The following is a 46,449-nucleotide window of genomic DNA, read 5'->3' as shown; positions in this document are numbered from 1 at the left end:
TGATCTCACTGAAATCAGTGACCACCCGGGTGCGGGTACCGGGGGTGTAGGGGCGGAAATTACGGATTGCCATGACGATTCAGACCCCTCAGGACTCAGGGAAGAGTTGGATCGAGTTGCCCTCCGCCAGGCGCACCACGGCTTTCTTCACCTGGGCACGTTTGCCGGCGAAGCGACCCATGCGACGGGAGCGTCGCGGGGGATTCATGGTGCTGATGCCGGTGACCTTCACATCGAAGAGCTGCTCAATGGCGGCCTTGATGTCGGGCTTCGCGGCGCGGTGGTCTACCTCGAAGGTGTACTGGTTTATTTCGAGGGCGCGGGTGGCCTTCTCGGTGATCAAGGGACGGCGGATCACATCCGCCAGGCGGCCTTGGAATCGTTCAGTCATCGCCGTAGACCTCCTGGATGGTTGCGAGAGCTTCCTCGCCCAGCACCAGAGCATTGGCGTGGAGCAGGTCGAAGACGTTCAGCTGATCTGCGGAGATCAACTTGACTTTCTCCAGGTTGCGCACGGAACGGCGGACAACATCGGAGGGGTTCGTCAGAACGATGAGCACCTTGGATCCTGCCGCGACACCGAGGCGTCCCAGAGCATCCGTGATTTCACGGGTCTTGGGGGCCTCCAGCGCAGTAGCGAAGTCCTTCACGACGGTCACATCGTCAATGCGGGCCATTAGCGCAGTGCGCAGGGCCAGACGACGCTCCTTGCGGTTCATCGCAAGGTTGTACGTGCGGGGCTTGGGTCCGAAGATGACGCCGCCGCCGGGCTTCAGGGGAGTCCGGATGGAGCCCTGACGGGCCCGACCAGTTCCTTTCTGCTTGTAGGGCTTGCGACCACCACCACGCACTTCTGAACGGGTGAGGGTGCTGGCGGTTCCTTGGCGTGCATGGGCCTGCTGACGCAGAACAGCCCGATGCATGAGATCAACGGCGGTGGTCTCTTTGGCCACCTTCAGGTCCAGGGTCGCCTTACCGGCTTCCTTGCCCTGCCAATCACGAACGACACAACTGGCCATCACTTACCTCCTTTGGCGGGCTTGGCGCCCACGCGCAAGGCCGGGCGGATGTTGAGCAGCGCACCAGGCTTGCCGGGCACGGATCCCTTCACCACCAGCAGGTTGTGCTCGCTGTCCACCTTGAGGATGGTCAGGCCACGTGTGGTGATCTTCTTGCCGCCGTAGCGACCGGCCATCCGCTTACCGGGATAGATGCGGCCCGGGGTCGTGCCGGCACCGGTCGAACCGGGCTCGCGGTGATTCTTCGAACCGTGGGTCATCGGACCCCGGCTGAAGCCGTGGCGCTTCTGGTAGCCAGCGAAGCCGCGGCCGACAGTGTCACCGCTGACGTCCACCTTCTGGCCGGCTTCGAAATCGCCGACGGTGATGTCTCCACCGAGTTCGAGACCTTCAACGCTGTCGACGCGGTATTCGCGCAGATGACGCAGAAGCCCCTCACCAGATTTGTTCAGGTGACCCTGGGCGGGCTTGTTGATCAGCTTTTCGCGGGTTTCGCCAAAGCCGATCTGCACTGCGGAATAACCGTCAGTGTCGTCGTTTTTGAGTTGGGTGATGCGGCAGGGGCCGGCTTCGATCAAGGTGACCGGAACAGCTCTGCCCTGCTCGTCGAAGAACTGGGACATACCCAGCTTCTTCCCGAGGATGCCGATGGACATGGATGGGGAGGAAGCGCCAGCGTGGACAACCACCAAGCGGAGAGCCGCATGGGGTCAGGTGCTGATCGATTGGACGCAGACGTGGTTCGAAGCGGAACTCCCTAAGGAGTTGATTCGAATGAGCTAGCGAACGATGCAGCGAGGCTGGGACTTGCATCTGCACGATGTGCTGTTGCAGTTTCCCGACGGAGATTTCCGAAGAAAGCTTCCGTACTGGCCTGGAGATTCAGCGCAATCGCCGAATCTGTTCTGCCAACTGGAGGCCCGGCTAGCGGACGGGCACAGAAAGACAGAACAAACATCGAACCTACAACACCGGCCTTCCCCCTCCCCTGATCCTTCTGCCTGCTGCCAGAATCCTCTCCAATCCCTGTAGCTGCCATGCCTCTGCTTCTCACCGGTCAGGCATTTCGCCGTGATCTCGAAGCCAATGGCTGTCTGGCGGTTCAGGCTCCGCTCGAAGGCGGTGCAGAAACGCGTTTATTAAGACGTCTGCGCGGTGCCGGTTACAGCACCCGCATGACATCAGCCCGCGGCCTTGGTGATCCGGAGGTGTTCCTTACCCAGAAGCACGGCATCCGTCCTCCCCATCTCGGTCACCAAAGCGTTGGTCGTGGTGCTGCTGTGGGAGAAGTGCAGGAGGTGGCTCCCCAGCTCGGCGACCTTTTTGAAGGTGATGCTCCTGTGGCCCTCTGGCTGCTGGAAGGCCAGGTGCTGTCGCGCTCCGAACTTCTTTCGCTCTGCGATCTTTGCAAGCGCGAACCACGTCTACGCATCATCGTGGAGATGGGTGGTGCTCGCAGCCTGAAGTGGGAACCGATGACCACATATCTGAAGGCCTGACGCCTGACGAGGCCCTCGATCAGGGCCGCTGGGTCAAGCTCATCTGTGGAGCAAGCAACCAGGATGTGCCTGCCATTGCCGATCTGACCGCTGTTTTTGCGGCTGTCGGTGTTCATTGCGTTGATGTGGCTGCAGATCCAGCGGTCGCCCTTGCAGCGCGTCGCGGGCTGGACTGGGCTGAGGCGCAAACAGGGCGTCGCCCCTGGCTAATGGTCAGTCTCAGCGATGGCATCGATGCTCACTTCCGCAAGGCCTGGTTCGATCCTGACCACTGCCCCGTGGACTGCCCGCGGCCCTGCGAAAGGATTTGTCCGGCGGCGGCGATTCCGCCCGCTGCTGGGATCGACCAGCAGCGTTGCTATGGCTGCGGCCGCTGCTTGCCGGCTTGCCCCCATGGCTTGATTGAGGAACGCGACCACCGACTGGCACCCGAGCAGGTGATCTCCTTGCTGAAATCGATTCAGCCCGATGCTGTGGAGATTCACACGGCGTCTGGGCATGACGAGGGCTTCTCGACGCTGATCCAAAGCCTTCAGCAGCACAACGTTCCCCTGCGGCGCTTGGCCGTGAGCTCCGGCTTGGAGGGCCACGGCGTGAAGGCCGATCAGTTTGCTGGTTTGCTTTGGCGTCGCTACTCCCGCCTGCGCCAAGCCGGTTACAGGCCCCTCTGGCAGCTGGATGGGCGTCCGATGAGCGGCGATGTGGGCGCTGGCACCGCGCGAGCTGCGGTTCAGCTCTGGCGTGCCATGCGTGGTCTGGCGCCGCCGGGTCCGCTTCAGCTTGCCGGTGGCACCAATGCCGCAACGCTGGAGTTCCTGCACCCGACGGAGCGGCCGGCTGGCATCGCCTTTGGTGGTGTGGCTCGTCGCTTGCTGATGCCTGTGCTGGATGAGGCGCAAACCCGTGGGCTTGCCTTGTGGCAATGGCCCGAGGGTTGGGAGCGTGCCCTCTCTCTCGCGCGTCCATTGGTTACGCCATGGTTGCAGCGCTCTTGCTAGAAGGCTGAAACGCGCAGATCCCATGGGCACGCAACGGGTCACCGACGATCTGGATCGCCTTCTTGAGCTCCTCCCGGACGCCGTGCAGGAGCGGTTGCAGCCTGTGGAGGCGCGAAAGCAGTTGCTTGAAGTGGTGCTCGATCTCGGTCGGGTTCCGGAAGCGCGTTATCCAGGCCGTGCCCTTGAGCTGGGTTCCACGCCCTTGTCTCGGCAGGATCTGGCGGCCGTGGTGGCCAGGCTTGGTCAGTTCGGTGGCGATAACCGGGCGGGAATCGAACGAACGCTTCACCGGATTAGCGCGATCCGCAACCGTCAGGGCGAGGTGGTCGGTCTGACCTGCCGGGTGGGGCGAGCCGTGTTCGGCACCGTTGCCATGGTGCGGGACCTCTTGGATGGAGGGCAGTCCCTGCTGTTGATGGGGCGCCCTGGTGTGGGCAAGACAACGGCGTTGCGTGAGATCGCCCGGGTCCTTTCAGATGAGCTGGAGCGGCGCGTTGTTGTGATCGACACGAGCAATGAGATCGCCGGTGATGGCGACATCCCCCACCCCGCGATCGGTCGGGCCCGCCGCATGCAGGTGGCCAGGCCTGAGCTGCAGCACCAAACCATGATCGAGGCGGTAGAAAATCACATGCCAGAAGTCATCGTGATCGATGAGATCGGCACGGAGCTGGAAGCACAGGCCGCGCGCACCATCGCTGAACGTGGTGTGGTGCTTGTCGCCACAGCTCACGGCAATGCTTTGGCCAACCTGATCAAGAACCCCACCCTCAGCGATCTGGTGGGAGGAATTCAGACGGTCACCCTCGGGGATGAGGAGGCCCGGCGGCGTCGCAGTCAGAAAACGGTGTTGGAGCGCGCCGCCGAACCGACTTTTCCGGTTGCAGTTGAAATGCATAGCCGGCAGCACTGGGCCATACACACTGACGTTGCCGCCACCGTGGACCAACTGCTTCGGGGTCTGAAGCCCAGGGTTCAGGAGCGCGAGCTGACGCCTGAGGGGGGCGTTCAGCTGGTGGACCCGCCGCAGTCTTCGGGTTTGCTGCGCCCTCCGTCCCAACGGCCGTTTACGGAACAGGCCGTCTCAGTTCCCGTGCCAATGCCTGCGGTCAGTTTCCGGAAGGCAAGTGCAGCAGTCGAACAATCCTCGCCGGAGACCAGCGCCGAGCACCTGCAGGTTCTCTGTTGCGGGGTTCCTCCTCGTGTTGTGGAGGAGGCCATCCGTTCCCACGGCTGGAAGGCGCAGGTTGTGGATGATTTGAGTGATGCCGATGTGGTGTTGAGCGTTCGGCTTGGCCTCAGCCGTCAACCGTCCCTGCGCCGTCAGGCCAAGGATCTGGGGATCCCGATTCTGGTGATTAAGTCCGACACCCTGCCCCAGGTGACCCGTGCCATGGCCCGTCTTCTGCGCCGTCAGGCCACCGAATCGGCCGCAGAGGTCATCTCGCCGGACCGGGTGTCTCAGGACGATGAATTGGCTGCTCTCGAGGAATGCCGTCTTGCCGTGGAACAGGTGGTGATGCCGCAAGGCCGGCCGGTGGAGTTGCTGCCGCGAACTGAGCGTGTTCTCCGGATGCAAGCCGATCTTGTGCGGCGTTACCGGCTACGCAGCGATGTCTTCGGCGAGGCTGAACTGTCCCGCTTGAGGGTTTTTCCTCCTTGATCGTTAGTTGGTGGATTGACGAACGGTTGGCTGCTATGAGTAACTATTAGTGCTCCGGTGAACCGCATGTTGCGGTCTTTCCCGGTTCAGTGGGCCGTCGCCAAGCGGTAAGGCAGCGGGTTTTGGTCTCGCCATTCCTAGGTTCGAATCCTAGCGGCCCAGTTTTTGTCCATGAACCTTCGCCCACTGCTGGTCTTCGATTTCGACGGTGTCATCGTCGATGGAATGGCCGAGTACTGGTGGAGTGCTTGGCACGCCTGTCGTCGTCTTGAGGCTGCTCCAGAGGGCTTCACCCCTGATCAGGTGCCTGACGCCTTCCGTCAGCTGCGGCCGTGGGTGCATCACGGTTGGGAAATGGTGCTGCTGGCTGCGGAACTGCCGGCGCTGAACCTTCAGGTTTGGCTGCATTCCTATGGGGAAGCGCAGGCCTTGGCACTGCAACGGCGTGGATGGCAGCCGGAGCAGCTGCAGGCGGCACTCGATGCTTCCAGAGATGAAGCGGTGCGGCAGAACCGTTCCGCTTGGTTGGCGTTGCATCGACCTTTCCCCGGCCTGGTGGAGCGGCTGAAGCAGTTGGAAGCAGAGGGGGTGGACTGGGCTGTTCTGACGACAAAAACCCAGGCCTTCACCGCTGAGCTGCTGAACAGCCTTGGCCTGCATCCTTGGCGTCTGGATGGTCGTGAGGCTGGTGCTAAGCCTCAGGTTCTGCTCCAGCTCCAGCGGCAGCGAAGCCTGTGCGGCTTCGTGGAAGACCGCCGGGTGACGCTTGAGGCGGTGCGCTCAACACCAGGGTTGGATCAACTGCCCTGTTTTCTGGTGAGTTGGGGCTATCTTCGCCCGATGGATCAGAGCGGTCTTCCGCCCGGAATTGCGTTGATCCATCCGGATCGCTTTCAGGCCCCCCTGGCGCAATGGCACTGATTCGCTAGGGTACGCTTGTACTACCTGAGACGATTCGGCGCTTCTGTGGCATTGGATCTCTCGTTCCTTAGTTTCAGGTCCTTCTCATGCCTGCAGATATGAAATCCGGCGCTTCTGATCCCCGTTCCTCCGGCGAGAGGGACAAGGCGCTAAATCTGGTTTTGGGTCAGATCGAACGCAACTTCGGCAAGGGATCGATCATGCGGCTGGGGGATGCCTCCCGCATGCGGGTGGAGACGATTTCCACCGGTGCGCTGACCCTCGATCTCGCTTTGGGTGGTGGTTACCCGAAGGGTCGTGTGGTGGAGATTTATGGCCCGGAAAGTTCCGGTAAAACCACGCTCACCCTGCACGCGATTGCTGAAGTGCAAAAGCGTGGCGGTGTTGCGGCCTTTGTGGATGCGGAGCATGCCCTGGATCCCGTCTATGCCGCATCTCTGGGCGTTGATGTCGAGAACCTGCTGGTGTCCCAGCCCGACACCGGTGAGATGGCGCTGGAGATTGTTGACCAGTTGGTGCGATCCGCGGCGGTTGACCTCGTCGTCGTCGACTCGGTGGCTGCCCTCACCCCCCGTGCTGAGATCGAAGGTGAGATGGGAGACCTGGCGGTTGGCGCCCAGGCGCGTCTGATGAGTCAGGCGATGCGGAAGATCACAGGCAACATCGGCAAGTCGGGTTGCACCGTCATCTTCCTCAACCAGTTGCGTCTCAAGATTGGTGTCACCTACGGCAACCCAGAGACCACCACTGGAGGCAACGCGCTCAAGTTCTATGCCTCGGTTCGCCTCGACATCCGTCGAATTCAGACGCTCAAGAAGGGAACCGAGGAATTTGGTATCAGGGCGAAGGTGAAAGTGGCGAAAAACAAGGTGGCGCCACCCTTCCGCATTGCCGAATTCGACATTCTCTTTGGCCGCGGAATCAGCACCTTGGGTTGTCTGCTTGATCTCGCTGAGGAGACGGGCGTTGTTGTTCGCAAGGGCGCTTGGTACAGCTATGAGGGCGACAACATCGGTCAGGGTCGCGACAACACCATCGCTTGGATGGAGGAGAACCCTGACGCAACGGCCACCATCGAAACACTGGTGCGTCAGAAACTGACCGAAGGATCTGAGGTGAAGGCGAATTCGATGCGACCTCTCGCCGCCGCTGCAAAAACGGCTGCTGCCGATAAGTCGGCTCCGGCGAAGGCTTCAGAAGCTGCCTGATATCAGGCAGCTTGGGTCAAGGGCTGCATGGTGCGGACTTGGCCCTCTTGGGCCAGATCTGCCATCCGCTGCAGTTCCTGGATGGCTTCAGCCCCTTCCAGCTTCACCAGTTCTCGGCCGTTGCGGGACTCCACCCAGCTGATGCCAAAGTCGGAGACAAGAAAGCGCACCATGTGGCCATCGCCGATGTCTGCCACAAACGAGGCCCCATGGCCATCGCGACCGTCGCCACAGGAGTAACAGGTGGCTGTTAAACCGGCGCTTTGAAGGCTGCTGGCGAGGGCCTGCAGGCTCATCACCAGGTCTTCAACGACAGATCTGTAGTGCTCGGCTAAGCGCGGAAACATGACTGAGTCTCCATTGAGACACAGCCTAAAGGTTTTCTTTTGTTTTCGTTGGTTGGGTTGAGCTGATTGCTCAGGGGGTGTCCGCAAGTGTCCACCAACCGGCCGCTGGGCCGATGAAGCGCACCGTGATCCAGAGCACCACCATCCCTCCAATGCCGATCCAGGCGCCGCGGGTGGTCACCGCCATGAACTGCTGCGTTTGGTTGCGGGTCAGCGGAAGCCAAGACACCACGCGTGGGGAGGTGTCCACAGATTTGGTGCTGGCCTTGGGCTGACGGGGGGATAAGCCCTGGGCAGCCCGGCGGCGTGCTTCTCCCATGCACTTCTGAACGTTGAAGGGAGGTTAGGCGTTGTTCACTCCGGCAGCAGTCGCTGCAATGGAATCCAAGGTTCCAGTCGATGCAGCACCTGATCACCCCAGCTGCGCCCTCGGAGGCGGCCATCGAGGATGGCCAGGCGACCACCACTGCGGCGCAGCGGTGCAATGGCGGCAGGGATCAGGCTCAGGGCTTCCGGCAGCAGAAGGGTGCGGAACCAGTCATCTCCCTGCTGCTTCAACCGTTCCACCCGAGCCGAGGTGAGCGGATTGTCCAGGCTGGCGATGGGGAGCATGCCGATAATTAGCTGTGCTGGGGTCGGCAGCTGCTCCTGATGCTCCAGCCACCAGTCCCAGCTGCAGGTCACCACGCCATTGCTTTCGGGTGCTGTCGACTCCTGCACTACACGGCGTCCGAATTCCGCAGCCAGGGAGCTGGTCAGCTGCCGACGCAGCTGGTCGTCATTGATCAAAACGATGGTGAGCCCCGCCTGGCCAAGGATTAGCCGTCTGCTCTCCTCCAGGAGATGTTGGGCGTAGATCCGTGTGTTCGGCAGCGGTTGGCGACGCGGGGCATAGAGGGGGAGCGGTTCATTCAGCTCCCGTTCACGCAGTGTTGCCCGCACGTCAGGGACTATTCCGGCCTGTTCGAATTCCAGATCCAGCCTGGCGTCGTCTCCATTGCTGCTGAACATCAGGCAGGGGTGATCCAGCAGCACCCCCCTCAGCAGTTGGAGTGGTTCGAGGGGGGCCAGCTTCCAGCACCACTGGAGCAGCCGGTGATCCAGTTCAGCCCATTGACCCCACTCCGCCGGGTTGATGCTGCGGAGGGTGTTCCATGGCTCAGGGCTGGCTGGCAACAGCTGAAGCAGGTCACGCAGGGCCTGCCCCGCTGAGCCTTCGAGTCGCAAAGCGCCACCGGGCCTCGTGGCATCAGCGAACAGCTGCCGGCTCATGCGGTCATGCAGCTCTAGCAATCCGGATTCAGCCTGGGGACAGGCCTGGCGTAGCTCATCCCAGTGCTGATGCTCGATCTCCAAGCTGAGAGCGTTGCGCATCCTCCGGCTCAATTGATCCATCTCGGGGATCAGCAGTTGCCGTTGGCCCAAGTGCCCGTCCCGATGGGCCTGAATCAGCTCGCCAACATCCATCAGCCAGAGCTGTGGACCCTCCGGAGGCTTTGGCCCCTGCCAGCAGGGAAGCCTCAGACCCTGGTTGCGGAGACGGGGCAATTCCAGCTGCAGCAGGCGCCGGCGCTGAGGGGCCGTCAGCACCAGCGCTCCTGCTTCGGGAGCCAGGCACAGCGGCACCAGCAGACCGAGCCACCATCGTTCGCTGCTGCTGGGGGGGAGCTGAACGAGCGTCGTATCGCGACGCCTCAGGCTTCTTGCCACCAGCCTGCTCAGGGTCAGGTGGTGGGGCCAGTCCGATTCCTCCTGACGAAGCAGGGTTTTGATCTGATGGTGGGCCTGGGCTTCCAACATTCTCAAACCCTAAGCAGGGTCCCCCCGTCGATTGGTTCATGGCAATCCATCCATCAACATGGCTTCACGACCCTGCGGGAGGGATGGCGGTGCAACCGGGACGTGTGGGGATCGTTGGCCTTGGATTGATTGGGGGATCCCTTGGTTTGGATCTCCAGGCACGGGGCTGGACTGTGCAGGGCCTCGTGCATCGTCAGGCCACGGCGGATCGCGCCATGGCCCGAGGGCTGGTGGGAGCGGTGTCGACCGATCCCACCAGCCTCTCGGATTGCGATCTGGTGATCCTGGCGTTGCCAATTCCCTTGCTATTGAACCCACCGGATGAGCTCGTTGCCGCCCTACCTGAAGCAGCTGTGGTCACCGATGTCGGTTCGGTCAAACAGCCTGTGTTGGAGGCTTGGCGCCAGCGGCATCCCCGCTTTGTAGCCAGTCACCCCATGGCAGGCACAGCTGAGGCGGGCGTTGAGGCTGGGGTGACGGATCTGTTCCGCGGCCGCCCTTGGATCGCAACTCCTGATCAAGAAACAGACTCCGCTGCCCTGGCCCAGGTTCGTGATCTGGCCGTCAGCGTGGGCGGTCATTGGCTGATGTCCACCGCCTCCCAGCACGACCAGGCGGTTGCTCTGATTTCCCACATGCCGGTGTTGGTGAGTGCTGCACTGCTGCGGGCGGTTGGAGATGAACGGGATCCGGAGATCCGGCAGCTAGCCATGGTGTTGGCGTCCAGTGGCTTTGCCGACACCAGTCGAGTGGGTGGAGGGAACCCCCAGCTGGGGGTGGCGATGGCCTCCACCAACCGGGAGGCGGTGTTGCGCGGCTTGGCGGCCTACCGCTGGAGCCTGGAGCAGCTTGAAGATGCTGTTCTCCAGCAAAACTGGTCTCAGCTCGAGTTGGAACTGCGCCGAACGCAGACCCTGCGCCCGGATTTTTTGAGGGCACCGGGGGAGGTCAGCTCTGAAAGCTGAGGGGTTGTCCCCGTTCCGCCCTGAGCTGACGGCAAGCATTCAGGGCTGAAAGGCTCACCCCTGCTGTGCCTTCTCCCGGATGGATGCTGTCGCCGCAGAGCCAAAGACCAGGCATGGGCGTTCGTCCTGCCAAGCCGAAGGGGCCGAACCGGCTTGGATGCTGCCCAAGGCCTCCGACCATGCCATTGGGACGGCCTGTCCAGCCGGCGAAGCCCCGTGGTGTTGCCAGTTCAGCGTGCAACCAGGCGTCGTCTTCAAGTGACAGCCAGCGGTTTAGTTCGGCTTGGATCAGGTTCAGCGTCTCTGTTTTGTGCTGTTGGTACTCCGGCTCCGGCAAGCGGCACCAGTCGCCTATTGGGGTGAACACGCTGGCAATCAAGGTGGCCTGCCCCTTTGGCGCACGGCCATCTCCCTCGCGGCTTACAGAGACGAACAGGGATCCCGGGGATGCGCAGCCCCGCTGGAGATGACCTGGGCAGGGATTCGGCAGTGCATCACGCTGCACCGCTCCGTAGAGCACCAGTGCACCACTCGGTTCATGCAGGGTCTGCAGTCGTTTGCGGTAGCCCTTGGGCAGCTGATCCGGTTTGATCAGCTCCAGCAGGCACTGGGGGGGCAGGCTGCAGACCACATCGCGGCTGCTGAGTTGTTGTTCCGCGCCCTTGCCGGACCTCACATTCACCTGCCAACCGGATGAGCTGGGCTGCAGCTTGGTGACCCGATGCTTCATCAGCACCGTTCCGCCGTCACGTTCAATGGCGGCCACCAGCTGATTACTCAGCACCTGCATCGATCCCTCCAGATGCCACAGCCCGAGAGGTGCTTGGGCCATTTGCAGGACGGTTGCGCCGTACAGCGCCGCCGTGCGATCGGCCGGCTCCTGGGAGTACAGCTTCAGCTGGAGGTCGAGAAAGCGCCGCAGCCGTTGATCTTCACCGCACCCACACAGCTGCAACAGATCGGCGATGGTCAGACCTGTGAACAGTCCCGATGCCAGCGTTGCGGGACGCAGGGCCCGCAGCAATGTGCCGAGATCCCAGAGGGAGCGCGGTGTCACCACGGGGTCCTGGTTGGCGAACTGCCAGTTGCTGGAATGCAACTGATGGCAAAGACTCCAGAAGCGTTGGCTGCCGGGAAATTGACGTTCACGCTCGGCGGCCCAGGCTTCCGGGTCATGCCAGAGCGAAATGGGAGGGGAGCCATCGCCCAGGTCGACCACACAACCTGGGTTCAGAAGCTCGGCCGTGGGCAGAGGCATGTCCAGATGCTTGAGCAGTCGCGCATGACTGCCACCGGGCTCCAACCCGGCGACCTGGGTCGCCCCAACATCGAACACCCATGGACCACGCCGGAACGTTCCGGCACATCCCCCCGGTTGTTGATGCGCTTCCAGCAGCGTGACGTCGACGCCATCGCGGGCAAGCAGTGCCGCTGCGGTTAAGCCAGCGATCCCACCGCCCACCACGATCACGCTGGAATCGCTCACGACGCTCAGAAGAATCGAGCCATGCTGGCAAGACAGGGGGCTTGCTGAGGATGAATAGCGAACTGCGTCGGGATCTCACCGCGGAAGACGGCCCGTTGGCGGGGGCTGTCATCACGGATGTCTCCCCCGTCGGCGGTGGAAGCATTCATCAGGCCTGGAAACTGCACCTGCTTGATGGTCAGGTGTTGTTTGCCAAAAGCGGTGGCGCTAGCGCGTTGCCCTTGTTTGAGGTGGAGGCGGAGGCCCTTGAGGCTTTGCATGCCCAAGCCGATGCCTCGTTCCTGGTTGTGCCGCAGCCCATCGCTCTGGCAGCACTGCCCCATGGTGCTGTGCTGCTGTTGCCTTGGTTGGATTGCGGTGGCAGCGACCAAACGGCCCTCGGCCGGGGTTTGGCACTGCTGCATCAATCGTCGATGTCATCCAGCCCAGGTCGTTTCGGCTGGCATCGTGACGGCTTCATCGGCGCTGGACCTCAACCGGGGGGGTGGTGCGATGACTGGGGATCGATCTTCGTGGAGCTCAGGTTGCGCCCGCAAATGGAAGCCCTTAATGGGTTGAAGCAGGTTTCAACGGACCTCAATCCCTTGTTGCTACGCCTCGCAGATCATCTGAATGAGCATCAACCGCGTCCGGCCTTGGTTCACGGCGATCTCTGGGGTGGGAATGCTGCCTGTCTGAGCGATGGACGGGGGAGCATTTTTGATCCCGCCAGCTGGTGGGCTGATCGGGAAGTTGATTTGGCCATGACCCGGCTGTTCGGGGGCTTCGGAGAAGACTTCCGATCGGGATATCGGGAGGTGCTACCCGAGGCTTCAGGCGCTGACGGTCGAGTGGAGATCTACAACCTCTACCACCTGCTCAACCACGCCAATTTGTTTGGGGGGAGTTACGTGAGCCAATGCCGAGCCAGTCTCAGAGAACTGGCTCGGCGGCTTTGAGCATCAGCCCAGGTACTCCTTCCGGAGGGTTTGAACACGCTGGACCAGAGCATTGCGCTTTTCGCTCGTGGTCAAGTTTTTCCAGCTCCATTGGCCTACCACCACCACGCCGAGCAGTTCGAGCAGCCCCGGAACGATTGGCAGCAGATTGATCGTGTCGAGGATTCCCTTGATCAGGATCTGAGCAATAATCACGGCCGCAAAGATGCCGACGATCTTGCCGATGCGGCCCATCTGACTCCAGTCGACCCCATCGAGAGTTTCGTTCACCTTGCCGAGAACGTCGCTGTAGCGCTCAGCAAATGAGGTGGTGTCGTCCTGAGTTGGAGCGTCGACGGGTGTCGTCACAGTTGTGGCGGCATCCTTTACTTCAGTGGGGGCGTCACTCATGAGAACGACTAAATCCTTCACAATTTCAGCTGAGCGTATCGGTGCGGCGCGGTCTACGCCATCCGTCCTGCAAATTGATTACCGATGCCACACGGATTTGCGCCGCATGTTGTTGGCGCCTCACCCCGAAGAAGGCTGTGCATTGCTGCTGGGAGAACGGACGAATTCAGGCTGTTTGAGGCTGATCACGATCTGGCCCTGTTGCAATGTCTGGGGACGAGGAGCATTTGGTCAGCGGCCTGTCCACGATCGTCGCAGAAGGTTTCTGGTGGATCCGAGGGAGCAGTTGGCCGCCCAGCGATGGGCCCGGGATCGCCATCAACGTTGTCTTGGTGTGGCCCACTCCCATCCGGCGTCCGAGCCCGTTCCCTCGCCCCACGATCGGCGCTGGGGGGAGGCTGAAAGTCTGATGCTGATTCTCTCTTTCTCGTATGGCCTGCGGGCCTGGTGGCTGCATGGTGACCGCAGCGTGGATGAAATCCCGATTCAGCTCTGGGACACTCACAACCATGCATGACCAACCGATGCTGAGTGCTGATGAGCGGGGGCGCTACGCCCGCCATCTGATCCTTCCCGAGGTTGGTCCTGCCGGTCAGCTCCGGTTGAAGTCTGCTTCTGTGCTCTGTGTTGGCAGCGGGGGACTGGGATCTCCTCTGCTGCTTTACCTGGCCGCGGCAGGTGTGGGTCGCATCGGAATCGTGGATGGAGATGTGGTGGAGCTCTCCAATCTCCAGCGGCAGGTAATCCACAGCTCCAGCGGGGTTGGTGGTTCCAAAGCCCGCTCGGCCGCAGCGCGGATCCACGATCTCAATCCCCACTGCCAGGTGGAGGTGCATGAACACATGCTGACTGTGAGCAATGCCCTGGACCTCATCGGTGACTACGACTTGGTCTGTGATGGCACTGACAACTTTCCCAGCCGGTATCTGATCAACGACGCCTGTGTGTTGCTTGGGAAACCCCTCGTCTATGGCTCCGTGCAGCGCTTTGACGGCCAGGTCAGCGTGTTCAACAGCACGCCGACGAGCCCCAACTACCGCGATCTGCTGCCGGAACCACCTCCGCCAGACGCTGTTCCATCCTGCTCGGAGGCTGGTGTGATGGGTGTGATGCCGGGGCTGATCGGTTTGCTCCAGGCCACCGAAGCGATCAAACTGATCACCGGCATCGGTGACTGCCTGGACGGTCGAATTCTGGTGGTTGATGCCTTGGCGATGCGATTTCGGGAACTCACCCTCCGCGTTGATCCAGACCGACCGAAGGTTGAGAGCCTGATTGACTACCGCCAGTTTTGCCGTCCGGCGTCATCGGAGATGGAAGCCATCACTGTCACGGAACTGAAGGCCCTACTCGATTCCGCTCCAGACGAGATTGCGCTTGTCGATGTGCGCAATCCTGCTGAGGCAGAGGTGGCTTCGATTGAAGGAAGTCACTTGGTTCCGTTGGCCTCGCTGGAGAGTGGAGAGGCGATCGATCGCGTTCGCGCTTTGGCGGAGGGACGGCGTCTTTTGGTGCATTGCAAGCTCGGTGGGCGCTCTGCGCGTGCCGTTGAGCTGTTGGGTCAGCAGGGAATCGCGGCCACGAATGTGACCGGTGGAATTGATGCCTGGTCGCAGCAGGTGGATCCTGTAATTCCTCGCTACTGAACCCGAGGGTTAGTAATCCACCCGTCGTTTCAGGTCGACGCCCTGTTCGGCGTAGGAATTAGCCCGCTTACTGGTCCTGTTTGCGCCTCTGCGTTCCCCTGCTGTCACTAGCTTCCTATCGCCTTTGTGGATTTGCTCAGATAGGTCAGAGGCTCCATCTCATAGCGTTTCTGGCCTCAACCGACTGGGTCGGTAGGAAAGAAGGAAGCTCTGCTGACCGGCAAAATCCTGTTTTACGGCGGTGATCAGGTCTTCACCGGTATTCCAGACCCAAATCTGCTCGTTGTGGCTCCTGTGTTCCAGGTTGGTGCTTAGTGGTTGTCCATGCCTGGCACGCAGACCCGCCAGAACCTCTGTCATGTCGTCGATGGCGAATTCATACGCGAGGTTCGTCAGACCTTGGTCGGGGTCCACATCAAAGGTGGCTCGAGAGGCGGGGAGCCGATCCAACAACACATTGCGAGCAATAAAACGCCTGGTTTGCTCTTTATCGATGGGTTGGCTTTCGCCCAGATGGTTCGTCACCTGCTCGAGCGGCATCCCCCAGGTCAAGCCTTCCACGCAGGCAACCACTGGCCCAGGGCTGAAGAGCAAGAGCAGTGCCAGGCCCGTTGGGATCAGCAAGGTCTGAATCCAACGCAGCACAGTCATGCCAGAAACAATGTCTTGTTCGGATTGTGTTGAGTCATGGCTTGGGTGACTACCAGCGCGTCTGTTAACCAGCACTGATGTCATGAGCCGCCGGCAGTTGGGCGTGATTTGTAGAGGTCTTGTGCGATTAGCAGTCCTATATACAAACTTCGTACAAACCCTCTCGAGGCCTCAATAATCCACGCCACGCTTGAGATCCACTCCCTGTTCTGCGTAGTGCTTGTGGCACACCATCTCTGAATGGATGCTTGCCAGATCGAAGTAGGCGGGCGGGTTTTTGCACCGCCCCGTAATGATCACCTCAGTTTCCGCAGGTTTGCGCAGCAGGGTTTGCAGGATCGGTTCGACGGGCAGCAGCTCAAGATCCACCGTGGGGTTCAACTCATCGAGGATCACGGTTTTGTAGAGGCCGCTGGAGATGGCAGCCCGTGCGATCTCCCAGGCCCGCTCGGCTTCCACGTAATCAATCGGCTCCTGCTGCCCGCGCCAAACGATGGCATCGCGGCCGGAGCGGAGGTGGTCCACCAGGTGGGGATAGCTCTCGCGCAGAGCGGCGATAGCCGCATCTTCGGTGTAGCCGCTGCCGCCTTTGAGCCACTGCAGGATCAAGACCCGATGGCTCTTGTCTTGGCTGATGCCCCGGCCGATGGCCTGCAGCCCTTTCCCAAGTGCACTGGTTGATTTGCCTTTGCCTTCACCGGTGTAGATCTCGATACCGCTGCTCACATTGAGAGGCACCACCCGGTTGTCATTCATGCCCGGACGGCGATGGGCCCGCATCTCGGAGTGGAGGTCGGCTACACGCACCAGTGGGGCAGGTGCGGCCCGACCGGTGACGATGATTTCCATCCCCTCTGGCCGGTTGCTGAGGGTGCTGACCACATCCTCAAGATCCAGCAGGCCGAGGTCCAGTACAGGATTCAGTTCGTCCAGGACTACAACTGAATAAAGGGCGCTAGCGATTGCCCCCTTGGCAATCACCCAGCCCCGCTGGGCTTCGTCCCGGTCGAATCGGGTGGCCTCGTCGGCGGTGAAGTGATCGGCTCGTCCGGTGCGCAGGTGGTCGATCAGATGGGGGAAACCCTGTTGCAAGGCCTCGATTGCCGCATCCTCGTCGTAGGCCCGTCCTGGGCCTTTGAGGAAGCGCAGCAGCAGCACTCTGGTCTGCCTTTGCTCGCAGATGCCGAGTCCAATGGTGCGCAGCACAACGCCGAGGGCCGCCTGGCTTTTGCCCTTGCCCTCGCCGTCATAGATGTGCAGCTGTCCGTGGCTGCGCTCGCGGCTGTCCGCTGCGGTGACAATGCCGATGCTTCGAGGCATGGGGACAGCTCTTACCGTTGGAGCCTACCTAGCTCAACTGGTTTTCCCCGCTGATGTTTCGGTTGCAGGAGACTTTGGCCGATCGAGAGCAGCAGCTGCTGGCGGACCTGCGGCACTGGATGGCTTTGCAGTCTTCCCTATGCGTGGCCTATTCCGGCGGTGTCGATAGCACCCTGGTGGCGGCGATGGCCTATGAAGCCAAGGGCGATGCCGCTCTGGCAGTAACGGGGGTCTCCCCGGCCCTGGCGCCGCATCTGTTGCGGGAAGCCCGTGATCAGGCCTCATGGCTCGGTATTCCGCATCGGGAGTGTCCGACGGCCGAGTTGAACGACCCCGACTACAGCAGCAACCCCGTGGATCGCTGCTTTGCCTGCAAGCGTGAACTGCACCACCACCTTCAGCCCATTGCTGCGGCGGCGGGTGATGCCTTGGTGATTGATGGGGTCAACCTCGATGACCTCGGCGATCACCGTCCCGGCATTGACGCGGCCCGACAGGCAGGGGTTCGTTCCCCCCTGGCTGAACTGTTGATCGACAAAGCAGCGATCCGTGCTTTGTCTCGTGCCCTTGGTTTCCCCTGGTGGGACAAGCCGGCGCAGCCCTGCTTGGCCTCTCGCTTTCCCTATGGCGAAAGCATCAGCGCCGAGCGGTTGAAGCGGGTGGGCCAGGCGGAAGCTTGGTTGATCTCCAGGGGGTTCAGCACCGTCCGTGTGAGATCCCATGGTCTCGCCGCACGGATAGAGGTGCCCAGTGACCAGATTCGTGCTGTGCTCGCGCTTACGGAGAGCGAACCCTTGGTCGAGGCCTTTCGCTCCCTTGGTTTCACCTCCGTCAACCTGGATCTCGAAGGTCTGGTCAGCGGCAAGTTGAACCGCCGCTGATCTGGCGTAGCCCTGTTCAGCTGGGGAGCTGACTTGGCGTTTCCACAGGTTCTCTTACTCCGGTGGCAATGGCCGCAGGCGTTTCTCGCAGAAAGCTTTTCAGCGCGTGCCGTTTCGCTTGAAGCTCACGGCAGAGAATGGCGCAGGCCTGCTCCGGCATGGTGTGGTCCCCACAAGTGAACACATCAACAGCGGCATAGCCGGATTCCGGCCAGGTGTGGATGGAAATGTGGGATTCCGCCAGCAGGGCCAGGCCCGTGACGCCCTGGGGTTGAAATTGATGGGTGATCAGGTTCAGCAGCGTCGCACCAGCGCCCTTGGCTGCTGAGGTGATCGTTGTACGGATGAATGCTTCGTCGTCGAGCCGGCTGGGATCGCAGTCGTAGAGCTCAAGAATGCAGTGTTTGCCAACCATGTCGGTGGCATGAATCTCAGGTGCCCCCCATCCCGGGTTGGGATGCAGTTCAGAGAGGGTCTGCTCCATCAGGCGATGAGAGAAAAACAGGTCCGCCACCTTATCCGATCTGCAGGTCGGGTCTCAGTTCTCTTGCTCCAAGAATTTGGGCCTGCTGCTGCCATCCGCCGCCAAAGCCTTCGAGGTGGGTGGCGCTCACCAGGCATTGATGCGATTCGCCCACGGCCTCAAGCAGAAGCTGCTGCCGGGTGGGATCCAGTTCGGCAAGCACGTCATCGAGAAGCAGCATTGGTGGCTCCCCACACAGCTGGGTCACCAGCTCCAGTTCGGCAAGCTTCAGGCCCAGCACCAGCGACCGCTGCTGGCCGGCTGAACCAAACCGTCGTGCCGGGCTACCCCCCAGCAGCAGGGCGATCTCGTCCCGGTGCGGGCCCACACGGCAGCTGCCCAGCCGTTCCTCTTCCTCCCGCTGTTCGCGCAGTTGCTCCTCGATGGCGAGTCGCCAGGGTTCTTCGGCATCCTCACCATCGAGCCGGCTACCAGGTTTGTAGTGCAGTTCCAAGGCTTCAGTGCCCCCGCTGAGGTGGGTTTGCCAGCTCTGGGCAATCGGTTCCAGCCGATGCAGGGCGCGTTGCCGGCGCCGGTGAATTCTGGTGCTCACCAGCGCCATCTGAACGTCAAACGCGTCGAGCAGTGCGTGGCGTTCGGCACTGGAGATCTGCCTCTGGCGCCAGAGCTGGCTGCGCTGTCGCAACAACCGGTTCAGCCGTGCCATCAGATCGGCGTACACCGGTTCAAGTTGCAGCACCACCCGGTCAAGCCACTGGCGGCGTAGGGCGGGTTCGCCCCGCACCAGATCAAGATCGAGGGCACTGAAGCCGATGCAGCGCAGCGGCCCAATCAGGTCGAGCTGGCGATCCAGCAGCTTTCCGTTTCGTCTGGCCTGACGGCCTCCCTGGCGCCGCAGTTCCAGTTCCAGGCGATCCCCATCTCCCACCTCGGCCCGGATCAGGGCCTGGGGTGTGTCCCATTGAATCAGGTCTCGATCATTGCTGCAGCGATGGGAGCGCAGGCTGCCTAGCAGCTCAACTGCCTCGAGCAGGTTGGACTTGCCAATGCCATTGGGTCCGATCACCAGCAGACGTGGCTGCGTCAGTTCCAGCTGCAGAACGGTGTGGTTCCGGAAGCCCTGCAGTTGGAGCCTGTGGAGCCGGATGGGTGCTGGGGCGACCAGTGAGTAAGGTACTTGTATCGGGACGGTTGCCGCTCGATATCACTGCGGCTTAACGCCGATCAGTGGGCATGTAGCTCAGTTGGATAGAGCATCAGATTCCGGTTCTGAGGGTCGGGGGTTCGAGTCCCTCCATGCTCGTGTTTGATCCTTACGTCTCAGCTCAGGCTGAGTCCCATGGCGCGGATGCCGTTGGGATCAATAAGGAAACCCTGTTGTTTGAGAGCCTCCAATGCATCTGCAGGGGCGGAGATCGAAAGGCTGCAGCCTGGCAGATCCCGGCGCAGGATCTGCAGGGCACGGTGCACAAGAACGGCAAAAAGGGCCCCTTGGTTTGGCCCTGGTTTTGCGGCCAGGTTCCAAAGATTGGCGTTGAGGGCAAGATCACTGGTGGCCCGAACAAACCCGATTAGTTCCCCATTCGCTTCATCCAGGATGCTGATTTGCCAAAGGCTGCGCTGAAGGGCGAGCTCCCAGCGTTCCTCAGGGTGGGTTGATTCCCCGCAGGACATCAGCAGGGTGTTGAGCTGCTGGGAGGTGGGAGGGGTCGATGTTTCGAGTCGCGTTCCCTCAGGCAAGGGTGGAATCGAGGGTTGTTGAAGGAACGACAGCACAGTGGATCAACCGGTGTTGCGCATGCCGGCTGCAATGCCGTTGAGGGTGAGTAAGGCTCCCCTAAGCAGTTCACTGCGGCTGTAGGTGCGGGTGTCCTCGGGGGCGCCTGGTGTCTCACTCATGGGAGGTTGCCGGTTCTGATCACGCAGCCGCTTCAGAAGTGCAACCTGAAGAAAGCCCAGGGGAACGATGGTGCGGTTGCGCAGATCAACAGACAACTGCAGCCCTTGATCAGCCCCCAGCAGTCGGTTCTGTCCTGTGATTCCCAGAACCAGTTTGCGGGTGAGTTCGTATTCCTTGGCGATCACCTGGAAGATCGCTTCAAAGGCCTCCCGTTGTTCGGGGTGCCCCAGGCTGTTCATGTAGTGATGGGCCAGGTCGAGATCCACCTTGGAGAGGGTCATTTCCACTTTGGAAATGAGCATCCGGAAGAAGGGCCAACGTTGATGGAGTCGCCGTAGCAGGTCGAGCTGTTCGGAATCACTGCCCACTTCTTCCGACAGCGCTGTGCCGAAGCCAAACCAGCTCGGCAGCAGGAATCGACTCTGGGTCCAACCGAAGACCCAGGGAATCGCCCGCAGACTGGACAAGTCTTTGGCACCTGTTTTGCGTCGGGCCGGTCGGCTGGAGATCTGCAGTTTGCTGATTTCTTCGATCGGCGTGACCTGCTGGAAAAACGCCACCAGATCGGGATTGTCGTGAACCAACGCCCGGTAATGCTCCCTTGAACGGGTGGCGAGGCGACTCATCAGCTGATTCCAACTTGGTGTCGCATCCAGCTGGTTGGTTACCAGGCTGTTCTGAACCACGGCCGTGGTTACGGTCTCCAGGTTGTAAAGCGCCAACTCGGGCAGGCTGTACTTGGAGTTCAGTACTTCACCCTGTTCGGTGATTTTGATCCGGCCCTGCAGGGTGCCGCTGGGTTGGGCCAGGATCGCCTGGTAAGCCGGCCCTCCGCCTCGACTGACAGACCCACCGCGGCCGTGGAAGAGGCGAAGCGCCACATCCTGGCGGCTGGCGAGCGCCTGAAGTGCGATCTGAGCCTGGTGAATCTCCCAGTTGCTGGAGAGAAAGCCGGAATCCTTGTTGCTGTCTGAGTAGCCCAGCATGAGCTCTTGCAGCGGCTGTTTCTGTTGGCCTGCAACCGGTAGGAGTTCGCGGTAGAGCGGCGTTTTAAACAACCCTTCCATCACCGCAGGTGCCCGTTGGAGATCCTCCACGGTTTCGAACAGCGGCACCACCAGTAGGGAGGCCCGTTTGTTCGGCGGGTCCACCAGGCCCGCCTCTTTCGCCAGCAGCAGAACCTCCAAGAGATCCGATGCCGTGTGGCTCATCGAAATCACATAGGAGTTGCAGATCCGCGGACCGAACTCCTCCTGGAGGCGCTGCAGCATTCGGAACACCGCCAACGTTTCCGCTGTTGGCTCCGACCAACTGGCGGCTGGCGGAATCAGGGGCCTGCGGGTCTGCAGTTCCTGCAGGAGCCATGCCATCCGCTGCATTTCGTCCATGTCCCCGTAAGCCTGGGGCAGTTCCAGGTTGCGGGTGAGTTCATCGATCGCATCGCTGTGGCGGGTGCTCTCCTGACGGATATCGAGGCTGGCCAGAGAGAACCCAAAGATGTGCACCTGGTGCAGCAGCGTGTCGAGCTGTTCGCAGCTCAATTCGGTACTGACGAGGCTGTTGCGGACCAACTCCAAGTCACTGCGGAATTGATCTACCGAGGTGTAGTGGAGAACATCGGCTCCTCCTAGTCCGTCCTGGGGATCGGCCAGGGCTTCACAGGGCATCTGCCATCCCGCCTCCGACAGCTGATTGTTGCGGGCGAGCGTCCGCTCAAGCTTTTCGAGCACGTAGCAGAGCTTCAGCCGGTAGGGCTCCAGTCGGTATCGGGCTGCTCTGCGCTCGTAGATCTCTGGGAACCGGAGTCGATCCATCTCCAGCGACTCCAGCAGTGATGGTGCCACCTGGCTCCACTGCATGGAGATGCTCAGCTGCTGCCGGAGTGACTGGACGGAGTGGATGTACAGCTCCAGCATCAGCTGACGCTGGTAACAGGCTGTTCGCCAGGTGATGTCGGGTGTCACTGAGGGATTGCCATCTCGATCGGAGCCCACCCAGGAGCCGAAGGTGCAGAACGACGCCTGGGGGACCTGGACATCGGGGTAGTGGCGATGCAGGGCAGTGATCAGCCTCTTACGCAGTTTCGGCATCGCTTCAAACAACACCTGCTGGAAGTAGTGCAGAGTCGAATCCACCTCATCGATCACTGTGGGTTTGAACTGGTGGAGTTCATCGGTCCGCCACCACAGTCGGATTTCCTCTTCCAATTGGTCGTGACAGTCCTCGCGCAGCTGATGCGCGAGAGGGGTGTCTGATTGAAGTTGTTGGAGCAAGTTGGCCACACGTCGCTGCTTGTGACGCACTGTGTGCCGAACGATCTCCGTGGGATGGGCGGTGAACACCAGGCGGATATCTAGCTCCCGCAGCAGGTGCTCCACCTGTGCGGGGGGGACGTTCATTCGACGCAGCCGCTCGAAGACCTCTCCAAAGGTGGCTGGATCGGTTTGGTTGGCGAGGGGCGGAGCAAAGGGATCAAAGGCATCCCGTTGGGCCGTGTCAGCACTGGGATTGGGCCTGAGGCTGTCGAGGTAGCTGTCTTCTTCGATCCGTTGCTCAAGGATGTTGATGAGCTGGAAATACAGAGAAAAGGCACGGGCGGCTGAGATGGCCTCCGAAAGGTCCATGGCCTTGATCAGCTCGACGATCGCATCGCTCGTGCTGTCGCCGTCCCGCCCTTCCAGAGAGACGGGGTCACTGAGTTGTTTGAGCCTCAGCAGACGTTCGCTCTGTTCCGGTGGGCACTCACTGCGCAGCACCGACTTCCAGAGGTCTTCAATTAGATCAAGACGGTGCTGAAGAAGCTGCCCTGCGCCCGATCCGCCACCGCTCAAGCGTGCAGTCTCTTGCTCGGAGACAGGGGTGGTGGACTCGGGCATGAAGTCTCCACGCTGCGACGAACTCGACATGATCATCCCAAATAGGCTTCCCCGGTGGAGATCCCTTCCTCCTCCTCCATCCGCTGGATGCCTTCTTGAAGAAGGTCTTCGATGGATTGGCCTTGGCCAAGCGCCGTTTCCCAGCGCATGGCTTGATTCCCATCGGCGAGCAGGCCATGCAAGGGCCTTAGGCAGGCGCTGAGCTGGAGCGATTCAGCCAGGGGAGCTATCTGATCAATCAGCTCAAGAAGCCAGTCCTTGCAAGTGATGGCACGGCCATCTTGCCAATGCCGGAGTTCAGCGTTCAGGCTGGATCGGGCGACGGCGGCGTCATTGCTGTCGGCCAGTTGGACTAGTTCGTCAGCGGAAAGGGAGCTGCTGCAGAGCGGATCGAGGCTTTCGATGTTGTTCTTGAGGGCCAGCAGCCTCAGCTCCAGCAGACAGGTGATCGCCAGCAGCTCATGGGGATTGGTGACCAGATCACAGATCCGTAACTCCAACCGGTTGAGGTCGTAGGGGCGCTGCGGACCATTGGGCCGAACGGACGTCCACAGGTGACGCTCGTTGCGCATAGCACCCGTGGCCAGTTGCTCTTCCACCCACTGGATGTAGTGCTCGTGATTCCTAAAGAGAGGAACCGCAGGCGGCGTTATGGGGAATTGGTGCCATCGCTGAGAGTGGTGGTTGGTGCTGCGCCCATCCAAGAAGGGAGAACTGGCACTCAGGGCGAGCAGCAGAGCTGCTTCGCAGCGCACGAGCCGGACCGCTGCAAACAACCAGTCGAGATCTGTGATTCCGAGGTTGATGTGAATGCTGGCTGTCACGACCCTGGTGCCATACAGCTGTTCAATCAGCGCGTGATAAGCGTTGTCGGGGTCGGAGCGTTCGAATCGGCTGCTGTTACCAAGGCTCATGGTGCTGCCGGGGAGAAGCGTCAGCTCCCGTTCCTGCAGCCACCGCCGCAGCGTCCGCCGGGGAGAAAGCAGCGCCTCGGGCAGTTCGGCGTAATCCCGGATTGGGTCGGTGATGTATTCGAGATTGCGACAGTCCGGTTCTGTCACGAAGCCAGGTAGTTCCATGGCCACGTCGGGAGCGACGCCCACGTTGGCTCCGTTGGTTTGACCGGTGAACAGTTCAACCTCGAAACCTTTCAGCAGAAGTGGTTGCGCTGTCATTCCGGTGGATTCAGGCACGCGAGTGCAGTCAGCATTCCCCGGGCCTTGTTCAGGGTTTCCTCAAACTCTGCCGTCGGCTGTGAATCGGCAACAACGCCTGCCCCGGCCTGCACCTTGACCCGGCATCCTCCGCCTTCGCGTGGTTGCACCACCATGGTTCGGATCGTGATCGCCGTGTTGAGGGCCCCCGCCAGATCAACGGATCCGTAGACCCCGGAATAGGGGCCACGCGCATCGGGCTCAAGATCGTGGATGAGTTGCATCGCACGGATTTTCGGTGCGCCGCTGACGGTGCCGGCGGGAAAAGCCGCCATCAGCAGATCCCACACATCGTGCTTCGGGCCAAGGCGTCCTTCGACTTGGCTGACGATGTGCATCACGTGCGAGTAGCGCTCGATCACCATCAGGTCTTGCACCGCCACGCTTCCAGGCTGACAGACCCTGCCGAGGTCATTGCGGCCCAGATCAACAAGCATCACGTGCTCAGCCCGTTCTTTGGGATCGGCCAGCAGGTCAGCTTCCAGCTCGCGGTCCTCCAGGGGCGTGGCGCCGCGGGGCCGAGTTCCGGCGATGGGCCGCAGGCTGGCGTGGATGCCATCAGCAGCCGGTTCGGCTTGAACCATCACCTCTGGACTGGAGCCAATCAGTTGCCAGTCCCCAAAGTCGAAGAACGCCATGTACGGGGATGGATTCACCATTCGCAAACTGCGGTACAGCTCCAGGGGTGATTGAGGCACCTCGGTTTCCAGGCGCTGACTGATCACCAGTTGGAACACATCGCCGGCTGCGATGTGTTCCTTGGCGGTGTCGACGGCTGCTTCGAATTCATCAGGGCTGCGGTTGGAGCACACAGCGGGAAGCTCTGTGCTTCTCGCGTCCCAGGTCAGTGGTTTGACGGCTGGCAGAGGTGTGTCCATCCGCTGGCGCAGGGCCTCGATCCGTCCGATAGCGGTTTGCCAGGCCTGCTCCTCATCCGCTCCGTTGGAGAGGTCGCCGAAGGCGACGGCGGTGATCTGTCGTTTCACCTGATCAAAGATCAGGATCGCGTCCATCAACATCCAGACCCCATCCGGGGGATCTGCAGCTGCTCGAGGGTGAACAGCGACGGTGGGTTCGATCCACTGGATCAGTTCGTAGCCCCAAACGCCATAAAGCTGTCCAAGCGGAGGGAGGCCCGGCAGGTTGACGCAGGAGTAAGGCGCGAGGCAGTCGCGCAGGGATTCGAATGGATTGCCGTTCAACGTCTCTTCACGACCGTCACGCCAGGTGCGCGTAAGACGATCGTTCCGGGCCGACGCCGTCCAGAGAGGATCACAGGCGATCACACTCCAACGCCCCAGGGTTTCTCCACCCTCGACAGACTCCAGCAGCACGCCTGGAGGTCTTCCGTCGCCCACCTTGATCCAGGTGGTGAGGGGTGTTTCAAGATCTGCGGGCCAACTCTGAGCCAGAGGAATCAGGTTGGCACCACTGCAAATCGCCTGATGAAAGGCGTCGCGATCGGGACTGAACATGACCTGATCATCGCAGCCAAGACCCGGAGATCATGATCTCCGGGAGCCAGCGTTGAGGAATCAGGCGTCGAAGGTGTTGCGGCCGCTGAACTTGATATTGGCAGGATTGACGTTTTGGCCAATGCGACGGGGGTTGTGACCCACCATGGGGCGACCTTCGTTCACCTTCTCGGAGAACACACCATCCTTGGGATGCAGGAACTCGGTGTCACCACCGGGGTAGATCCGGTAGATCTTGTAGTCCTCGATCCGGGGCTTGAATTTCGTGCGCAGCTGGGTGCCGAGGGCGAGACACTGTTCCTTGCGAGCGAAATACATCAGGTTTTCTCCTGAATTCATCAGAGCGGCGCCACCGGTGGGGAGCTCAAAAGCCTGTTCAGTCTTGCTGGTCCAAGTGATCGCGTATTTCTCTTCGGTCTCCGCTGAATTAAGAAGGCCTCCCGTGCTGGCGATGTGCTGGGGAAGTTGACCGTTCAACGCCGTTGCTGCCATGGCTGAAAAAATCCACAAGAGCCGTTATGGCTGGAAAGTAGCACCGTCATTGGTGCCTGTTTTGACCTCCGAAAGCAAGCTTCACACCCGTCAACAAACCAATCACTCTCCGGGGGTGTGCACCGGGAAGAAGACGGTGATGTCGCGGTCTCGCCTGGGTTGATAGCGGCCCCCCAGGCTGGCCATCATCTGGCGGGTCGCATCCTGGCTTAATTGCAGGCTTCCGGTGCTCGGATCCCAGCTCAGGACGGTCCCCACGTCCTCGCGTTGGGGAGCCGAGCCGGCCTCCGCGGTCTGGCTCCTGTCGGGATGCTCCACATGCAGCTGAAGCTTCACCCGAGGACCCGCTGCCTGGAGGTGAAGGGTGAGCTGACTGCCGGAGGGGAGTCCCCTGGTGCTGCGGTCGATCAGACCCCCAAGCATCGGTTCCAATCGCCGGGAGTCACTGAGGATGGCCGGCAGGTCAGCGGTGAGATCCAGTTCCAGGGCGATTCCGCGACGATCTAGCTGCTCCGTCCAGCTGGGCGCAAGGGCGCTCAGCATGGCCTGCAAATCCGTGCGGGCCAGATTGGCTTCATTGGGTTCCCGTTGCAGTTCAGCGGCATGGAAGATCAGGCCAAATCGGTCGATCTGCTCGCTGCATTCCACATCGATCTGCCGCAAGCGATTCACAACGACATCGGCCAGATCCTTTCGCCGCAGCAGAGAGCGGATCAGTGTTCTGATCGTTGCCAGAGGTGTTCGCACCTCATGGGTGATCGCTTCCAGCAAATTCAGATCTCCATGGCTGGGAGCTTCCGGTGGGCGCTCAGCCTGGATGGGTTGCAGCATCAGCCCGGGGGCTGTGCCGGTGAGCCGCTCGGTGAGACGTGGCCAGAACTTTTCTGACCAGGCTCCATTGCTCTTTAGGGAGCCGATCGATTCGAGCGCTTTGCGCAGCTGTTCGGCCTGCGCTGGTGACTGGTGCTCCAGCCGCCGCCCCAGCTGAACCAGAACATCACTGAGCGTTGCTGGGTCGCAACGCATCAGCAGCTGACGCTTCTGGGCTGGTCCATGAAGGGCAAGGGCCACCTGGACCTCGGGCGTTATCACCAGCAGCAGGGGGTCATCCCCGTCGTCGGGCCGCAGGGACAAGCGTTGGAATCCCCGCAGGGGGCAGTGCTCATCGCTGCTGGACCGTCCCGGCAGTGCCGTTGGATGCAGACTCAGTTGATCCAGTTGATCTGGAGCCCACACCCATCCCTGCAGATGTTTGAGCAACTCCGGTTCGTAGAGAGCCGGCAGGGGTGCAGCCAGCCAGATCCCACCTTCAATGCCCTGTTCGAGCAGATCCTGTTGCAGGGTTTCCAGAGCAGCCCACCAAAGCCGCCGGACACCAATCTCATCGCAGCGGCCTTGGGGCACGTCCTGCGCCAGCCGTTGCCGCAGGTCGGTGAAGGATGGCCCGGTCAACGGAGTTGCGCCAAGGAGCGACGGCTTTGCCGGACCACCGACAGGCAGAGGCCGAGCGCGATGAAGTTCACCAACATCGCTGAGCGCCCATAACTGAGGAAGGGCAGGGGGATCCCTGTGACGGGGCCTAGTCCGATGGTCATGAAGATGTTGACCACCACCTGGAACATCAGCATCGTGCCGATTCCGATCACCACAAGTGATTCGAAGTCGGTGCGGGCATTGCGCGCGATCTGGAGCAACCGTGCCATCAAGGCTGCGAAGCCAAGAACCACCAGAAGACAGCCAACAAATCCGGTTTCCTCGCCCAGGGCGCTGAAGATGAAATCGGTGTGCTGTTCAGGGATGAAACGAAGTTTGGTCAGTTGTCCTTGAAGAAGACCTGTGCCCAAGACGCCGCCTGAACCAATGCCCACGCTGCTTTGGAGCAGGTGATAGCCCCCGCCCAATGGATCCTGACTGGGGTCGAGGAACAGCACCAAACGGTCCCTTTGATAATCCTTCAGACCATTCATCCAGAGCCATGGGGTCACAGCCGCCATGGCGCCGTGGAAGGCCAGGGTGGCTGTCGCCGCGAGACGTTTCCAGGGCAGGGAGCGGTAAGCAAGAACCACCATCAGCGGGATCCAGAGGCCCATGGCCCAGGGGAGAAGGCCTGAGAGCAGTGCTGTCATCAGGGGTGATAACAACAGAATCACCCATTCGATCGGCATCCCCGACCAATAGAGCATCGTGAGCATCAGGGCGCCGAACACGAGCGATGTGCCGAGATCAGGCTGGATGAACACCAGCAGCCAAGGCACCGCAATCACCCCGAGCGGGCGCATCAGATCAATCGGTCGTTCCACCGGGTGTCGCGACAACACCGCTGCCACGAGCAGGATCGCCGCGATCTTGGCGAATTCCGATGGCTGAACATGTACCCCGCCAATGCTGATCCAGCGTTGGGCGCCCAGCGCTGTGGTTCCAATCATGCGCACCGCCACAAGGCTGATCACTGTGAGGGTGTAAACGGGAATCAAAAGAGGCCGGAGACGCTGCAGCGGCAGCCGTTCCAGTCCCAGCGCCAGCAGCACTCCGAAGGCCGCGGTGATCCAGTGGTGATACCAGTCGGCATAGTCCGCCTGGCGTTGGGTGCTGGCGATCAGCACCCCTGCGATGGTGACCATTCCAAGTGGAACACCCCAGAGCATCCACTCCCGGTGCGATCTGCGGCGATCACGTCTAATGAACATAGTCAGACGGGCTGGCTGACGGCCTTGAGAACAGCTTCGGCTAGGCCCTTGAACTCGGTGGCGCTGGCGGAGTCGCTGCGGTTGATCACGATCGGTCGCCCCGTGTCACCGCCTTCCTGCACAGGCATTTCCATGGGGATCTGAGCCAACAGGGGAACGTCGTAGTCCGCAGCGAGTTGGGCGCCGCCGCCACTGCCGAAGAGGGCATAGCGGCAGTCAGGACGGTCTGGAGGTATGAAGGCGCTCATGTTCTCCACCACGCCGAGGACGGGAATGCCCATCTGCCGGAACATGGCGAGACCCCGTCGCGCATCCTGCAGCGACACCTGTTGTGGGGTGGTCACGATCACAACACCGGCCATCGGCACTGCTTGGGCCAGGGAGAGCTGCGCATCACCAGTGCCGGGCGGCAGGTCAACGATGAGAAAGTCCCTCTCGCCCCATTCGGCCTGATACAGGAACTGCCGAATGATGCCGTTGAGCATCGGGCCTCGCCAGATCACAGGTTGGTGATCGTCGATCAGCAGACCCATCGACACCATAGCGATGCCGCAGGTCTCGATCGGGACGATCCGCTGCTGATCGCCGCTGCCCTGGACCTCAGGCGTTTGGTCTGCGACGCCCAGCATGGTGGGTGCGTTTGGCCCGTAGATATCGGCGTCAAGGAGTCCCACCCGCAGGCCGGACTGGGCGAGGGCGCAGGCCAGATTGACGGCGACGGTGCTTTTGCCGACGCCGCCCTTGCCGCTGCTCACCGCAATCACCTGGCGGACGCCGGGGATCGACTGGCGTTCAGCCGGCTGACCGTGGCCGGCTTGGCCAATGCCCCCCTGGCTTGGCGGTTGACCGATCTCGATCTGCACGTCCTCAATGCCGTCGAGCGCCATCAGAGCGCCCCGTGCCTCGGCCACGATGCGGTCACGCTGGCTTTGGGCGAAACCTGGAAGGCTGAGGCGAAACACTGCCCTCGGGGGGGTGATGCGGATCTGTTCAATCCAGCCGAGCTCCAGGGCCGTTTTGCCACTGCCGGCATCTTTGACTTGCTGGAGGGCCTGATTGGCCTGCTCGACCGGGGTCATCCGTTTCACAAAGGCAAGCCGGATCCTAGGGGCGCCGCCCGTGACAGTCCCTGACGGATGCTTGTCCAGGTCTGGGGTGACCTGGTTAGGTTTCGATGTCTCCAGTCTCTGACACATGATTCGCTCCCTGATTCGCCGCGTCCTTGGACGCCAGGACGTGGGTGTCAGTAAGGCTCCCCTTGAACTGCCCCCCAGCGATTCCAGAGAGCGGGCCCGGGCGATGGTGATGGGGCTGCAGGACGAAATCTGTGCTGGCCTTGAAGCGCTTGATGGTGAAGGTCGCTTCGTTGAAGAAAGTTGGGTCAGGCCTGAAGGGGGTGGGGGGCGCTCCCGGGTGATGCGTGAGGGCCGCGTTTTTGAACAAGGCGGCGTGAATTTCTCCGAGGTTCAAGGAGAAGAACTGCCCCCGTCGATCCTCAAGCAGCGTCCGGAAGCGAAGGGGCATCCCTGGTTCGCCACGGGTACCTCAATGGTGCTGCATCCGCGCAATCCCTACATCCCGACGGTTCACCTCAACTACCGCTACTTCGAGGCCGGCCCGGTGTGGTGGTTTGGCGGGGGTGCCGACCTGACCCCCTACTACCCCTTCCTCGACGACGCACGTCACTTCCATCGCACCCATCAGGCGGCTTGTGATTCGGTTCACTCGGATCTGCACAAGGTCTTCAAGCCCTGGTGCGATGAGTACTTCTATTTGAAGCACCGCGATGAAACCCGCGGCGTTGGCGGCATCTTTTACGACTACCAAGATGCCAACGGCACGCTCTACAAGGGCCAGGATCCCTCCGGTCCTGCGGCTCAGGTGTCAGCCCGTTTGGGAGCTAGGCCGTTGAGTTGGGAGCAGCTGTTCTCCTTGGGGCAGGCCAATGGCAGAGCTTTCCTTCCTGCCTATGCCCCCATCGTGGAGAAGCGTCATCCGATGGCCTATGGCGATCGCGAGAGGAACTTTCAGCTCTATCGCCGGGGCCGTTATGTGGAATTCAACCTGGTTTGGGACCGCGGCACGATCTTTGGCTTGCAGACCAATGGACGGACAGAGTCGATCTTGATGTCTCTGCCCCCGCTGGTGCGTTGGGAGTACGGCTACACCGCACAGGCTGGATCACGGGAGTCCCTGCTAACCGAACTGTTCACCAAGCCTCAGGATTGGCTCGGTGATGACTCGCTTGATGAGCGTTGCCGCCACCATGGCGCGATCAGCTAACTGACGCCTTGGACGATTGCATTCACTACGCGCTCGGCCAGGCAGTTCACCGTATGTTCCCTTGAGCTCGGGTCCCTCAGGTTCGTCTCGAGGGGGGGCTCGAGAATGGCGATTTCAAGAATTCCGATGCCGCGACGTGGACCGCCAAGGCCTCCGCGGAAAAATCGTGGGTAGCGCCCAAATGCTTGGGCCAGGCTTTCATCGACGACATTCAGTTCACGCACATTTGCGAGCACAGGAATCAGACCGGAGCCGAAGCCATGGGGTCGGTAGGCATCGAAATGGATCTCCAGAACGTATTCACCACGCTCCGAAAACACTTTGGCTTTCGACCAGTTGGTGCTGGAGTCGTCGTCGTTCGCGATGCTGATGGAAGGAGGGGTGTAGGCGCGGATGTTCAAGCCGCGGGCTTGGCCTTGGCTCACCACAGCGGCCTGAACCTGGCGGTTCCAGAACAGCTCATCGCGAATGCCCGGTTGCATCGGCGGTCGCTTCTGCTTATGCACCGCATATCCCGGGGTTCCTGGACTGGCGGTTCCCTGGGAGTCGGCGTGCCCTGCCATAACGACGATTGGCAGGTTGGTTTGAACAGGGCTACGGCCGACCCAGCTCCCGGGTTTCTTCGTGCGTGGACCCAGCAGGGGGTCTGGCGTGGCGGGTGAGGGACAGGGGTCTGCCTGTTCCGGTGCGGGTTGCTCTGCTGGTTCGTTGCTGGGCTCGGCTGTGCCAAGCCAGTTGCGTTGTTCCGCAGCTTTGGTCATCGCGAGGGTTCCCAGCGACAGGGCTGTGATGACTAGACCTGAGGCAAAGCGACGGCGTTGCATCCAGGCCGGCAGGCGCATGGTTCAGATCGGGGAGGAGAGCAGGGACCCATCACTGGCGAGTTGCAGGGTCTCAGCCAGTTCCAGTTCGATGGCGATCAATTCGTCCCGATGGGCCCGTAGACGAATGGCGCTGCCCTTTCCCTCTGGGGCCGGTAGCAATTGCAGCTCCAGGGCTTCTGTGCGAGCTGCTCGTCGCGTGTATAGGGCGCCAGCCAAAGGGCCCAAGCCGATAAGCAGAAGAGGCCACCAGTGCAGTTGAGGTGCCAGCTGCCGCAGGACCAAGCCGAAGCAGGCGGAGCCAATGGCCGCCAGTCCCGACAGCAACACGGCTAGGGGTTGGCTGGAGGCCACTTTCCCCTTGAAGCGGAGCACCTGCCGCTCTGCATTGCCGCCATCTCGGCTCCAACCGCGGTCTTCCAGCCAGGTGCTGAGCCCATCGAGCACGGTGATAGGGGGGTGGGGGGATACAACGTCCACCACTGTGGTTCGGTCTTTGCTGGCTGCACGCAGAAAGAACACCAGACCAATCGCCAGCAGGACAGTCAGCAGGAGGGTGGATTGGAATCCTGCAGGCATGGCATTCAGGTGGTGGCAACCCTTTTTAAGCCTTTCGCAGGGAGAATCGCTTAGTTCAAAGCGAACCGGTGGGAGTCCAGCCAGCTGCGCCAGGGCTGCATCAGTCGTTCGGCTTCGCCGCGTGCGTCGGATTCAAGATGCAGCATGCGCCGGGGCCGTCCGCGACTCGGGCAGCGTTGGGTGTAAGTGCTGATCGAGCCCTGTTGCTCAAGGAACTCCAGGGCCTGTTGCAGGACGGTTTCAGAAAGCCGCAGTTGTGGCTCCTCCCGGATCAGTTTCTGCAGAAGTGCGGATGGGTAGTTGTCGTCTTTGAGCAAGCACTCGAGGATCCAGCAGACAGCCAGTTCCAGGTCGAGGAATTGCGGTGGCGGCTGATGGAAGTACTGCTCGATGTCTGCCAGACAGGTGCGCGAAGGCTTTCTGCGAGAGAACACAGGCGCGGGATAACTTCACCAATCAAAAACGATCTCATTTCGAGATTCAAGAGGAGAGTATTGAGACTTGCTGTGGAGGCGGTTGGCGACACTGGCTCCATCCCTTCCTGAAGTCATGGCTGAGAAGTCGTCATCCCCAGCGGAATTCGCCGTCTTTGATCGCGATCTCGATGCAGCTTGGACGGAGCGCTACCTGCAGTCCCTGCGGCTTGCCGTTGACACTGAAGCGATGGGGCTGATCCATGGGCGCGATCGGCTTTGCCTGGTTCAGATTGCCGACGCCGAGGACCGTGTGGCCTGCGTCCGCATTGGCCTGGGCCAGACCGAGGCACCTAACCTCAAGCGCCTGTTTGAGGCGTCCAACGTTGAGAAGGTTTTTCACTTCGCCCGTTTCGATGTGGCAGCTCTTGCGGCCGGTTTGGGGATTGCAGTGAATCCCGTGTTCTGCACCAAGGTCGGCAGTCGGCTCGGCCGCACGTATACCCCCCGCCATGGCCTTAAGGATCTGGTGATGGAATTAGTCGGTGTCGAGCTGGACAAGGGTGCCCAGAGCAGTGACTGGGGCCGGGTGGACGAACTCACGGATGTCCAGCTGGCCTATGCCGCTAACGACGTCCGCTACCTTCTGCCAGCCAGAGAGCGCTTGGAGCAGATGTTGCGGCGGGAAGGGCGTTGGGATCTGGCGCAGCGCTGTTTCCAATGCGTTCCGGTGGTTGCCGAGTTGGATCGACAGCGTTTTCACCAGATCTTTGAGCACTGAGCCTGGAGCTCAGTCTTCCAGCATGAAGTTGCCGTCGCCTTCGCTGTTCTCGAGCAACGCGTCCAGCTGGCGGGCGTGGACACCGTTGTCCTTGTCGAGGGCGGCCAGCATGGATTCAGCCATCGCTCGCCGTCCTTCCACATCGCGGTGACCTTCACGGGCCGCGGCCTGTTCCACCTGGCGCCGGGCACTGGCAAGGCTGATGCTCAGTCGACTGGCCAACTGGGCACAAAGTTTGACGAGGGTGGGGTCCTGAATCGCGGCCATCGCAATCAACCGGGGACCTTCAGTATCCGTTGAAGCGATCCAGGATCAGTCTTGCGAGCTGATCGCTTCCCCCTGCTGGCCCCATCCGCTGCGTACCGATCCGTCCCAGGTGGGAGCGGAGTGCCGGGTCAGCCAGGAGGTATTCGAGTCGTTTGGTGAGCTCGGATTCGTCAGGGCACGGACGAACGGCTCCCCCCAGCAAGCGGCTCTGACGGCGGGCGAAGCCCGGCTTGAACTGCGGCCCTGGTCCCGGTAGGGACAGGGCAGGAACGCCCAGGCCTACCAATTGTTCCGTCGCCGTTCCGGCGGTGGCGATACCGACTTCTGCCCAGCCGGCCCATCGGTCAAAGCAACCTCGCCCGATCAGCACCAAGCAGGCTCCTTTCACCCAGCAGGCTTCGGCAGCCAGTTGGTCCGAAGGCGGAAGGCTGCGTCGAAAACCCAGTTGTTCAAGACTGTCGCTCAGGGCCTCTGCATCGGGTTGGGCGCCCACGGCCACGAGCAGTGCCATCGGTACACGCCCGGGCAGCGCCATGGCGCTGCGCACCAACCGCCTCAGGTTGCGCTGGGCCTCCGGCATGCGACTTCCGCAGAGCAAGAGCACCCGGCGGCAGCGTTCCAGGGCCGATGGCAGCGGTTGGATTTGAAGGCCATCCATCATCGGATTGCCCAGCGCCAGAGCACCCACGCCCTTGCGTTGCAAGCCACGGGCCGTGAGCCGATCTCGCATGGCCACCAGTTGACAGCGCCGCGAGCGCATCAAGCGCCATTCCCAGGGATCCCACTCACTGCCTTTGAGCCGGTGGTAAAAGTCACTTTTGGCCCGTCCGGGACCGCTGAGCCAGGTGTAGTCGCTTTTGGGAGTGCCGATGAAGCCGAAGGGAGCGCCACTGCTCCATGCCATCAGCAGTGGCAGCAAATCGCCGACGGCAAGGATTGATTGGCGCTCACGCCCCAGGCGGCGCACCAACCGCCATTGGCTCCAGCTCAGGCTGGGGAGTCCAGCCCTGACGTCTGCCAGCAGACCTTTCAGGCTTTGGTTGCTGAAGCCACCGCTGGGTAGGGCCGCTTTCGGCCCCAAGCGTGTCAACCATCCTTGCTGAACTGCTGCATCAAACACCCGGCCGGAGCCCACCAGAGGAAGCACAGTTAGGGGGCGTCGCGGTGCGCGCCGATGGACGGCTTGGATGATCCGCAGGGTGATCAGATCTTCCCCATGGCCATTGCAGAGAAACAGCAGGGAGCCAGGGGCATGGCTGATACGATCCCCCAATGGGGACGGCTGTTCCCGGGTGGCGGCATGGCCAAGTGGTAAGGCAGAGGATTGCAAATCCTTTATCCCCAGTTCGAATCTGGGTGCCGCCTTTGAATCCTCATCACAATTGAGCCTCCGCGCTCATGCCGGCAACGTTGCGTGAGTGACTCTCGCAGCTGATGGTGTCCGCATCAATCCGGCAGCGACCTTGAGCGGTTCGGGTTGCCGGTAGGCCCGTGGGGAGTCCCCTGGCATCAAAGCGGACCCATGACGTGCTGAGCAGGCTCCCATCCCAGCGGCGTGAATCCAAGCGGCAGCCAGAGTTGTCGCAGCTGAGCGGACTGCCTTGGTCTCCATCAAGGCTGACGAAGCTCAACTGGTAGCTGCCGCCCATTACTTGATCGTCTCCGATGAAACGAAGCCGCAGGCCGCGGCTTCCGTTGGCGTTGATCTGCAGGCGTTTGCAGGCCAGAGGACGCCCCCCGACGACGATGCGGCAATGCGCAGGCCTGTGCTCCAGACGGCCAAAGGCCGGCGATGGATTGCCCGTCGCCGGAACGGCGAACAGCAATGACGCCATCCACAGGTGGATCATCAATAATCGCTATCGGCGACGCACATGCCCAGGCAGCGAATGCCGTTGCTGGCGGTTCTGCGGCAGTGGTTGCAGAGGATGCGTTCTTCGTCTGCGGTTGATCCCTCCACGGCCTGATCGGTCGATGTCGCAGGTTCCTGTGTGGGGGATGCGCTCATCATGCAGCGGGGCAGGTCGACAGCGATCATGGCTGGAAGCAGCATTGCCCCGTTGAACGGCATCGGTTTCGGCACCTGGGCCTGGGGTAACAAGGCAGTTTGGGGATACGACCCCCAGCGGGACGACACTCGACTTCGTGCCACGTTTCGACAGGCCCTCAGCTCTGGGCTCAACTTGGTCGACACCGCGGATTCTTATGGAACGGGGAGCCTGAGTGGACGCAGTGAAGCGCTGCTTGGCGACTTCATGGCCGAGTTGCCAGCCCTGCGCCGATCCCAGTTGACGGTGGCCACGAAGTTGGCCCCATTCCCCTGGCGATGGGGGCGTCGGGGCTTTGATGCTGCCTTCGAGGCCAGTCGATCGCGGCTCAAGGGGCAGCTGCGGCGCGTGCAATTGCACTGGAGTACGGCGCGTTACGCCCCCTGGCAGGAGAAAGGCCTTCTCGATGGTTTGGCTGAGCTCGTTCTGGCTGGCCGGGTGGACGAGTTGGGGCTGTCCAACCTGGGCCCTCAACGCCTGGTGTTGATCCATCGCCGTCTGTTGGCACGCGGCGTTTCCCTCCGCAGCGTTCAGGTGCAGTGTTCGCTTTTGGCGCCTGCGGATGATCAGCTGCGCGAGTTGATCGCTGTCAGCAGGGACCTTGATGTGGAGGTATTGGCCTACAGCCCTCTGGCTTTCGGCGTGCTGGGTTGTGCGCCCGGGGCTGAGGAGAGGGGCCCTGACACCTGGTTGAGGGCCCGTTTGTTTCGGCGCCTGCTTCCGGTCAGTCTTGAGTTGCGCAGTGAGATCCAGGCCATCGCGATCGAACGCGGGGCATCGATGGTTCAAGTTGCTTTGAACTGGTGCAGAGCTCTTGGTACAACACCGATCCCGGGGCTGCGAACTCCAGACCAGGCCAGGGATGTTGCCGCTGCACTGCAATGGTCGATGTCACCTGAGGAGCGTCAGCGGTTGGATGAAGCCCGGATCCGTTGCAGCGAGCGTATGCCCGCCAATCCCTTTCAGAGTCGCTGAGTGTTGTGCTCAGGCCTCCGAGGCGGATTCAGGTGCTGGGCTCACCACCACCGGGAGGCTGTCCCCGTCATTGCGAATCGGAATGACCTTGTCCTGTGAGGGTTCCAAGCGTGTGGGGGCAGGGGGAGTGTCCTGTTGCTGGGCGCAGGCGGCGAGGGCTTCCTGCAGCAAGGAATCAAACGTTGCCCCGGGCAGTCGATGCCGGGCGACTTCCAAAAAGGTGCGCGGAAGCGATTCGCCTGCAGCGCTCCTCAGAGCAGGGTTGTTCTGGCGATGATCCTGCTCGTCCTGAATGGCGCGGATGAACCGGCGTGTGACGTCACGTTTGGTGGACGCCTTGATCAGAGTGTCGCGCTCCTGAGGACCATGACTGAGCTCCTGCTCCATGTCTTGAATTCGCCGTTCGAGACTTTCCAAAACCTCCTGGGCTTCCTTGCAAATGTGAGCTAGTTGCCCATCCGACAGGTGGGGCATGTCGGCCACGAAGACCTTGCCGTGATCACGGAGGGTGAGAAATGTTGGTCGTGCGCCCTGCCTGTAGCCCTGTTGCCTGTCCTGGCCTGAAGGCAAAGGGCGTCTGGGAGGAACTGGCCCTGCAGACGATCGACGGCGCGTAATGCGCTGGGGCTTATCAAAAGGCATTGAAAAAAGATGTATTGGCGTCGCTATCGGAAAAAGTTCCGATGTGCATAGACGAAGCTTATTCGATCCCTTCTGGGCCGGTGCTCTGCTGCGGTAAACCCGTCTGAAACTGACGCAATCAGGCGGGCACACCTTCGAGAACAGCGGCGCTGCCTGGGGTGTTGGAGGTCACGTTGCCAATCACCCAGGGCTGATGGTTCTTGCTTCGGCAGTGCTCGATCACAGCGGCTTCGCTCCCCGCCGGCACCACGAGGCAGAAGCCGATGCCGAGGTTGAACGTGTGCCAAAGGTCCCGTTCGGGAATGTCCCCGGCCTCCTGCAGCCAATGGAAGAGGGGTGGCCTCGTCCAGCTAGAGGCATCGATGCGCGCAGAGCAGCCCTCCGGCAGGCAGCGCGGAAGATTTTCCGGTAGCCCCCCGCCGGTGATGTGGGCCATGCCGTGGAGCTCGCATCCGCTATGCAGCAGGTGCTGCACCAGGTCGGCATACAGGGTTGTTGGCGCCAGCAAGTCGCCGATCAGGGGGCGCTGGTCGGCGCCATACACAGTGTTCGCATTTGCGTTGGCCTGTTCCAGCACCTTGCGCACCAGGCTGAAGCCGTTGCTATGCACGCCGCTGCTGGCCACACCGATCACGCTGTCGCCAGGCTGAATGCGTTGGCCGTCAATGAGCTCGTCTTCTTCGACGACGGCCACGCAAAAACCTGCGAGATCGTAACGCCCCTGGGGGTAAAACCCTGGCATCTCGGCCGTTTCGCCGCCAAGCAGGGCGCAGCCGCTTTGCCTGCAGCCATCGGCGATTCCTTCAACAACTTCGGCCATTGCCGATGGTGCTATGGCGCCGGTGGCCATGTAATCCAGAAAAAAGAGCGGCGCGGCTCCCGACGTGATCACGTCGTTGACGCACATTGCCACCAGGTCGATGCCCACACCGTGATGGCTGCCATGTTCCTGGGCTAGTTCCAGTTTGGTCCCGACGCCATCGGTGCCCGACACCAGCAAGGGCTTGCGCAATCCGGGTGGAAGACGCATCAGTCCGCCAAAACCGCCGAGGCCACCGATGACCTCCGGACGGTGGGTGGCTTCCACAGACGCCTTGATGCGCTGCACGAACGCGCGCCCGGCTTCGACATCAACTCCAGCGCTCTTGTAATCCATGGAACGAATCCGATGCACCGATCCTGCAATGCCGCGGAGCCTGTGCTGCTTTGTTTGTCGTCACAGCATCTGATTGGCTGTGCTTATCCACTTTTTGCTTGTGGCTTATGTGCGGGGGCTTGGGTTCTGGCGTTGATCTGCCAGTCGGTACGGGGATTGCGCCTAGCGGCGGGCTTGGGTGGCTGTGCCGGTAAGGTCAATGAAGGCCAGTTTTCTTTCGATAGCGGTTTTTTTAGAGTCACAAACAATTTTTAAGAGAACACGCCTCGTCTCCGGAGTTGCGAGTTCTTCTCCATGTCTTGGTCACTCCGCTCTGTATGCGAGTCCTTATGACGATGGCCACGCTCTCCGGAGCAATTACAGGGAGTTCGGCACTCCTACCGGAGGTGGCCAGTGATTTCCTCTCGGTCAACGGAACACAACCCATTGACGTCCTTGATCTGGTCGCTGAGCCACAGGCTTCCGAGCTCCAGGCAATGCTCTTCCCTGCGGAGGTCAAACCGGTCGTTGCGCCTCCAGTTGCCGAACTTCCCAAACCGAAGTTGAAGGTCTTACCTGAAGTTGTGAAGGTCATCACTGGGGAGGCCAGTTGGTATGGCCCCGGTTTTTATGGCAACCGCACTGCCAATGGTGAGGTCTACAAGCCCGGCACGATGACGGCGGCTCACCGCACGCTTCCTTTTGGAACGAAAGTGCGCGTGACCAACCTCTGGAATGGGCGTACAGCCGTGATTCGCATCAACGACCGCGGACCTTTCATTGATCACCGAGTGATCGACCTTGGCCATGGCGCTGCCTCTGATCTTGGTTTGATTGCCTCTGGAATCGCCCAGGTCAAGCTTGAGGTGCTGCGCTGAGCTGCGTTGTTCTGTCCACCCAGCCCGAGCTGGAGAGCTTCCGGGTCAACCTCAGTGGACCCCTGCAATTTGTGCCCACCATGGGGGGGCTTCATCAGGGCCACGGTGAACTAATTCGCCTCGCTGCTGCACAGGGGCCTGTACTGGTGAGTGTGTTCGTCAACCCACTCCAATTCGGGCTAGCTGAAGACTTTGATCGCTACCCGCGAACGCTTGAAGCGGATCGGGTTTTAGCCGAACGCTCTGGCGCCCATGCCCTCTGGGAACCGAGTGTCGATGCCATCTATCCAAGTGGGATCCAGTCAGCGGTATCGCGCTCAGCACCGGCAGATCTGCAGACCCAGCTTTGTGGAGCCTCCCGTCCAGGTCACTTCGATGGTGTGGTCACGGTCGTGGCCCGGCTACTTCAGCTGGTGGAGCCGTCTTGCCTCTGGCTGGGTGAAAAGGACTGGCAGCAGCTGGTGATCCTGCGCCGGCTAGTGGCCGATCTCGATGTGGACGTAGCAGTCCGGGCCGTTCCCACCGTTCGTGAACTTGATGGTCTTGCCTTGAGCTCCCGCAACAAGTACCTCACCTCTGCTGATAGGGCTCAAGCCGCTGCTCTGCCGTCGGCGTTGCGCTGTGCCGATCCCACCGATCCCGAAACCTCAGTGCGCCTGAGCCTCGGTGAAGCAGGCCTTGAGGTGGAGTATGTAAAGAGGGTCGACCCCTACACACTTCAGCCCTGTGGCTCTGAAACGGCCATCTCACTGTTGGCAGCGGCGGTGCGTTGCGGGACGACCCGATTGATCGATCACGTCTTTCTGATGACCCGCCAGCCTCTTGTTGCCATTGATGGTCCTGCCGGTGCTGGCAAAAGCACCGTCACCCGGGCCTTTGCTGAGCAGATGGGGCTGGTCTACCTCGACACGGGCGCGATGTACCGATCGGTGACCTGGTTGGTGCAACAGAACAGCGTGGACCCCCAGGATGCTGCGTCCATTGCACCGCTGTTGAACGATCTCGACCTTCAGCTGCGGTCGCTGCCTGGTGGAGGCCAGCAGGTGTTGGTGAACGGGCAGGACGTGAGCGACGCGATTCGCTCGCCGGACGTCACAGCATCGGTTTCGGCTGTGGCCGCGCACCGTTGCGTCAGGCAAGCGCTGACCGCTCAACAGAAAGCGATGGGTGCAAAGGGTGGTTTGGTGGCAGAGGGCCGCGACATCGGCACCGCTGTTTTCCCGGATGCTGATCTGAAGGTGTTCCTCACGGCGACGGTTGGTGAGCGGGCCCGGCGCCGGGCTCTTGATCTGGAGCAGCGGGGCTTCCCGGTGCCTGAGCGATCTGAGCTCGAAGCACAGATCGCCGAACGGGATCACCTCGACAGCTCGCGTGAGGAGGCTCCTCTGGTGCAGGCGGGGGACGCGGTGGAGCTCGTGACCGATGGCATGAGCATTGAGGCTGTGATCGATGCCCTGGTGGGGCAGTTCCGCTCTCGGGTGGCCGAAGAGGCCTGGCCTACGCCGGCGGGCTGAGTTCGTCGAGCAGGTTGGTGCAGGCGTCCTCGAGCAGATCGAGCACATGCTCGAAGCCCGCCTCGCCCCCGTAATAGGGATCAGGCACCTCGGTTTCGGAGAATCCCCGGGCGTAGCTGAGCATTGGCTTGATGCTGGCCGTTGCTCGAGGACCGGCTTCTCGAGCCAGTCCTTGGACGGCCGTGAGATTGTCGTCGTCCATGGTCAGCACCAGATCGAAACTCGAGAAATCGTTGAGGCTGATCTGTCGTGCGCGGCTGGGCAGCTGAATGCCGCGACGGTTGGCTGCATCCTGCATGCGTCGGTCCGCCGGATTGCCCACATGCCATCCGCCCGTTCCGGCGGAATCCACCACGAACTGATCACTGAGGCCACGCTCTTCAAGCAGATGCAGGAAGACGCCTTCGGCCGCTGGTGAGCGGCAGATGTTGCCGAGGCAGACGAACAACAGTTTCTGGGTCATCCGGCGTTAAGGCGTTGGAGGGCTTTCAGAGCCCGCAGCTGCACCACCCTGACACCCTCCGCATCGGACGCGAGCTGGTTCAGTGCGGCCCGGCCCTGTTCGGCCAGGTGTGTTGACACAGCTGCGCTGTACAAACGTTGCTCGAGTCCGTAGACCGCTGCGTAACGCACCACCCACTCGTCGTCTCGTACGGCTTTGAGCAGTCCCTCGAAACAGCGCTCAAGCTGATCGTGCTCTGCGTCTTCACTGAGCTCCAAGTCCGCCAGGCCACGGGTTGCGGAGCGCCGCACGCTCGGAGCGATGTCTGCTTGAAGGGCATGCTCCAGGAGGTCAAGACCCCGTGGATCCCGCAAGGCGGCAATCACCTTCACCACCCAGGCCCGTGCGCCGTAATTGCGGGCATCCAGGCTCACCAACAGCGTTGGAACGATGTCCGGTCCCAGTTGAATCAGCCCCTGTGTTGCCACGGCTGCCACCGCCGGATTGTTGAACCCCAGCACCTTCACGAGCGGTTTGGCGGCCTCAAGGTCGTTCAGCGCACAAAGGGCTTGCGTTGCTTTCACCAACTCAGGGGTGCTGGTGGCCCGCTCGAGCTTCTGAAGCGCCTGGTCCAATGCTGAGGTGGTCATCAGAGCAGTTCGTCCATTGCATCGAGGACGTCATTGGGGTTGTCGTTACGTTCTGCCAATGCCCGGAGTGCAACCAGCTTGAGGCTGGGTTCCACGGCAGCCGAGCGGATCGATGGCACGGCGGCGAGCCAGCCGGTGGCGCCTAGATCGAGCAGCGCGCCACGGCGCACCAGGGGTTCTGGATGGTTAAGCAGCTTTTTCAGTTCCATACCCCACTGATCAAGACCAGTCAGCTGCAGCAGCGCTCGGCAGGCCGCTGATCTGATCAATGGCCGAGGGTGCTCCGTGAACGGCTGAATCACGGCGAGATTGCTGTTGCTGCCATCACCAATGTCACCGAGGGCTTCCAGCAGCGCTTCACAGGGTTCGTTGAGCAAGGGGGTTGAGGGTTGCTCAGCTCCTGCTCCCTCCAATCCACTGGCCAGCAATGCACGGATGCCTTCAACAGCCCCACAGCTGCCCATGGCACCAAGCGTGCGGACCACCTCCTCCCGCACGGTGTAATCGTTGCAGTGCAACAGCGCCAGAAGAGCTTTTTCTGCTCTCTTATCCCTCAGCAGACCTAAAGCACGGATCGCGTTGAGAGCGACACCGCGTTGCTCTGGATCAATCGGCGCGGCGTCAAGTGCCGCAAGAGCTCTGAGCAGAAGAGGGATGGTATCAGGGTGCTGGCTGCGCATCTTCCCCAGCCACCAGGCGGCGTAGTACTGCGCCGAAGGGTCCTCCGTCTGGCGGAGGTCCTTGATCACCTGCGTTTCACTCAGCGGTTCCATCACACCCAGGCTGATGCCATGTCGGCCGTCCAGCTTTGGGTTCGCCTGAACCGGAACGGTCCTGCCACCGAGCCCCAGCGGCGCTCATTCGTTTCCGGGTCATGGCCGCGATCAAGGGTCGAGAGGGAGTCTCCCTCCAAGTGAAAGCTGCTCACCAGCACTGTGTCTTGGCCATTCCGTTGCACGATGCACTTGCAGCCGGGTTCCATGGTGCCGTGGTAGCCGTCTGGCTGTTCGAGCACTTGGTAGTGGCACTGATCCACGCTGATCAGGTCACTGTCCTGAATGGCAAGGCGGAGTTGCGGATCAAACATGGCTCCGGCGAAGCGTTCCGGGTCTCGGAGGACGTGATTCCAAAGCTTGATGGCGCCGGAGGCCTGCTCTTCAGCGCGGATCATGCGCAACCGGTAAGGATGCTTCGGATCAACGGCATAGGTCTGTTCGAGCAGGATTGACCCCGGACGTAGCTGTATGAGCGGGCGATACCTCAGAAAGATGTGGGCATAAAGGGGAGGGTTGTCGAAGGCTTGCTGCTGGTTGCTGTATTCGCCGCAGAGCAGGTTGAGAAAACGCCGAACGTTGGGGGTGATCACAGCGCTCTGATGGGGCCGAAAAAGAACAATAAAAAAAGCCCCCCGAGGGGGGCTTGGAACGCAACGTCAACTGATCAGATCAGGGCGTTGATGGCGTAGTCGATATAGCTGTTGGCTTCGGTAGCAGCGTCGCCGCTGAGGCCGTGGTTGGCCTTGATGTGCTTCAGAGCTTCCACATACCAGGAGGGGGAGAGCTCGAAAGTGCGGTTGATCTCGTCAAGACCAGCGATCAGGTAGTCGTCCATGGGGCCGGTGCCACCAGCGACCAGGCAGTAAGTGATCATGCGCAGGTAGTAGCCCACGTCACGGGAGCACTTGGCTTTGCCTTCGGGGGTGGCTGAGTAGTTCGGCCCAGCCATCTGGGTGGTGTAGGGGAACTTGGTGTAAACGGCTTGAGCCGCTCCGTTCACCAGGGAATCAGCTTTGCTGGTCAGAGCTTTGGCAGCTTCGAGGCTGGCCTTGGCGCGATTGAAACGACCGGAGGCAGCTTGAACCTCGGTGTTGCTCAGGAAACGTCCCTGAGAGTCAGCTGCTGCAACAGCTTCGGTGAGAGGGGTTTTCATTGGTTAGGAGAAATTAAGACGTCGAATCAACGCGTCGATCAGGCGACGGAAGCTGCGGCTTTGTCGAAGTAGGTGCCGATTTCGCTGCTCAGGGAGGCGCAGTCACCAGCTGAGATGCCAGCTTTGTCGTTGACGAGTGCCAGAGCGGCTTCCTTCATCAGGTTGACTCCTGCTGCAACCGAAGCACCGGGAGTGCCTAGGGCCAGGTAAGTCTCGCGCAGGCCATTCAGGCAGCGGTCTTCCATCACGGAAGAATCACCTGTGAAAGCGGAGTAGGTGACGTAACGCAAGATGATCTCCATGTCGCGCAGGCAAGCAGCCATACGACGGGAGGTGTAAGCGTTACCGCCAGGGGAAATCAGTGAAGGCTGTTGGGCGAACAGCTGACGAGCGGCCGAAGCAACGATGCTGGAGGCGTTGCTGGAGATGCGGTTAACGGCATCCAGACGCTTGTTGCTGTCGGAAACCATGGCAGCGAGGGCGTCGATCTCGCTGGTGCTGATGAATTGTCCCCGGGCATCGGCCTGGGCGACAACCTTGGTGAAGGCGTCGAACATGGTTGTTGTTCCTGTGAACTACGTCTGGAGCGGGAATCTCAGACTTGAAAGGGATGGTCGAAGGCTATTGCCTTCATCCCGTCGCCCGCGATTCTGGCCAACAGCTCGGGAGCCACCCGAAAGCTGTTCATAATGCTTAACTCCCTTGCGGCGACAAGGAAGTGGCGGTGGCTCCTTCGAGGTCAAACAGCACGCCGTGGATGTACGACTCCGTCCATTCACTGCCGTAAAACCGCGTCAACATGCCGCGGGCTGGATCTTTCTCGGCGCGGTAGGCGGTGTAGCGCTTCTGACCCGAGAGCAGGTGTGCAGCACGCTCATTGTCAACGGGCTGCGCCGCCACCACCAACTCTAGGTAAAGCTGTAGGTAGTCCGCAAAAGCCGGACGGATTACGGCGTCAATCAGCGCATCGCCTTCCTCCCCAAGAGGAATCCTGGTCCAGAGAAAGGCAGGTGAGAAATATGGCTGTGCCTCGTCAGGAATGGGCCCTCCATCGGGCAGTTCGGCGCGCCAGCGCTCGAACAGCGGCATCAGTCGCTGCCAAACCGGGCCCGTGTGATCCGGATCTTTCTTGTCGACAGGCTGCAAATCCAGAGCGAGCAGGTGCCCGTTGGGAAGCGTTACCAGATCGGCTCCGAAAAAAGGAAGATCAAAACGACTGCTGGGATTGATCACGAAGTTGAGCACCGATGCAGCTGCACCAGCCTCAACGCAGGCACAGCGCACTTGGCGAAGCTTTTCAGTCGAACACGCCCAGGTTGCAGTTCTGACCGGCACAGGTTTCGCCTTGGATCCTGTGCTGCCCTCTTTCTGTAGAAATCGTTCCGCAATTGGATAAGGATTTGGCTGCAGAGAGCTCAGCGCCGCAACGGCGGTATCGAGAAAAGGCTGCCAGCGCCATCCGGGGATCTGGACAGGATCAAGACTCGTCGTGCGGAGAGGGAGGGTCATGTGGGCTGGCTGGCGGGGAAGAGAAATTCGTGCAGGAAACGATCGGACCATTTACTTCCGAAATGACTGGTAAATAGACCGTGTGCAGGATCTCTCTCTGCACTGTAAATATCATAATTTTTCTGTAGTTGTTCCACTTCTATGGGGTTAATGGAAGAAGGGGTTTTCACGGCCTCATCGTGTAAATCCCAGTAGGTTTTTAGAAAAGCGCTAAAAGCTGAGGGTAGCGATGATGTCGCCTGTTCTGCTCCGCCCCGGCAGAACAGCAGCCATGAGGAAAAGTATTGATTTGGATCAAAGGAACGCATGGTCTCCTCACCGTTGAGATCCGGAAATTGAGCGTTGAGTGACTTCAGTCCATCGAAGTAGCGCTCCAAGTAGTTTTTGTCTTGAACAAGTGGTTGGAAATCAAGAACAGCAACCAACTTCTGCTTGGCGCCGAACCAGAGCAGATCAACTCCCATTAATGGATGGTCGTAGGTGTATTCGGGATAGGCAACGGAATTCAGGACCTGCAAGCTGTCGCCAGCATCCAACCGGGTAACGCGCCACCTCCGAAAGCCAGGCACGTCCCACAGCCAGCTTTTGATGGTGCTGGAGCGTTTGGATGATTGATTGTGCTCAAGTCCATGAGGAACCTCAATGGGTACTGCGCCCCGAGCTTTGATTCCTGAAAGCAATTCCTCAAGAAATGGATCAAACATGGTGATCAGTCGTTACCTG

The 46,449-nt window shown here is 61.0% G+C and carries 53 protein-coding genes and 3 tRNA genes (1 of these 56 cut by a window edge); 18 read left to right on the top strand and 38 right to left on the bottom strand.

Features of this window, described 5'->3' with window-relative positions; translation table 11 throughout:
• Nucleotides 1-88 precede the first annotated feature (88 nt).
• Genes FZZ85_RS09210 through rplC form a run of 3 tightly spaced genes read right to left on the bottom strand, consistent with a single transcriptional unit; the run spans nucleotide 89 to nucleotide 1,675 of the window.
• Nucleotides 89-391, bottom strand: coding sequence for a 50S ribosomal protein L23 (locus FZZ85_RS09210; RefSeq protein WP_006850625.1), 303 nt, complete (start codon nucleotides 389-391; stop codon nucleotides 89-91).
• Nucleotides 384-1,019 carry a 50S ribosomal protein L4 gene (rplD, locus tag FZZ85_RS09205; protein WP_226414377.1) on the bottom strand — a complete coding sequence of 212 codons (636 nt, stop codon included), beginning with the start codon at nucleotides 1,017-1,019 and terminating at the stop codon, nucleotides 384-386. Before rplD ends, FZZ85_RS09210 begins: the two co-directional genes overlap by 8 nt.
• Nucleotides 1,019-1,675, bottom strand: a complete 657-nt coding sequence (gene rplC, locus FZZ85_RS09200) for a 50S ribosomal protein L3 (RefSeq protein ID WP_226402221.1) — start codon at nucleotides 1,673-1,675, stop codon at nucleotides 1,019-1,021. The genes rplD and rplC overlap by 1 nt, the downstream gene beginning before the upstream one ends.
• A 381-nt stretch (nucleotides 1,676-2,056) precedes the next feature.
• Between rplC and FZZ85_RS09195 the strand changes: the two genes are divergently transcribed.
• From FZZ85_RS09195 to recA, 6 genes are all read left to right on the top strand, one after another.
• On the top strand, nucleotides 2,057-2,518 hold the full coding sequence (locus FZZ85_RS09195) for an NAD(P)H-quinone oxidoreductase subunit N (protein WP_006850745.1): 462 nt from the start codon (nucleotides 2,057-2,059) through the stop codon (nucleotides 2,516-2,518).
• Nucleotides 2,485-3,516, top strand: a complete 1,032-nt coding sequence (locus tag FZZ85_RS09190; protein ID WP_226414375.1) for an LdpA C-terminal domain-containing domain — start codon at nucleotides 2,485-2,487, stop codon at nucleotides 3,514-3,516. Before FZZ85_RS09195 ends, FZZ85_RS09190 begins: the two co-directional genes overlap by 34 nt.
• Nucleotides 3,517-3,538: 22 nt before the next feature.
• On the top strand, nucleotides 3,539-5,179 hold the full coding sequence (locus FZZ85_RS09185) for an AAA family ATPase (RefSeq protein WP_226414373.1): 1,641 nt from the start codon (nucleotides 3,539-3,541) through the stop codon (nucleotides 5,177-5,179).
• Nucleotides 5,180-5,269: 90 nt separating this feature from the next.
• Nucleotides 5,270-5,341: transfer RNA gene (locus FZZ85_RS09180), tRNA-Gln, on the top strand.
• A 9-nt stretch (nucleotides 5,342-5,350) separates the two neighbouring features.
• Nucleotides 5,351-6,100 (top strand): HAD family hydrolase, encoded by a 750-nt coding sequence (locus FZZ85_RS09175; protein WP_226414371.1) that lies wholly within the window; start codon nucleotides 5,351-5,353, stop codon nucleotides 6,098-6,100.
• Nucleotides 6,101-6,186: 86 nt separating this feature from the next.
• A complete protein-coding gene (gene recA, locus FZZ85_RS09170; RefSeq protein ID WP_226414369.1) occupies nucleotides 6,187-7,308 on the top strand; it encodes a recombinase RecA in 1,122 nt (373 codons plus the stop codon).
• Between the two features lie 2 nt (nucleotides 7,309-7,310).
• On the opposite strand, the gene FZZ85_RS09165 is transcribed toward recA, so the two are convergent.
• The 3 genes from FZZ85_RS09165 to FZZ85_RS09155 form a co-directional block, all read right to left on the bottom strand.
• A complete protein-coding gene (locus FZZ85_RS09165; RefSeq protein ID WP_226414367.1) occupies nucleotides 7,311-7,655 on the bottom strand; it encodes a DUF1815 family protein in 345 nt (114 codons plus the stop codon).
• Nucleotides 7,656-7,725: 70 nt separating this feature from the next.
• The gene (locus FZZ85_RS09160; protein ID WP_226402134.1) at nucleotides 7,726-7,974 is read right to left on the bottom strand and encodes a DUF2839 domain-containing protein; all 249 of its coding nucleotides are present in this window, start codon (nucleotides 7,972-7,974) and stop codon (nucleotides 7,726-7,728) included.
• Between the two features lie 35 nt (nucleotides 7,975-8,009).
• Nucleotides 8,010-9,455, bottom strand: coding sequence for a helicase (locus FZZ85_RS09155; RefSeq protein WP_226414365.1), 1,446 nt, complete (start codon nucleotides 9,453-9,455; stop codon nucleotides 8,010-8,012).
• 83 nt (nucleotides 9,456-9,538) lie between these two features.
• Here FZZ85_RS09155 and FZZ85_RS09150 point away from each other — a divergent pair, with 83 nt between their 5' ends.
• Nucleotides 9,539-10,420, top strand: coding sequence for a prephenate/arogenate dehydrogenase (locus tag FZZ85_RS09150; protein WP_226414363.1), 882 nt, complete (start codon nucleotides 9,539-9,541; stop codon nucleotides 10,418-10,420).
• Here FZZ85_RS09150 and crtD read toward each other — a convergent pair.
• Nucleotides 10,404-11,906 (bottom strand): C-3',4' desaturase CrtD, encoded by a 1,503-nt coding sequence (gene crtD, locus FZZ85_RS09145; RefSeq protein WP_226414361.1) that lies wholly within the window; start codon nucleotides 11,904-11,906, stop codon nucleotides 10,404-10,406. The genes FZZ85_RS09150 and crtD overlap by 17 nt on opposite strands.
• A gap of 50 nt (nucleotides 11,907-11,956) precedes the next feature.
• Here crtD and FZZ85_RS09140 point away from each other — a divergent pair, with 50 nt between their 5' ends.
• Nucleotides 11,957-12,844: a fructosamine kinase family protein gene (locus tag FZZ85_RS09140; protein WP_226414359.1), complete on the top strand. Its 888-nt coding sequence runs from the start codon at nucleotides 11,957-11,959 to the stop codon at nucleotides 12,842-12,844.
• A gap of 3 nt (nucleotides 12,845-12,847) precedes the next feature.
• On the opposite strand, the gene FZZ85_RS09135 is transcribed toward FZZ85_RS09140, so the two are convergent.
• Entirely contained in the window at nucleotides 12,848-13,234 is a 387-nt protein-coding gene (locus FZZ85_RS09135; RefSeq protein ID WP_226402126.1) for a CAAD domain-containing protein, read from the bottom strand.
• Between FZZ85_RS09135 and FZZ85_RS09130 the strand changes: the two genes are divergently transcribed.
• Together FZZ85_RS09130 and moeB are read left to right on the top strand one after the other, a co-directional pair.
• Nucleotides 13,233-13,751, top strand: a complete 519-nt coding sequence (locus FZZ85_RS09130; protein WP_226414356.1) for a M67 family metallopeptidase — start codon at nucleotides 13,233-13,235, stop codon at nucleotides 13,749-13,751. The genes FZZ85_RS09135 and FZZ85_RS09130 overlap by 2 nt on opposite strands.
• Nucleotides 13,744-14,880, top strand: coding sequence for a molybdopterin-synthase adenylyltransferase MoeB (gene moeB / locus FZZ85_RS09125; protein ID WP_226414353.1), 1,137 nt, complete (start codon nucleotides 13,744-13,746; stop codon nucleotides 14,878-14,880). The genes FZZ85_RS09130 and moeB overlap by 8 nt, the downstream gene beginning before the upstream one ends.
• Before the next feature lie 159 nt (nucleotides 14,881-15,039).
• Here the strand turns inward: moeB and FZZ85_RS09120 are convergent, their stop codons facing one another.
• On the bottom strand, nucleotides 15,040-15,420 hold the full coding sequence (locus FZZ85_RS09120) for a hypothetical protein (protein ID WP_226414351.1): 381 nt from the start codon (nucleotides 15,418-15,420) through the stop codon (nucleotides 15,040-15,042).
• Nucleotides 15,421-15,702: 282 nt separating this feature from the next.
• Nucleotides 15,703-16,851, bottom strand: a complete 1,149-nt coding sequence (locus FZZ85_RS09115) for a cob(I)yrinic acid a,c-diamide adenosyltransferase (protein ID WP_226402120.1) — start codon at nucleotides 16,849-16,851, stop codon at nucleotides 15,703-15,705.
• 53 nt (nucleotides 16,852-16,904) lie between these two features.
• Here FZZ85_RS09115 and larE point away from each other — a divergent pair, with 53 nt between their 5' ends.
• Nucleotides 16,905-17,732: an ATP-dependent sacrificial sulfur transferase LarE gene (gene larE, locus FZZ85_RS09110; protein ID WP_226414348.1), complete on the top strand. Its 828-nt coding sequence runs from the start codon at nucleotides 16,905-16,907 to the stop codon at nucleotides 17,730-17,732.
• Nucleotides 17,733-17,748: 16 nt separating this feature from the next.
• Here the strand turns inward: larE and speD are convergent, their stop codons facing one another.
• Entirely contained in the window at nucleotides 17,749-18,216 is a 468-nt protein-coding gene (speD, locus tag FZZ85_RS09105) for an adenosylmethionine decarboxylase (protein ID WP_226414401.1), read from the bottom strand.
• A gap of 31 nt (nucleotides 18,217-18,247) precedes the next feature.
• Nucleotides 18,248-19,363 carry a DNA replication/repair protein RecF gene (gene recF / locus FZZ85_RS09100; RefSeq protein ID WP_226414398.1) on the bottom strand — a complete coding sequence of 372 codons (1,116 nt, stop codon included), beginning with the start codon at nucleotides 19,361-19,363 and terminating at the stop codon, nucleotides 18,248-18,250.
• A gap of 82 nt (nucleotides 19,364-19,445) precedes the next feature.
• On the opposite strand from recF, the gene FZZ85_RS09095 reads away from it, so the two are divergent.
• A tRNA-Arg gene (locus FZZ85_RS09095) sits at nucleotides 19,446-19,519 on the top strand.
• Between the two features lie 17 nt (nucleotides 19,520-19,536).
• Here FZZ85_RS09095 and FZZ85_RS09090 read toward each other — a convergent pair.
• From FZZ85_RS09090 to FZZ85_RS09055, 8 genes are all read right to left on the bottom strand, one after another.
• Complete coding sequence (locus FZZ85_RS09090; protein WP_226414345.1) at nucleotides 19,537-19,992, bottom strand: N-acetyltransferase; 456 nt, start codon at nucleotides 19,990-19,992, stop codon at nucleotides 19,537-19,539.
• A 6-nt stretch (nucleotides 19,993-19,998) separates the two neighbouring features.
• The gene (gene ppc / locus FZZ85_RS09085; protein ID WP_226414343.1) at nucleotides 19,999-22,992 is read right to left on the bottom strand and encodes a phosphoenolpyruvate carboxylase; all 2,994 of its coding nucleotides are present in this window, start codon (nucleotides 22,990-22,992) and stop codon (nucleotides 19,999-20,001) included.
• Nucleotides 22,993-23,024: 32 nt separating this feature from the next.
• Nucleotides 23,025-24,167, bottom strand: a complete 1,143-nt coding sequence (gene gshA, locus FZZ85_RS09080) for a glutamate--cysteine ligase (protein WP_226414395.1) — start codon at nucleotides 24,165-24,167, stop codon at nucleotides 23,025-23,027.
• Complete coding sequence (locus FZZ85_RS09075) at nucleotides 24,164-25,681, bottom strand: anthranilate synthase component I family protein (protein WP_226414340.1); 1,518 nt, start codon at nucleotides 25,679-25,681, stop codon at nucleotides 24,164-24,166. Before FZZ85_RS09075 ends, gshA begins: the two co-directional genes overlap by 4 nt.
• A gap of 60 nt (nucleotides 25,682-25,741) precedes the next feature.
• The gene (locus tag FZZ85_RS09070) at nucleotides 25,742-26,173 is read right to left on the bottom strand and encodes a photosystem I reaction center subunit II PsaD (protein ID WP_011363412.1); all 432 of its coding nucleotides are present in this window, start codon (nucleotides 26,171-26,173) and stop codon (nucleotides 25,742-25,744) included.
• A 102-nt stretch (nucleotides 26,174-26,275) separates the two neighbouring features.
• A complete protein-coding gene (locus FZZ85_RS09065; protein WP_226414337.1) occupies nucleotides 26,276-27,625 on the bottom strand; it encodes a sensor histidine kinase KdpD in 1,350 nt (449 codons plus the stop codon).
• Entirely contained in the window at nucleotides 27,622-28,860 is a 1,239-nt protein-coding gene (gene rodA / locus FZZ85_RS09060; protein WP_226414334.1) for a rod shape-determining protein RodA, read from the bottom strand. Before rodA ends, FZZ85_RS09065 begins: the two co-directional genes overlap by 4 nt.
• 2 nt (nucleotides 28,861-28,862) lie before the next feature.
• Complete coding sequence (locus FZZ85_RS09055) at nucleotides 28,863-29,939, bottom strand: Mrp/NBP35 family ATP-binding protein (RefSeq protein ID WP_226414330.1); 1,077 nt, start codon at nucleotides 29,937-29,939, stop codon at nucleotides 28,863-28,865.
• 115 nt (nucleotides 29,940-30,054) lie between these two features.
• On the opposite strand from FZZ85_RS09055, the gene hemF reads away from it, so the two are divergent.
• Nucleotides 30,055-31,143, top strand: a complete 1,089-nt coding sequence (gene hemF / locus FZZ85_RS09050; protein ID WP_226414327.1) for an oxygen-dependent coproporphyrinogen oxidase — start codon at nucleotides 30,055-30,057, stop codon at nucleotides 31,141-31,143.
• Here the strand turns inward: hemF and FZZ85_RS09045 are convergent.
• Genes FZZ85_RS09045 through FZZ85_RS09035 form a run of 3 tightly spaced genes read right to left on the bottom strand, consistent with a single transcriptional unit; the run spans nucleotide 31,140 to nucleotide 32,977 of the window.
• Complete coding sequence (locus FZZ85_RS09045; RefSeq protein WP_226414324.1) at nucleotides 31,140-31,985, bottom strand: N-acetylmuramoyl-L-alanine amidase; 846 nt, start codon at nucleotides 31,983-31,985, stop codon at nucleotides 31,140-31,142. The genes hemF and FZZ85_RS09045 overlap by 4 nt on opposite strands.
• A gap of 3 nt (nucleotides 31,986-31,988) precedes the next feature.
• Nucleotides 31,989-32,543, bottom strand: a complete 555-nt coding sequence (locus tag FZZ85_RS09040) for a cofactor assembly of complex C subunit B (RefSeq protein ID WP_226414321.1) — start codon at nucleotides 32,541-32,543, stop codon at nucleotides 31,989-31,991.
• Between the two features lie 50 nt (nucleotides 32,544-32,593).
• Complete coding sequence (locus FZZ85_RS09035; RefSeq protein ID WP_226414318.1) at nucleotides 32,594-32,977, bottom strand: helix-turn-helix transcriptional regulator; 384 nt, start codon at nucleotides 32,975-32,977, stop codon at nucleotides 32,594-32,596.
• Nucleotides 32,978-33,092: 115 nt separating this feature from the next.
• Here FZZ85_RS09035 and FZZ85_RS09030 point away from each other — a divergent pair, with 115 nt between their 5' ends.
• A complete protein-coding gene (locus tag FZZ85_RS09030; RefSeq protein ID WP_226414315.1) occupies nucleotides 33,093-33,737 on the top strand; it encodes a ribonuclease D in 645 nt (214 codons plus the stop codon).
• A 9-nt stretch (nucleotides 33,738-33,746) separates the two neighbouring features.
• On the opposite strand, the gene FZZ85_RS09025 is transcribed toward FZZ85_RS09030, so the two are convergent.
• Nucleotides 33,747-34,004: a hypothetical protein gene (locus tag FZZ85_RS09025; protein WP_226414311.1), complete on the bottom strand. Its 258-nt coding sequence runs from the start codon at nucleotides 34,002-34,004 to the stop codon at nucleotides 33,747-33,749.
• A 19-nt stretch (nucleotides 34,005-34,023) separates the two neighbouring features.
• Complete coding sequence (locus FZZ85_RS09020) at nucleotides 34,024-35,244, bottom strand: lipid-A-disaccharide synthase-related protein (protein ID WP_226414392.1); 1,221 nt, start codon at nucleotides 35,242-35,244, stop codon at nucleotides 34,024-34,026.
• A 54-nt stretch (nucleotides 35,245-35,298) separates the two neighbouring features.
• Here FZZ85_RS09020 and FZZ85_RS09015 point away from each other — a divergent pair.
• Nucleotides 35,299-35,369, top strand: a tRNA-Cys gene (locus tag FZZ85_RS09015).
• A gap of 11 nt (nucleotides 35,370-35,380) precedes the next feature.
• Here the strand turns inward: FZZ85_RS09015 and FZZ85_RS09010 are convergent.
• The gene (locus tag FZZ85_RS09010) at nucleotides 35,381-35,854 is read right to left on the bottom strand and encodes a hypothetical protein (protein WP_226414308.1); all 474 of its coding nucleotides are present in this window, start codon (nucleotides 35,852-35,854) and stop codon (nucleotides 35,381-35,383) included.
• The gene (locus FZZ85_RS09005) at nucleotides 35,854-36,042 is read right to left on the bottom strand and encodes a hypothetical protein (protein WP_226414404.1); all 189 of its coding nucleotides are present in this window, start codon (nucleotides 36,040-36,042) and stop codon (nucleotides 35,854-35,856) included. Before FZZ85_RS09005 ends, FZZ85_RS09010 begins: the two co-directional genes overlap by 1 nt.
• Here FZZ85_RS09005 and FZZ85_RS09000 point away from each other — a divergent pair.
• The gene (locus tag FZZ85_RS09000; protein ID WP_226414306.1) at nucleotides 36,041-37,027 is read left to right on the top strand and encodes an aldo/keto reductase; all 987 of its coding nucleotides are present in this window, start codon (nucleotides 36,041-36,043) and stop codon (nucleotides 37,025-37,027) included. The genes FZZ85_RS09005 and FZZ85_RS09000 overlap by 2 nt on opposite strands.
• Nucleotides 37,028-37,036: 9 nt before the next feature.
• Here FZZ85_RS09000 and FZZ85_RS08995 read toward each other — a convergent pair whose 3' ends face one another.
• Both FZZ85_RS08995 and purM read right to left on the bottom strand, forming a co-directional pair.
• A complete protein-coding gene (locus FZZ85_RS08995; RefSeq protein WP_226414303.1) occupies nucleotides 37,037-37,669 on the bottom strand; it encodes a histidine phosphotransferase in 633 nt (210 codons plus the stop codon).
• A 118-nt stretch (nucleotides 37,670-37,787) separates the two neighbouring features.
• The gene (gene purM, locus FZZ85_RS08990; protein WP_226414300.1) at nucleotides 37,788-38,825 is read right to left on the bottom strand and encodes a phosphoribosylformylglycinamidine cyclo-ligase; all 1,038 of its coding nucleotides are present in this window, start codon (nucleotides 38,823-38,825) and stop codon (nucleotides 37,788-37,790) included.
• Between the two features lie 335 nt (nucleotides 38,826-39,160).
• Between purM and FZZ85_RS08985 the strand changes: the two genes are divergently transcribed.
• Together FZZ85_RS08985 and FZZ85_RS08980 are read left to right on the top strand one after the other, a co-directional pair.
• Nucleotides 39,161-39,682, top strand: a complete 522-nt coding sequence (locus tag FZZ85_RS08985) for a septal ring lytic transglycosylase RlpA family protein (protein WP_226414297.1) — start codon at nucleotides 39,161-39,163, stop codon at nucleotides 39,680-39,682.
• Nucleotides 39,683-39,693: 11 nt separating this feature from the next.
• Nucleotides 39,694-41,196 (top strand): bifunctional pantoate--beta-alanine ligase/(d)CMP kinase, encoded by a 1,503-nt coding sequence (locus FZZ85_RS08980; RefSeq protein WP_226414389.1) that lies wholly within the window; start codon nucleotides 39,694-39,696, stop codon nucleotides 41,194-41,196.
• Here FZZ85_RS08980 and FZZ85_RS08975 read toward each other — a convergent pair.
• The 9 genes from FZZ85_RS08975 to FZZ85_RS08935 form a co-directional block, all read right to left on the bottom strand.
• Nucleotides 41,180-41,659: a low molecular weight protein-tyrosine-phosphatase gene (locus FZZ85_RS08975; RefSeq protein WP_226414293.1), complete on the bottom strand. Its 480-nt coding sequence runs from the start codon at nucleotides 41,657-41,659 to the stop codon at nucleotides 41,180-41,182. The genes FZZ85_RS08980 and FZZ85_RS08975 overlap by 17 nt on opposite strands.
• Nucleotides 41,656-42,288 carry a HEAT repeat domain-containing protein gene (locus FZZ85_RS08970; protein ID WP_226414290.1) on the bottom strand — a complete coding sequence of 211 codons (633 nt, stop codon included), beginning with the start codon at nucleotides 42,286-42,288 and terminating at the stop codon, nucleotides 41,656-41,658. The genes FZZ85_RS08975 and FZZ85_RS08970 overlap by 4 nt, the downstream gene beginning before the upstream one ends.
• Nucleotides 42,288-43,061 carry a HEAT repeat domain-containing protein gene (locus tag FZZ85_RS08965; protein ID WP_226414287.1) on the bottom strand — a complete coding sequence of 258 codons (774 nt, stop codon included), beginning with the start codon at nucleotides 43,059-43,061 and terminating at the stop codon, nucleotides 42,288-42,290. The genes FZZ85_RS08970 and FZZ85_RS08965 overlap by 1 nt, the downstream gene beginning before the upstream one ends.
• Nucleotides 43,061-43,654 carry a chromophore lyase CpcT/CpeT gene (locus FZZ85_RS08960; RefSeq protein WP_226414284.1) on the bottom strand — a complete coding sequence of 198 codons (594 nt, stop codon included), beginning with the start codon at nucleotides 43,652-43,654 and terminating at the stop codon, nucleotides 43,061-43,063. The genes FZZ85_RS08965 and FZZ85_RS08960 overlap by 1 nt, the downstream gene beginning before the upstream one ends.
• A 74-nt stretch (nucleotides 43,655-43,728) precedes the next feature.
• On the bottom strand, nucleotides 43,729-44,217 hold the full coding sequence (gene cpcA / locus FZZ85_RS08955; protein ID WP_115080337.1) for a phycocyanin subunit alpha: 489 nt from the start codon (nucleotides 44,215-44,217) through the stop codon (nucleotides 43,729-43,731).
• 38 nt (nucleotides 44,218-44,255) lie between these two features.
• The gene (locus FZZ85_RS08950; RefSeq protein ID WP_038551074.1) at nucleotides 44,256-44,774 is read right to left on the bottom strand and encodes a phycocyanin subunit beta; all 519 of its coding nucleotides are present in this window, start codon (nucleotides 44,772-44,774) and stop codon (nucleotides 44,256-44,258) included.
• A gap of 136 nt (nucleotides 44,775-44,910) precedes the next feature.
• Entirely contained in the window at nucleotides 44,911-45,726 is an 816-nt protein-coding gene (locus tag FZZ85_RS08945) for a phycoerythrobilin:ferredoxin oxidoreductase (protein WP_226414281.1), read from the bottom strand.
• Nucleotides 45,723-46,430: a 15,16-dihydrobiliverdin:ferredoxin oxidoreductase gene (locus FZZ85_RS08940; RefSeq protein WP_226414279.1), complete on the bottom strand. Its 708-nt coding sequence runs from the start codon at nucleotides 46,428-46,430 to the stop codon at nucleotides 45,723-45,725. Before FZZ85_RS08940 ends, FZZ85_RS08945 begins: the two co-directional genes overlap by 4 nt.
• Nucleotides 46,431-46,435: 5 nt before the next feature.
• Nucleotides 46,436-46,449, bottom strand: the final stretch of a protein-coding gene (locus FZZ85_RS08935) for a phycobiliprotein lyase (protein ID WP_226414276.1). 598 nt of this gene lie beyond the right edge of the window; only the last 14 of its 612 coding nucleotides appear in the window; its start codon lies beyond the right edge, outside the window; the stop codon is at nucleotides 46,436-46,438.

Origin of the sequence: Synechococcus sp. MU1642 (assembly GCF_020514115.1) — a bacterium.
Taxonomy (GTDB): domain Bacteria; phylum Cyanobacteriota; class Cyanobacteriia; order PCC-6307; family Cyanobiaceae; genus Parasynechococcus.
This window is presented reverse-complemented; position numbering and strand designations above follow the sequence as displayed.

Excerpts from the sequence above, each read along its gene's own strand:
- FZZ85_RS09160 (WP_226402134.1), bottom strand. The coding sequence starts at position 7,974 with ATGGGAGAAGCACGCCGCCGGGCTGCCCAGGGCTTATCCCCCCGTCAG.
- FZZ85_RS09135 (WP_226402126.1), bottom strand. The coding sequence starts at position 13,234 with ATGAGTGACGCCCCCACTGAAGTAAAGGATGCCGCCACAACTGTGACG.
- FZZ85_RS09005 (WP_226414404.1), bottom strand. The coding sequence starts at position 36,042 with ATGATCGCTGTCGACCTGCCCCGCTGCATGATGAGCGCATCCCCCACA.
- FZZ85_RS08970 (WP_226414290.1), bottom strand. The coding sequence starts at position 42,288 with ATGACCACCTCAGCATTGGACCAGGCGCTTCAGAAGCTCGAGCGGGCC.
- FZZ85_RS09075 (WP_226414340.1), bottom strand. The coding sequence starts at position 25,681 with ATGTTCAGTCCCGATCGCGACGCCTTTCATCAGGCGATTTGCAGTGGT.
- FZZ85_RS09030 (WP_226414315.1), top strand. The coding sequence starts at position 33,093 with ATGGCTGAGAAGTCGTCATCCCCAGCGGAATTCGCCGTCTTTGATCGC.
- rplC (WP_226402221.1), bottom strand. The coding sequence starts at position 1,675 with ATGTCCATCGGCATCCTCGGGAAGAAGCTGGGTATGTCCCAGTTCTTC.
- FZZ85_RS09120 (WP_226414351.1), bottom strand. The coding sequence starts at position 15,420 with ATGCCGCTCGAGCAGGTGACGAACCATCTGGGCGAAAGCCAACCCATC.
- ppc (WP_226414343.1), bottom strand. The coding sequence starts at position 22,992 with ATGCCCGAGTCCACCACCCCTGTCTCCGAGCAAGAGACTGCACGCTTG.
- recA (WP_226414369.1), top strand. The coding sequence starts at position 6,187 with ATGCCTGCAGATATGAAATCCGGCGCTTCTGATCCCCGTTCCTCCGGC.
- FZZ85_RS09210 (WP_006850625.1), bottom strand. The coding sequence starts at position 391 with ATGACTGAACGATTCCAAGGCCGCCTGGCGGATGTGATCCGCCGTCCC.
- FZZ85_RS09115 (WP_226402120.1), bottom strand. The coding sequence starts at position 16,851 with ATGCCTCGAAGCATCGGCATTGTCACCGCAGCGGACAGCCGCGAGCGC.
- FZZ85_RS09150 (WP_226414363.1), top strand. The coding sequence starts at position 9,539 with ATGGCGGTGCAACCGGGACGTGTGGGGATCGTTGGCCTTGGATTGATT.
- FZZ85_RS09025 (WP_226414311.1), bottom strand. The coding sequence starts at position 34,004 with ATGGCCGCGATTCAGGACCCCACCCTCGTCAAACTTTGTGCCCAGTTG.
- rodA (WP_226414334.1), bottom strand. The coding sequence starts at position 28,860 with ATGTTCATTAGACGTGATCGCCGCAGATCGCACCGGGAGTGGATGCTC.
- larE (WP_226414348.1), top strand. The coding sequence starts at position 16,905 with ATGTTTCGGTTGCAGGAGACTTTGGCCGATCGAGAGCAGCAGCTGCTG.
- FZZ85_RS08950 (WP_038551074.1), bottom strand. The coding sequence starts at position 44,774 with ATGTTCGACGCCTTCACCAAGGTTGTCGCCCAGGCCGATGCCCGGGGA.
- rplD (WP_226414377.1), bottom strand. The coding sequence starts at position 1,019 with ATGGCCAGTTGTGTCGTTCGTGATTGGCAGGGCAAGGAAGCCGGTAAG.
- FZZ85_RS09155 (WP_226414365.1), bottom strand. The coding sequence starts at position 9,455 with ATGTTGGAAGCCCAGGCCCACCATCAGATCAAAACCCTGCTTCGTCAG.
- FZZ85_RS08975 (WP_226414293.1), bottom strand. The coding sequence starts at position 41,659 with ATGACCCAGAAACTGTTGTTCGTCTGCCTCGGCAACATCTGCCGCTCA.
- FZZ85_RS09000 (WP_226414306.1), top strand. The coding sequence starts at position 36,041 with ATGGCTGGAAGCAGCATTGCCCCGTTGAACGGCATCGGTTTCGGCACC.
- FZZ85_RS09185 (WP_226414373.1), top strand. The coding sequence starts at position 3,539 with ATGGGCACGCAACGGGTCACCGACGATCTGGATCGCCTTCTTGAGCTC.
- FZZ85_RS09165 (WP_226414367.1), bottom strand. The coding sequence starts at position 7,655 with ATGTTTCCGCGCTTAGCCGAGCACTACAGATCTGTCGTTGAAGACCTG.
- FZZ85_RS09070 (WP_011363412.1), bottom strand. The coding sequence starts at position 26,173 with ATGGCAGCAACGGCGTTGAACGGTCAACTTCCCCAGCACATCGCCAGC.
- FZZ85_RS09175 (WP_226414371.1), top strand. The coding sequence starts at position 5,351 with ATGAACCTTCGCCCACTGCTGGTCTTCGATTTCGACGGTGTCATCGTC.
- FZZ85_RS08940 (WP_226414279.1), bottom strand. The coding sequence starts at position 46,430 with ATGTTTGATCCATTTCTTGAGGAATTGCTTTCAGGAATCAAAGCTCGG.
- FZZ85_RS09010 (WP_226414308.1), bottom strand. The coding sequence starts at position 35,854 with ATGATCCACCTGTGGATGGCGTCATTGCTGTTCGCCGTTCCGGCGACG.
- moeB (WP_226414353.1), top strand. The coding sequence starts at position 13,744 with ATGCATGACCAACCGATGCTGAGTGCTGATGAGCGGGGGCGCTACGCC.
- FZZ85_RS09045 (WP_226414324.1), bottom strand. The coding sequence starts at position 31,985 with ATGCGCCTGCCGGCCTGGATGCAACGCCGTCGCTTTGCCTCAGGTCTA.
- speD (WP_226414401.1), bottom strand. The coding sequence starts at position 18,216 with ATGGAGCAGACCCTCTCTGAACTGCATCCCAACCCGGGATGGGGGGCA.
- FZZ85_RS09055 (WP_226414330.1), bottom strand. The coding sequence starts at position 29,939 with ATGACCCCGGTCGAGCAGGCCAATCAGGCCCTCCAGCAAGTCAAAGAT.
- FZZ85_RS09130 (WP_226414356.1), top strand. The coding sequence starts at position 13,233 with ATGAGAACGACTAAATCCTTCACAATTTCAGCTGAGCGTATCGGTGCG.
- purM (WP_226414300.1), bottom strand. The coding sequence starts at position 38,825 with ATGGATTACAAGAGCGCTGGAGTTGATGTCGAAGCCGGGCGCGCGTTC.
- FZZ85_RS09040 (WP_226414321.1), bottom strand. The coding sequence starts at position 32,543 with ATGCCTGCAGGATTCCAATCCACCCTCCTGCTGACTGTCCTGCTGGCG.
- FZZ85_RS08995 (WP_226414303.1), bottom strand. The coding sequence starts at position 37,669 with ATGCCTTTTGATAAGCCCCAGCGCATTACGCGCCGTCGATCGTCTGCA.
- FZZ85_RS09195 (WP_006850745.1), top strand. The coding sequence starts at position 2,057 with ATGCCTCTGCTTCTCACCGGTCAGGCATTTCGCCGTGATCTCGAAGCC.
- gshA (WP_226414395.1), bottom strand. The coding sequence starts at position 24,167 with ATGACAGCGCAACCACTTCTGCTGAAAGGTTTCGAGGTTGAACTGTTC.
- FZZ85_RS09140 (WP_226414359.1), top strand. The coding sequence starts at position 11,957 with ATGAATAGCGAACTGCGTCGGGATCTCACCGCGGAAGACGGCCCGTTG.
- FZZ85_RS08945 (WP_226414281.1), bottom strand. The coding sequence starts at position 45,726 with ATGACCCTCCCTCTCCGCACGACGAGTCTTGATCCTGTCCAGATCCCC.
- FZZ85_RS08985 (WP_226414297.1), top strand. The coding sequence starts at position 39,161 with ATGGCCACGCTCTCCGGAGCAATTACAGGGAGTTCGGCACTCCTACCG.
- FZZ85_RS08965 (WP_226414287.1), bottom strand. The coding sequence starts at position 43,061 with ATGGAACCGCTGAGTGAAACGCAGGTGATCAAGGACCTCCGCCAGACG.
- hemF (WP_226414327.1), top strand. The coding sequence starts at position 30,055 with ATGATTCGCTCCCTGATTCGCCGCGTCCTTGGACGCCAGGACGTGGGT.
- cpcA (WP_115080337.1), bottom strand. The coding sequence starts at position 44,217 with ATGAAAACCCCTCTCACCGAAGCTGTTGCAGCAGCTGACTCTCAGGGA.